At 56.6% G+C, this 46582-nt stretch carries 55 protein-coding genes, 4 tRNA genes and 1 rRNA gene (1 of these 60 running past the window's edge); 4 read left to right on the forward strand and 56 right to left on the reverse strand.

Annotated elements, in window-relative coordinates:
* Window positions 1–223, forward strand: the 3' portion of a protein-coding gene (locus HX786_RS09430) for a lysylphosphatidylglycerol synthase domain-containing protein (protein WP_102605438.1). It extends 758 nt beyond the left edge of the window; the window shows 223 of its 981 coding nt (coding positions 759–981); the start codon falls outside the window, past its left edge; the stop codon is at window positions 221–223.
* Here the strand turns inward: HX786_RS09430 and HX786_RS09435 are convergent.
* From HX786_RS09435 to HX786_RS09445, 3 genes are all read right to left on the reverse strand, one after another.
* A complete protein-coding gene (locus HX786_RS09435; RefSeq protein ID WP_003210032.1) occupies window positions 210–962 on the reverse strand; it encodes a S9 family peptidase in 753 nt (250 codons plus the stop codon). The genes HX786_RS09430 and HX786_RS09435 overlap by 14 nt on opposite strands.
* Window positions 952–2061, reverse strand: coding sequence for a DUF3182 family protein (locus tag HX786_RS09440; RefSeq protein ID WP_178911994.1), 1110 nt, complete (start codon window positions 2059–2061; stop codon window positions 952–954). Before HX786_RS09440 ends, HX786_RS09435 begins: the two co-directional genes overlap by 11 nt.
* A 171-nt stretch (window positions 2062–2232) precedes the next feature.
* Entirely contained in the window at window positions 2233–3213 is a 981-nt protein-coding gene (locus tag HX786_RS09445; RefSeq protein WP_102605436.1) for a GlxA family transcriptional regulator, read from the reverse strand.
* 95 nt (window positions 3214–3308) lie between these two features.
* On the opposite strand from HX786_RS09445, the gene HX786_RS09450 reads away from it, so the two are divergent.
* A complete protein-coding gene (locus HX786_RS09450) occupies window positions 3309–3860 on the forward strand; it encodes a cysteine hydrolase family protein (RefSeq protein ID WP_178911995.1) in 552 nt (183 codons plus the stop codon).
* Between the two features lie 12 nt (window positions 3861–3872).
* On the opposite strand, the gene tam is transcribed toward HX786_RS09450, so the two are convergent.
* On the reverse strand, window positions 3873–4634 hold the full coding sequence (gene tam / locus HX786_RS09455) for a trans-aconitate 2-methyltransferase (protein ID WP_178911996.1): 762 nt from the start codon (window positions 4632–4634) through the stop codon (window positions 3873–3875).
* 103 nt (window positions 4635–4737) lie between these two features.
* Here tam and HX786_RS09460 point away from each other — a divergent pair, with 103 nt between their 5' ends.
* Window positions 4738–5646, forward strand: coding sequence for a LysR family transcriptional regulator (locus HX786_RS09460; protein WP_177008886.1), 909 nt, complete (start codon window positions 4738–4740; stop codon window positions 5644–5646).
* A 91-nt stretch (window positions 5647–5737) separates the two neighbouring features.
* Here HX786_RS09460 and HX786_RS09465 read toward each other — a convergent pair whose 3' ends face one another.
* The gene (locus tag HX786_RS09465) at window positions 5738–6256 is read right to left on the reverse strand and encodes a single-stranded DNA-binding protein (RefSeq protein WP_003210042.1); all 519 of its coding nucleotides are present in this window, start codon (window positions 6254–6256) and stop codon (window positions 5738–5740) included.
* A 9-nt stretch (window positions 6257–6265) separates the two neighbouring features.
* The gene (locus HX786_RS09470) at window positions 6266–7660 is read right to left on the reverse strand and encodes an MFS transporter (protein WP_178911997.1); all 1395 of its coding nucleotides are present in this window, start codon (window positions 7658–7660) and stop codon (window positions 6266–6268) included.
* Between the two features lie 178 nt (window positions 7661–7838).
* Here HX786_RS09470 and uvrA point away from each other — a divergent pair, with 178 nt between their 5' ends.
* Window positions 7839–10673, forward strand: a complete 2835-nt coding sequence (uvrA, locus tag HX786_RS09475; protein ID WP_003210046.1) for an excinuclease ABC subunit UvrA — start codon at window positions 7839–7841, stop codon at window positions 10671–10673.
* A gap of 68 nt (window positions 10674–10741) precedes the next feature.
* Here the strand turns inward: uvrA and bfr are convergent, their stop codons facing one another.
* From bfr to rrf, 50 genes are all read right to left on the reverse strand, one after another.
* Complete coding sequence (gene bfr, locus HX786_RS09480; protein WP_003210048.1) at window positions 10742–11206, reverse strand: bacterioferritin; 465 nt, start codon at window positions 11204–11206, stop codon at window positions 10742–10744.
* Window positions 11207–11361: 155 nt separating this feature from the next.
* A complete protein-coding gene (locus HX786_RS09485; RefSeq protein ID WP_178911998.1) occupies window positions 11362–12810 on the reverse strand; it encodes a catalase in 1449 nt (482 codons plus the stop codon).
* 247 nt (window positions 12811–13057) lie between these two features.
* Entirely contained in the window at window positions 13058–13444 is a 387-nt protein-coding gene (gene rplQ / locus HX786_RS09490; RefSeq protein WP_003210053.1) for a 50S ribosomal protein L17, read from the reverse strand.
* A gap of 41 nt (window positions 13445–13485) precedes the next feature.
* A complete protein-coding gene (gene rpoA / locus HX786_RS09495) occupies window positions 13486–14487 on the reverse strand; it encodes a DNA-directed RNA polymerase subunit alpha (RefSeq protein WP_003176403.1) in 1002 nt (333 codons plus the stop codon).
* Window positions 14488–14509: 22 nt separating this feature from the next.
* Entirely contained in the window at window positions 14510–15130 is a 621-nt protein-coding gene (gene rpsD, locus HX786_RS09500; protein ID WP_003210056.1) for a 30S ribosomal protein S4, read from the reverse strand.
* 18 nt (window positions 15131–15148) lie between these two features.
* Complete coding sequence (gene rpsK, locus HX786_RS09505; protein WP_002555466.1) at window positions 15149–15538, reverse strand: 30S ribosomal protein S11; 390 nt, start codon at window positions 15536–15538, stop codon at window positions 15149–15151.
* A 30-nt stretch (window positions 15539–15568) separates the two neighbouring features.
* Complete coding sequence (rpsM, locus tag HX786_RS09510; RefSeq protein WP_003210063.1) at window positions 15569–15925, reverse strand: 30S ribosomal protein S13; 357 nt, start codon at window positions 15923–15925, stop codon at window positions 15569–15571.
* Window positions 15926–16054: 129 nt separating this feature from the next.
* Window positions 16055–16171 carry a 50S ribosomal protein L36 gene (gene rpmJ, locus HX786_RS09515; protein ID WP_002555468.1) on the reverse strand — a complete coding sequence of 39 codons (117 nt, stop codon included), beginning with the start codon at window positions 16169–16171 and terminating at the stop codon, window positions 16055–16057.
* Between the two features lie 27 nt (window positions 16172–16198).
* On the reverse strand, window positions 16199–17527 hold the full coding sequence (gene secY, locus HX786_RS09520; RefSeq protein WP_003210064.1) for a preprotein translocase subunit SecY: 1329 nt from the start codon (window positions 17525–17527) through the stop codon (window positions 16199–16201).
* On the reverse strand, window positions 17528–17965 hold the full coding sequence (gene rplO, locus HX786_RS09525; RefSeq protein ID WP_178911999.1) for a 50S ribosomal protein L15: 438 nt from the start codon (window positions 17963–17965) through the stop codon (window positions 17528–17530). It abuts the gene before it with no gap.
* 4 nt (window positions 17966–17969) lie between these two features.
* Window positions 17970–18146 carry a 50S ribosomal protein L30 gene (rpmD, locus tag HX786_RS09530; protein ID WP_003186033.1) on the reverse strand — a complete coding sequence of 59 codons (177 nt, stop codon included), beginning with the start codon at window positions 18144–18146 and terminating at the stop codon, window positions 17970–17972.
* Between the two features lie 2 nt (window positions 18147–18148).
* Window positions 18149–18649 carry a 30S ribosomal protein S5 gene (rpsE, locus tag HX786_RS09535; RefSeq protein WP_003186035.1) on the reverse strand — a complete coding sequence of 167 codons (501 nt, stop codon included), beginning with the start codon at window positions 18647–18649 and terminating at the stop codon, window positions 18149–18151.
* A 3-nt stretch (window positions 18650–18652) separates the two neighbouring features.
* Window positions 18653–19003: a 50S ribosomal protein L18 gene (gene rplR / locus HX786_RS09540; protein ID WP_003186037.1), complete on the reverse strand. Its 351-nt coding sequence runs from the start codon at window positions 19001–19003 to the stop codon at window positions 18653–18655.
* A gap of 10 nt (window positions 19004–19013) precedes the next feature.
* Window positions 19014–19547: a 50S ribosomal protein L6 gene (gene rplF, locus HX786_RS09545; RefSeq protein ID WP_003176412.1), complete on the reverse strand. Its 534-nt coding sequence runs from the start codon at window positions 19545–19547 to the stop codon at window positions 19014–19016.
* Window positions 19548–19559: 12 nt separating this feature from the next.
* The gene (gene rpsH, locus HX786_RS09550) at window positions 19560–19952 is read right to left on the reverse strand and encodes a 30S ribosomal protein S8 (protein WP_003186040.1); all 393 of its coding nucleotides are present in this window, start codon (window positions 19950–19952) and stop codon (window positions 19560–19562) included.
* Between the two features lie 208 nt (window positions 19953–20160).
* Complete coding sequence (gene rpsN, locus HX786_RS09555) at window positions 20161–20466, reverse strand: 30S ribosomal protein S14 (protein ID WP_003176414.1); 306 nt, start codon at window positions 20464–20466, stop codon at window positions 20161–20163.
* Window positions 20467–20479: 13 nt separating this feature from the next.
* Window positions 20480–21019, reverse strand: a complete 540-nt coding sequence (rplE, locus tag HX786_RS09560) for a 50S ribosomal protein L5 (RefSeq protein WP_003210069.1) — start codon at window positions 21017–21019, stop codon at window positions 20480–20482.
* Window positions 21020–21039: 20 nt separating this feature from the next.
* Complete coding sequence (gene rplX / locus HX786_RS09565) at window positions 21040–21354, reverse strand: 50S ribosomal protein L24 (protein WP_003210072.1); 315 nt, start codon at window positions 21352–21354, stop codon at window positions 21040–21042.
* Window positions 21355–21365: 11 nt separating this feature from the next.
* Entirely contained in the window at window positions 21366–21734 is a 369-nt protein-coding gene (gene rplN / locus HX786_RS09570) for a 50S ribosomal protein L14 (protein ID WP_002555479.1), read from the reverse strand.
* Window positions 21735–21757: 23 nt separating this feature from the next.
* Window positions 21758–22024, reverse strand: coding sequence for a 30S ribosomal protein S17 (gene rpsQ / locus HX786_RS09575; RefSeq protein ID WP_003176419.1), 267 nt, complete (start codon window positions 22022–22024; stop codon window positions 21758–21760).
* 2 nt (window positions 22025–22026) lie between these two features.
* Window positions 22027–22218 (reverse strand): 50S ribosomal protein L29, encoded by a 192-nt coding sequence (rpmC, locus tag HX786_RS09580; protein WP_002555481.1) that lies wholly within the window; start codon window positions 22216–22218, stop codon window positions 22027–22029.
* Window positions 22218–22631, reverse strand: a complete 414-nt coding sequence (gene rplP, locus HX786_RS09585; protein ID WP_003210075.1) for a 50S ribosomal protein L16 — start codon at window positions 22629–22631, stop codon at window positions 22218–22220. Before rplP ends, rpmC begins: the two co-directional genes overlap by 1 nt.
* A 12-nt stretch (window positions 22632–22643) precedes the next feature.
* Entirely contained in the window at window positions 22644–23330 is a 687-nt protein-coding gene (gene rpsC / locus HX786_RS09590) for a 30S ribosomal protein S3 (protein WP_003176422.1), read from the reverse strand.
* Window positions 23331–23343: 13 nt separating this feature from the next.
* Window positions 23344–23676, reverse strand: a complete 333-nt coding sequence (gene rplV, locus HX786_RS09595; RefSeq protein ID WP_003210077.1) for a 50S ribosomal protein L22 — start codon at window positions 23674–23676, stop codon at window positions 23344–23346.
* Between the two features lie 13 nt (window positions 23677–23689).
* On the reverse strand, window positions 23690–23965 hold the full coding sequence (rpsS, locus tag HX786_RS09600) for a 30S ribosomal protein S19 (protein ID WP_002555486.1): 276 nt from the start codon (window positions 23963–23965) through the stop codon (window positions 23690–23692).
* A gap of 16 nt (window positions 23966–23981) precedes the next feature.
* On the reverse strand, window positions 23982–24806 hold the full coding sequence (gene rplB, locus HX786_RS09605) for a 50S ribosomal protein L2 (RefSeq protein ID WP_003210080.1): 825 nt from the start codon (window positions 24804–24806) through the stop codon (window positions 23982–23984).
* 14 nt (window positions 24807–24820) lie between these two features.
* Entirely contained in the window at window positions 24821–25120 is a 300-nt protein-coding gene (gene rplW, locus HX786_RS09610) for a 50S ribosomal protein L23 (protein WP_002555488.1), read from the reverse strand.
* Window positions 25117–25719 (reverse strand): 50S ribosomal protein L4, encoded by a 603-nt coding sequence (gene rplD, locus HX786_RS09615; protein ID WP_003210082.1) that lies wholly within the window; start codon window positions 25717–25719, stop codon window positions 25117–25119. Before rplD ends, rplW begins: the two co-directional genes overlap by 4 nt.
* 12 nt (window positions 25720–25731) lie before the next feature.
* Window positions 25732–26367 (reverse strand): 50S ribosomal protein L3, encoded by a 636-nt coding sequence (gene rplC, locus HX786_RS09620; protein ID WP_003194649.1) that lies wholly within the window; start codon window positions 26365–26367, stop codon window positions 25732–25734.
* A gap of 81 nt (window positions 26368–26448) precedes the next feature.
* Window positions 26449–26760 carry a 30S ribosomal protein S10 gene (gene rpsJ / locus HX786_RS09625; RefSeq protein WP_003210084.1) on the reverse strand — a complete coding sequence of 104 codons (312 nt, stop codon included), beginning with the start codon at window positions 26758–26760 and terminating at the stop codon, window positions 26449–26451.
* A gap of 141 nt (window positions 26761–26901) precedes the next feature.
* Window positions 26902–28095, reverse strand: a complete 1194-nt coding sequence (gene tuf, locus HX786_RS09630) for an elongation factor Tu (RefSeq protein WP_003210085.1) — start codon at window positions 28093–28095, stop codon at window positions 26902–26904.
* Window positions 28096–28125: 30 nt separating this feature from the next.
* Window positions 28126–30231, reverse strand: coding sequence for an elongation factor G (gene fusA, locus HX786_RS09635; protein WP_003210087.1), 2106 nt, complete (start codon window positions 30229–30231; stop codon window positions 28126–28128).
* A 30-nt stretch (window positions 30232–30261) separates the two neighbouring features.
* The gene (rpsG, locus tag HX786_RS09640) at window positions 30262–30732 is read right to left on the reverse strand and encodes a 30S ribosomal protein S7 (protein ID WP_002555493.1); all 471 of its coding nucleotides are present in this window, start codon (window positions 30730–30732) and stop codon (window positions 30262–30264) included.
* A gap of 118 nt (window positions 30733–30850) precedes the next feature.
* Complete coding sequence (gene rpsL, locus HX786_RS09645; protein WP_002555494.1) at window positions 30851–31222, reverse strand: 30S ribosomal protein S12; 372 nt, start codon at window positions 31220–31222, stop codon at window positions 30851–30853.
* A gap of 216 nt (window positions 31223–31438) precedes the next feature.
* Entirely contained in the window at window positions 31439–35638 is a 4200-nt protein-coding gene (gene rpoC, locus HX786_RS09650; protein ID WP_003210090.1) for a DNA-directed RNA polymerase subunit beta', read from the reverse strand.
* A 64-nt stretch (window positions 35639–35702) separates the two neighbouring features.
* Window positions 35703–39776, reverse strand: coding sequence for a DNA-directed RNA polymerase subunit beta (gene rpoB / locus HX786_RS09655; protein ID WP_008436421.1), 4074 nt, complete (start codon window positions 39774–39776; stop codon window positions 35703–35705).
* A 220-nt stretch (window positions 39777–39996) separates the two neighbouring features.
* Window positions 39997–40362 carry a 50S ribosomal protein L7/L12 gene (gene rplL / locus HX786_RS09660; protein WP_003210093.1) on the reverse strand — a complete coding sequence of 122 codons (366 nt, stop codon included), beginning with the start codon at window positions 40360–40362 and terminating at the stop codon, window positions 39997–39999.
* Window positions 40363–40440: 78 nt separating this feature from the next.
* The gene (rplJ, locus tag HX786_RS09665) at window positions 40441–40941 is read right to left on the reverse strand and encodes a 50S ribosomal protein L10 (protein ID WP_003210095.1); all 501 of its coding nucleotides are present in this window, start codon (window positions 40939–40941) and stop codon (window positions 40441–40443) included.
* Window positions 40942–41139: 198 nt separating this feature from the next.
* Window positions 41140–41835, reverse strand: a complete 696-nt coding sequence (gene rplA, locus HX786_RS09670; RefSeq protein ID WP_003176434.1) for a 50S ribosomal protein L1 — start codon at window positions 41833–41835, stop codon at window positions 41140–41142.
* Window positions 41835–42266, reverse strand: coding sequence for a 50S ribosomal protein L11 (gene rplK, locus HX786_RS09675; RefSeq protein WP_003210097.1), 432 nt, complete (start codon window positions 42264–42266; stop codon window positions 41835–41837). The genes rplA and rplK overlap by 1 nt, the downstream gene beginning before the upstream one ends.
* Before the next feature lie 117 nt (window positions 42267–42383).
* Window positions 42384–42917, reverse strand: coding sequence for a transcription termination/antitermination protein NusG (gene nusG, locus HX786_RS09680; RefSeq protein WP_003176436.1), 534 nt, complete (start codon window positions 42915–42917; stop codon window positions 42384–42386).
* A gap of 9 nt (window positions 42918–42926) precedes the next feature.
* Window positions 42927–43295, reverse strand: a complete 369-nt coding sequence (gene secE / locus HX786_RS09685; protein WP_178912000.1) for a preprotein translocase subunit SecE — start codon at window positions 43293–43295, stop codon at window positions 42927–42929.
* 45 nt (window positions 43296–43340) lie between these two features.
* Window positions 43341–43416 (reverse strand) — tRNA-Trp (locus HX786_RS09690).
* Between the two features lie 163 nt (window positions 43417–43579).
* Window positions 43580–43655: transfer RNA gene (locus HX786_RS09695), tRNA-Thr, on the reverse strand.
* 26 nt (window positions 43656–43681) lie between these two features.
* Window positions 43682–43755: transfer RNA gene (locus HX786_RS09700), tRNA-Gly, on the reverse strand.
* Window positions 43756–43778: 23 nt separating this feature from the next.
* A tRNA-Tyr gene (locus HX786_RS09705) sits at window positions 43779–43863 on the reverse strand.
* 143 nt (window positions 43864–44006) lie between these two features.
* Window positions 44007–44453 carry a hypothetical protein gene (locus tag HX786_RS09710; protein WP_003210101.1) on the reverse strand — a complete coding sequence of 149 codons (447 nt, stop codon included), beginning with the start codon at window positions 44451–44453 and terminating at the stop codon, window positions 44007–44009.
* Between the two features lie 7 nt (window positions 44454–44460).
* Window positions 44461–45210, reverse strand: coding sequence for a pantothenate kinase (locus HX786_RS09715; RefSeq protein ID WP_087692333.1), 750 nt, complete (start codon window positions 45208–45210; stop codon window positions 44461–44463).
* Window positions 45200–46159: a bifunctional biotin--[acetyl-CoA-carboxylase] ligase/biotin operon repressor BirA gene (birA, locus tag HX786_RS09720; RefSeq protein ID WP_003210105.1), complete on the reverse strand. Its 960-nt coding sequence runs from the start codon at window positions 46157–46159 to the stop codon at window positions 45200–45202. The genes HX786_RS09715 and birA overlap by 11 nt, the downstream gene beginning before the upstream one ends.
* 167 nt (window positions 46160–46326) lie before the next feature.
* Window positions 46327–46442, reverse strand: a 5S ribosomal RNA gene (gene rrf, locus HX786_RS09725).
* Window positions 46443–46582 lie beyond the last annotated feature (140 nt).

A 46582-nucleotide genomic window follows, 5' to 3' on the forward strand; every position in this document is an offset into this window, starting at 1 on the left:
TGCCGGAGTGGTCACACACATCCCGGCGGGGCTTGGTGTGCTGGAGGCTGTCTTCATTGCCTTGCTGCAGCACGAAGCGTCCCGCGGCAGTCTGCTCGCGGGGCTGATCGCCTACCGCGCAATCTACTTCATCCTGCCGCTGCTGGTGGCCCTGGTGATGTACCTCGCGGTCGAAGCCAAGGCCAAGGCATTGCGCGTGAAGAAAACGCCTACGACTGGATGATGCTCAAGCGCTCGCCCACCACCATCTCGGTAATCCAGTCCACCAGGATCGAGGTGTAGGCCTGCTGGGAAACCGGATCACTCAGGGAATGATCCGCACCGTCGATAATCCGGTGAGTCAGCGAATGCGTCTGCTGGCAGGCGGCGCGGTAGCTCATGATGGTGGCGTGGGGCACGTGGTCGTCGGTCTCCGACTCCACGATCAACACATCACCGGTAAACGCCGCGCAAGCATGCAGGGCGCGATTGGTTTCGGCGTGCACAAAGGTGCCGCGATAATCCATCAGGTCGGCTTTATCGAGGTCGCGCTTGGGCTTGAGCCATTCCTGGTCGCGGTACAGCGCCGGCACCCGCAAAGCCAGCCAGCGCACGGGGCGCAGCGAAGTGAGGATGGCGGCCAGGTAACCGCCGTAGCTGGTGCCCACCACCGCCACCGCCGAGGTGTCGATGGCCGGGTGTGACAACAGGCGGTCGTAGGCCGCGAGCAGGTCGCGCAGGTTGTCTTCGCGGGTGACGCGGGATAACGGAATGCCGTTGCCGGCATGGCCGCGCAGGTCGAATGTAAGGCATACACAACCGAGCCCGGCGATACCCTTGGCGCGTTCCAGGTCACGCTCCTGGCTCCCGCCCCAGCCGTGCACAAACAACACCCCCGGTACTTTCGATTTGGGACTGAGGAAGGTCCCGCTCATCTGTTCGTCGTCGATATCAATGGCAATGGTTTCGCTTCTAGCCGTCATAGGATTTGACCGTCACGTACTTGAGAAGAAAGTCGCTGTTTTCTGCCGGGCCCCGGTACACCTCGATCGCGTCAGCCGGCAGTGGCTGGTCGACGTAGGTTTCTACCGACGAGACATAAATCGCCCGCAGCCCGGGGTTGTTGACGAAGCTTTGCAGCGCCGCGACTTCCGCGCTGCTGGCCCCGCCCATGCGCCAGGATTGCTCGAGCACGCCGCTGCGGCGTTGGCCGTCGCTGTCCAGGCCCTGGGCGATGTCGTAATTGCGCCGCGAGGCGTAGAACCCGGGATAGGCCTCATCCGCCGCGTTATCGAAGACCTGCGCTTGCTGGATGGCCAGGCGCACGTCAGCGGGCAGGTCGAGCTTGAGCAGGTCTTCGTAGTAGCCCTGGACCACCAACAGGTTGGAACCACCATAGACCTCTTCGCCCTGCCCGTCCCGGGTCAGGTATTGATCGCCGCAGTAGCTGATGACGTGATCGCCGATAAAGCTCTGGCCGACACTGTGGGTGACCACGTCGCGCAGGTCCTGCTCCAGCACCACGCCGTCGCTGAACAATTGCGCCGCATCAGGGCGCGCGAGGATGGCATCGAACTCGTCGAGGCTGCGGATCACTTCCTGGCCGCGACCGGCGCAGGCATGCACGGGCTTGAGACGGATCGGGCCGGTGTACAGCAAATGGGTCGCCGCCGGCCGCGCATCTGCCAGGGCGTGCACACTCAACCCATCCAGCACCACATTGCGGATGCGCTCGGAAAACAGCGGCGACCAGCCTTCGGGCGCAACCGCGTTTTTATTCAGCAAACCGTGGCTGATGGCCTTGGTGCAGATGAAATCGTGATCGACGTAGCCGCCCCACAAATCCTCAGGGCCTTTGACGCCGAATTGCCGCGCCTGGGCCGCGCCGACCAGCGTCTGAGTGGGCAATAGATAGAGGTCGCGCCCACTGTGCAGCTCAGGGTTATAGCTGCCGCCATATTTGAGCCCAAGGACGTGCGCCAGCCAACGGGCCAGGGCGCGGTTGGTCTCCACTTCGTGCAATGGCGCTTGCGGACGGATTGAATGCGCCACCACGATTTTTTTGCGATTTGTCGGGGTCATGCGTCCCCCTTGGCTCTGCTGCCATGTGTGTAAGGAAAAGGTAGCAGGGATCAAGCCAAGGCGGCGTTTGTTTAAACGCGCGGGGAATCAATCAGTTGCGGGAAAAGCGATAGCACTTGGCCTGTTTTATTCTGCACGAAATGCTCAAGGTGTCGCGGCGTTCTGCACGATTCAGGCTTGCGCCTTGGAGGGCGTCACGCCGAAACGGCTGCGGTAATCACTTGGCGCCAGCCCGGTGATTTTCTTGAAGGTGGCGCGGAAGGCGCCGGGGTCCTGATACCCCACGGTCCAGGCGATGTGATCAATGGTGCCGTTGGTGAACTCGAGCATCTGGCGCGCCTTGCCGACACGCAGGTGCTGGCAATATTCGGTGGGTTTCAAACCGGTGGCGGCGCGGAACCGTCGCAGGAAGGTGCGTTCCTCAAGTCCCGCCTCCTGCGCCATGGCAGCCAACGAAACATCCACCGCACCGCTGGCCTGCAGCCAATGTTGCACCTTGAGAATCGCAGCGTCGCCATGGGCAAGGATCGGCGCAAAGTTACTGCCGCACTCACTGGCGCTGTCACTGTGTTCGATCACCAGGAAACGCGCGGTGCTGGCAGCGATGCTCGGGCCGAGCAAACGGTCCACCAGGCGCAGGCCCAATTCGGACCAGGCCATGAGGCCGGCGGTGGTGATCAAGTCGCCGTCGTCGACGATGGGTTTGTCGGCTTCCAGGCGAATCGCCGGATAACGGGCGGCGAAGGTTTTCGCCGACGTCCAGTGCGTGGTGGCGCTGCGACCGTCCAACAGGCCGCTTTCCGCCATCAGGATCGAACCTACGCACACGCCGCCCAGAATGGTCCCGGAGCGATGTTGCTGGCGCAGCCAATCCAGCAATTCGGCGGACGCCTGGCCCTCGGAAAAGCCGGCAATGGAGGGTGGAATCAGCAAGGCCGTCAACCTATCCCCGCTACCGGGCTCGCTATCGAATACACGGGTCGGCGCACCGCCTGTTTCAGCCTGCCAATGGCTGATGCGCAGGGACGGCAGTTGCTCCGACTGATGCTCGGTCGCAATCCGGTTGGCGACCGCGAACAGGTCGGTCAAGCCATGCACGGCGGCCATTTGCGCACCGCTGTAGATCAGCACGCCGAGTTCGACGATCGCCATTGTCAGTTTTCCCTCTGTTATTGTCGGTGCGGCCAATCCCCAGGCGTCACGCCAGCCAGGATACTGGACGCATCAACCCTCACAAGGAAACCAACATGGCCAAGCAAGCGCTCATCCTAATCGATATCCAGAACGACTACTTCCCCCAGGGCAAGTGGCCGCTAGACGGAGTGGACGCGGCGGCAGACAAGGCGCAGCAAGTGCTACAGGCATTTCGCCAGGCAGGCGATACGGTGATTCACGTACGCCACGAATTCACCTCCGACGATGCCCCCTTCTTCACCCCGGGCTCGGAAGGTGCACACCTGCACCCCAGGGTGCTGAACCAGGCCGACGAGCCCGTGGTGCTCAAGCATTTCGTCAATGCGTTCCGCGAAACCAACCTGCGGGCCCTGCTGGAACAACGCAGCATCACCGAACTGGTGGTGGTGGGCAGCATGAGCCATATGTGCATCGACGGCGTGGTGCGCGCCGCGTCGGACCTGGGCTACAGCGTGACCGTGATCCACGATGCCTGCGCCACGCGGGACCTGGAATTCAATGGCAGCGTCGTGCCGGCAGCCCAGGTGCATGCGGCGTTTATGTCGTCGCTGGGGTTTGCTTATGCGAGCGTGGTATCGGCGGAACAGTTCTTGTCCGCCGATTGACCTTCTCCGCGCTTACCGGGTAGCGATGATGAACAGGCGCGGAAACGGCAGCAACACAGTGCCATCGGCCAGCGCTGGATAAGCCTTGGTGATCCGCGCCAGGTACTCGTCGAGGAAGGCGTTCCTTTCTGACTCGGTCAGGGGCGCCAGGAACGGACGCAATGCCGACCCCTTGAACCACTCCACCACCGCGGCAGAACCTGCCAGCGGATGGTGGTAAGTGGTGCGCCATACATCCACGGTGGAACAGTGTTGGCTCAGCAACTCAAAGTAGTAGCTCGCGGTATGGCGTTCATTGTGTTTGACGCTGCCGATCTTTGCGGCCCACGGGCCGTCCGCCGCGACTTCCCGCGCCAGCTTGTGGGCCGGCTCGTCAAGATTGTCGGGCGTCTGCACCGCCAGGGTGCCGCCGGAGGTCAGTTGATTGACTAAATGCGGATACAGCGTGGCGTGATCAGGCAGCCATTGCAGCGATGCATTGGCGAGGATGACGTCGAATTTCTGCACAGGGTTCCAGGCGCCGATATCAGCCAATTCGAAGTTCAACGCGGGCAGGCGCTTGCGGGCGTCCACCAGCATGTCATCAGAGCTGTCCATGCCGGTGACCACTGCCTGCGGAAAGCGATCAGCCAGGACTTCAGTCGAATTGCCCGGGCCGCAACCCAGGTCGACGGCGGTGCGCACATCACCCTCAGGGATGGCCGCTACCAGATCCCGGACGGGACGAGTGCGCTGTTGTTCGAACATCGAGTATTGCTTGGCTGACCAGGTCATTGCGGCATTCCTTCTTCTGTGAGGAGTGAGGACAGCCTAAATCTTGTGATCCATGAGAACAAATGCCACGATTGATCATCTCCCATACCTGAAAAGTATTCCTATGCTGGAGCTCAGGCAGCTCAGGGCCTTCGTCGCGATTGCCGAAGAAGGCTATATCACCCGCGCGGCAGAACGACTGGGCATGCAGCAACCGCCGCTGACTCGCCTGTTGCAAAGTCTTGAAGCCGAGTTGGGTGTGGTGCTGATGGAGCGCCTGCCACGAGGCGTGCGCCCGACCACTGCGGGGCTGGCCTTGCTGGAAGAGGCGCGGCATATCTTGGCCAGCGTCGATGGTGTGGCCGACATTGTGCGCCGCGCTGCCCGAGGTGAACGCGGACGCCTGGCGATTGGTTTCACCAGCTCTGCCGCCTTGCATCCGTTTGTACCCAGCGTGCTACGCCTGTTTCGAGAAACCTTTGTCGGCGTTTCAGTGGTACTGGAAGAAGCCGGTACCGGTGAACTGCTGGACGCGTTGCTGCACGAAAAGCTCGACGCGGCGTTCATTCGCTCGCCGCTGAGCGGGACGCAGGCGTTGCAGGACCAGCCAATTCTGGTAGAGCCAATGTTGCTGGCGCTGCCTACCGATCATCCACTGGCTATCAACCCGTCGACGCCGCTGCCATTGGCGGCATTGGCCACCGAGGCGTTTGTGCTGTATCGCCGCCGGGTGGGGCTTGGGTTGTATGACGCGATTCTGGTGGCGTGTCGAGAAGCGGGTTTCAGCCCGCAGGTTGTGCAAGAGGCGCCGCGCATGACGGCGACGTTGAGTCTGGTGGCTGCGGGGCTTGGGGTTTCGATTGTGCCTGCCTCAATGCAACGGTTGCGGGGCGACGGGATTGTTTATCGCGAGCTTTCGGAGTGCCGGAGCCTGGTGGCGCCGTTGCACCTGGCTACCCGGGTAGGTGATACGTCGTCGGTATTGGAGAGGTTTCGGGAGTTGGTGGTGAGCGCCGCTTCTACTGACGTTTAGCGGATTGCCGTGTCCGCAATGAAAAACCCCCGGGGCCAAGGCCACCGGGGGGTTTCAGGTGTTACGCGACAGTTCTGGGTCTCAAGCGACCTTAGAACGGAATATCGTCATCAAAGCTGTCGAAGTCGGCTGCCGGCTGAGGAGCGGCCTGCTGTGGCGCTGGACGCGACTCACGCTGTGGCTGCTGGGTTGGCTGCGGACGGGACTGCTGCTGTGGACGCGGTGCCGAGTTGGACATGCCGCCCTGGCCCTGTTGGTCGCCCTGTGGACGGCCGCCCAGCAGTTGCATGGTGCCTTGCATGTCGACCACGATTTCAGTGGTGTAACGCTTGATGCCGTCTTTTTCCCACTCGCGGGTTTGCAGCTTGCCTTCGATGTAGACCTGCGAACCTTTGCGCAGGTATTCACCGGCGATCTCCGCAACCTTGCCGAACATCGACACACGGTGCCATTCGGTTTTCTCGACCTTCTGGCCGGTTTGCTTGTCGGTCCACTGCTCGCTGGTCGCCAGACTCAGGTTGGTCACGGCGTTACCGTTCGGCAAGTAGCGAACTTCGGGATCCTGGCCGCATGTACCGACCAATATGACTTTGTTAACCCCACGGGCCATAACGTTCTCCTAGGCTGGGCGCGCTGTCGGCACTGGGTTGACCAGTTGCTCGAGCGTCGCGCGATCCAATAATTCGGTGTCCAATTTGATGTAGATGGCGGCTTCTTCAGTAACAACCACAGCATCCGTAACCCCAACAACGGCCGTAAGGCGCTCGACCAGACCGGCTTCGCGGATCGCTTCGGGCGATAACGGCAAGCGCAGGCTCGTCACATAGGGAGGTTCGCGCATGGTAACAGCAAAGGCTAGCCAGAGGGCAGCCAGACCTGCGCATCCCAGGAACACAACCGACAAACCGCCATGCTGGAACATCCAGCCACCCATGATCCCGCCCAGTGCAGAACCGAGGAACTGGCTGGTGGAATACACGCCCATCGCCGTGCCTTTGCCGCCGGCCGGTGAAACCTTACTGATCAGCGAAGGCAGTGAAGCCTCCAGCAGGTTGAACGCGGTGAAGAACACCACCGTGCCGATCACCAGCGCCCGCAGGCTGTCGCCGAACTGCCAGAAGAATAGCTCAGTGAGCATCAATGTCGCGACGGCGCCCAGCAGAACTCGTTTCATTTTGCGTTTCTTCTCGCCGTAGATGATGAACGGGATCATGGCGAAGAACGAAATCAGCAGCGCGGTCAGGTACACCCACCAGTGCTGCTCCTTGGGCAGCCCGGCTTTTTGTACCAGGGCCAGGGGCAAGGCGACGAAGCTGCACATCAGCATTGCGTGTAATACGAAGATACCCAAATCCAGGCGCAACAGGTCCGGGTGCTTGAGTGTCGGCAGCAATGCCTGCTTGGCGACGCCCGACTCACGGTGCTGCAACGGCCCCGTGGAATGCGGAACCATGAAGGCGACAATCACGATGCCGAACAGCGCCATGCCACCCGTCGCCAGGAACAGGCCGTGCAAGCCGAACGCGCGGGTCAGCAGCGGGCCAACTACCATCGCCACGGCGAACGAAAGACCGATGGTCATGCCGATCATGGCCATGGCCTTGGTACGGTGTTGTTCGCGGGTCAGGTCGGAGAGCAGTGCCATGACGGCGGCGGAAATCGCGCCGGCGCCTTGCAGGACGCGTCCGGCGATCACGCCCCAGATCGAATCGGCATTGGCCGCAAGCACACTGCCCAGGGCGAAGACGATCAGGCCGAGGTAGATCACCGGCCGGCGGCCGATGCGGTCGGAAATGACGCCGAACGGAATCTGAAACAGCGCCTGGGTCAGGCCATAGGCGCCAATCGCCAGGCCGATCAGGGCCGGGGTCGCTCCTGCGAGATCCATTCCATAGGTTGCCAGCACCGGCAACACCATAAACATGCCAAGCATACGGAATGCGAACACCAGGGCCAGACCGCTTGCTGCGCGGGTCTCGCTGCCACTCATGCGTTCGCTGTGGGGATCGTGCATGGATAAACCTCGTGTGAACCGGCGGCGATTCTACCAGTCCCATCGATTGAGAGGGTATATGCGGCGCTTTGCCGCGCAGCTTTCATGTAAGGCTGCACCCGGCACTTTGACAGTGTATATTCATCCAGTCTTTAGCCGTATACTCCTGCATTATTTACGCCCGCCGTGCGAGGCCATCTTGGACAAGATCCTGATTCGTGGGGCTCGAACCCACAACCTGAAGAACATCGACCTGACCCTGCCACGGGACAAACTGATCGTCATCACCGGCTTGTCCGGGTCCGGCAAGTCGTCCCTGGCGTTTGACACGCTGTACGCCGAAGGCCAGCGCCGCTACGTGGAATCCCTGTCGGCCTATGCCCGCCAGTTCCTGTCGATGATGGAAAAGCCCGACGTCGACACCATTGAAGGCCTGTCGCCTGCGATTTCCATCGAACAGAAATCCACCTCCCACAACCCGCGTTCCACCGTGGGCACCATCACCGAGATCTACGACTACCTGCGCCTGCTGTATGCCCGCGTGGGTATTCCCCGCTGCCCGGACCACGACATTCCCCTGGAAGCCCAGACCGTCAGCCAGATGGTCGACCTGGTGCTGGCCCAGCCGGAGGGCGCCAAGCTGATGCTGCTGGCACCGGTGATTCGCGAGCGCAAGGGTGAACACCTTTCGGTCTTTGAAGAACTGCGTGCCCAGGGTTTCGTGCGTGCCCGCATCAACGGCAAGCTCTACGAGCTGGACGAAGCGCCGAAGCTGGATAAACAGAAGAAGCACTCGATTGATGTGGTCGTCGACCGTTTCAAGGTGCGTGCCGATTTGCAGCAGCGCCTGGCGGAGTCTTTCGAGACCGCGCTGAAGCTGGCAGACGGCATTGCCCTGGTGGCGCCGATGGACGACGAACCCGGGGAAGAAATCATCTTCTCCGCGCGCTTCGCCTGCCCGATCTGCGGCCATGCCATCAGCGAGCTGGAACCGAAGCTGTTTTCCTTCAACAACCCGGCCGGCGCTTGCCCGACCTGTGATGGCCTGGGGGTTAAGCAATTCTTCGACATCAAGCGCCTGGTCAACGGTGACCTCACACTGGCGGAGGGTGCGATACGTGGCTGGGACAGGCGTAACGTCTATTACTTCCAGATGCTGGGGTCGTTGGCTTCGCACTACAAGTTCAGCCTGGAAGTGCCGTTCAACGAACTGCCCGCCGAACAGCAGAAATTCATCCTGCATGGCAGCGGTTCGCAGAACGTCGACTTCAAGTATTTGAATGACCGTGGCGATATCGTCAAACGCTCGCACCCGTTCGAAGGCATCGTGCCGAACCTGGAGCGGCGCTACCGCGAGACAGAGTCCGCCAGCGTGCGCGAGGAGCTGGCCAAGTTCCTCAGCACCCAGCCTTGCCCGGATTGCCGTGGCACACGCCTGCGCCGTGAGGCGCGGCATGTGTGGGTTGGCGAGAAGACCCTGCCGGCAGTGACCAACCTGCCGATTGGCGATGCCTGCGAATACTTCGGCACGCTGAAACTGACGGGCCGCCGCGGGGAAATTGCCGACAAGATCCTCAAGGAGATTCGTGAACGGCTGCAGTTCCTGGTCAACGTGGGCCTGGACTACCTGTCGCTGGACCGCAGTGCCGACACGCTTTCCGGCGGTGAAGCCCAGCGGATTCGCTTGGCCAGCCAGATCGGTGCCGGCCTGGTGGGCGTGTTGTACATCCTCGATGAACCGTCGATTGGCTTGCATCAACGGGACAACGACCGCTTGCTGGGCACGCTGAAGCACCTGCGGGACATCGGCAATACGGTGATCGTGGTCGAGCACGATGAAGACGCGATTCGCCTGGCCGATTATGTGGTCGATATCGGCCCGGGAGCGGGCGTTCACGGTGGGCATATTGTCGCCGAGGGCACGCCGGCTGAAGTGATGGCGCATCCTGACTCGCTGACCGGTAAGTACCTGTCGGGTCGCGTGAAGATCGCCGTACCGGCCAAACGCACCCCGCGCAACAAGAAGATGGCACTGCACCTCAAGGGCGCGCGTGGCAACAACCTGCGCAATGTCGACCTGGAGATCCCGCTGGGCCTGCTGACCTGTGTGACCGGTGTATCCGGTTCGGGCAAATCAACGCTGATCAACAACACGCTGTTCCCGTTGAGTGCCACTGCACTGAACGGCGCGACCACCCTGGAAGCCGCCGCTCACGACAGCATCAAGGGCCTGGAACACCTGGACAAGGTGGTCGATATCGACCAAAGCCCGATTGGCCGCACACCGCGCTCCAACCCGGCGACCTACACCGGGCTGTTCACGCCGATTCGCGAGCTGTTCGCCGGCGTGCCGGAATCGCGCTCCCGTGGCTACGGGCCTGGCCGGTTCTCGTTCAACGTCAAGGGCGGCCGCTGCGAAGCGTGCCAGGGCGATGGCTTGATCAAGGTGGAGATGCACTTCCTGCCGGACATCTACGTGCCGTGCGACGTGTGCAAGAGCAAGCGCTACAACCGCGAAACCCTGGAGATCAAGTACAAGGGCAAGAGCATCCACGAAACCCTCGAGATGACGATCGAGGAAGCGCGGGTGTTCTTCGACGCGGTACCGGCCCTGGCGCGCAAGCTGCAGACACTGATGGATGTTGGCCTGTCGTACATCAAGCTGGGTCAGTCGGCGACGACGCTGTCGGGTGGCGAGGCCCAGCGGGTCAAGCTGTCTCGCGAGCTGTCCAAGCGTGATACCGGCAAGACGCTGTACATCCTCGACGAGCCGACCACAGGCCTGCACTTCGCGGATATCCAGCAATTGCTGGATGTGCTGCATCGCCTGCGTGACCACGGCAACACGGTGGTAGTGATCGAGCACAATCTGGATGTGATCAAGACCGCCGACTGGCTGGTGGACCTGGGGCCGGAAGGCGGTTCCAAAGGTGGGCAGATCATTGCGGTCGGCACACCGGAGCAAGTCTCGGAGATGAAGCAGTCTCACACTGGCTTCTACCTCAAGCCTCTGCTGGCTCGCGACAAGGACTGATTGTTCAGCCCCACGAAAAAGCCCCTGTCACCGTGTAAGTGACAGGGGCTTTTTAGTAGCTGGAGGAATCAGAACTGCGATTGCAGGTAATTCTCCAGGCCAATCAGCTTGATCAGGCCCAACTGCTTTTCCAGCCAGTAGGTGTGATCCTCTTCGGTGTCATTCAACTGCACCCGCAGGATTTCCCGCGTGACGTAGTCGTTGTGCTGCTCGCAGAGCTCAATGCCCTTGCAGAGCGCGGCACGGACCTTGTACTCAAGGCGCAAGTCGCTGGCGAGCATCTCAGGCACCGTGGTGCCGGTATCCAGGTCGTCGGGACGCATACGGGGCGTGCCTTCGAGCATCAGGATACGGCGCATCAGTGCGTCGGCGTGCTGTGCCTCTTCTTCCATTTCATGGTTGATACGCTCGTAGAGCTCGGTAAAGCCCCAGTCTTCGTACATCCGCGAGTGAATGAAATATTGGTCACGAGCTGCCAGTTCGCCCGTCAGCAACGTGTTGAGGTAATCGATTACGTCGGGGTGACCTTGCATCGCCCTACATCTCCCTGCTTGAAAGTCTGTAGTTTGAACCATGATGACCCGGAGGTCACGGGACCAACGGCAGAAAAGTGAAGATTTCCGGTGAAAAGTAGCTTAAATAACGCAAAAACCGCCCAAATGAGGGCGGTTCTGCTTATCGTTTAGAGTCAGTTAAGCGATACACCCAGTGCAGATGCGATCCCTTCTCCATAAGCCGGGTCGGCCTTGAAGAAGTACTGCAACTGGCGCTGCACCACGTCGCTGGAAACACCCGCCATTGCGCCGGCGATATTGTTGATCAGCAGGGCTTTCTGCTCATCGTTCATCAGGCGGAACAGCGCACCGGCATGGCTGTAGTAGTCGGTATCTTCGCGGTGATCGTAACGATCAGCCGCACCGCTCAGGGCCAAGGCTGGCTCGGCGTACTGAGGAGCCTGCTTCGCCGCATCGGCGTAGCTGTTTGGCTCGTAATTGGGGGCCGCACCACCATTGGAGCCGAATGCCATCGAACCATCACGCTGGTAGCTGTTGACCGGGCTGCGTGGCGCATTCACCGGCAGTTGCTGGTGATTGGTACCTACGCGGTAGCGATGGGCATCGGCGTAAGCGAACACGCGCCCTTGCAGCATGCGGTCTGGCGACAGGCCAACACCCGGGACCATGTTGCTTGGACCGAAAGCCGCCTGTTCAACTTCAGCGAAGTAGTTCAGCGGGTTGCGGTTCAGTTCCAGCTCACCCACTTCGATCAGCGGGAACTCTTTCTGCGACCAGGTCTTGGTCACGTCGAACGGGTTTTCGTAGTGAGCGTTGGCCTGGGCCTCAGTCATGATCTGAATGCACACGCGCCATTTCGGGAAGTCACCACGCTCAATAGCACCGAACAGATCGCGCTGAGCGTAATCAGGGTCGGTACCGGCCAGGCGTGCAGCGTCAGCCGGCGCCAGGTTCTTGATACCTTGCTTGGTCTTGTAGTGCCACTTCACCCAGTGGCGCTCGCCTTTGGCGTTAATCAAGCTGTAGGTGTGACTGCCGAAGCCGTGCATGTGACGGTAGCCGTCCGGGATGCCACGGTCCGAAAACAGGATGGTGACCTGGTGCAGCGCCTCAGGGGAGTGCGACCAGAAGTCCCACATCATCTGTGCACTTTTCAGGTTGCTTTGCGGCAGGCGCTTTTGGGTGTGGATAAAGTCGGGAAACTTCAGCGGGTCGCGGATGAAGAACACCGGGGTGTTGTTACCAACGATGTCCCAGTTGCCTTCTTCGGTGTAGAACTTCAACGCGAAACCACGCGGGTCGCGCTCAGTATCAGCCGAACCACGCTCGCCACCCACCGTGGAGAAGCGCAGGAAAGTCGGAGTTTGCTTGCCCACAGAATCGAACAGCTTGGCGCTGGTGTACTGCGTGATGTCTTGAGTGACGGTGAAGGTACCGTAAGCGCCCGAGCCTTTGGCGTGTACACGACGCTCAGGAATGTTTTCACGGTTGAAGTGAGCGAGCTTCTCGATCAGGTGAAAGTCGTCGAGCAGCAGCGGGCCGCGTGGACCGGCGGAACGGGAATTCTGGTTATCCGCGACAGGTGCGCCGCTGGCGGTAGTAAGGGTTTTATTCTGGCTCATGCTCAATCTTCCTCAGGTCAGTCTTGGAACTGCCGGCTAATCGGCTTGGAGCGATTATTGATCAGGAAGATGACACCATCAAATTTATTAAATCATACCCACCGATAGAAATTAACTAACGATCCATCCGAACGGATATCAGAAGTAGCTGCACGGGCTGAACGTGTATTCGCTCGAGGTAATTCCAGTTTTCAACGCGCACAAAAAACCGGGCACTAGGCCCGGTTCTTCGTTACAGACTGACGTCTTACTCAGCGGATACAGCTTCACCGCCAACTGGACGATCGATCAGCTCAACGTACGCCATAGGCGCGTTGTCACCAGCGCGGAAACCGCACTTGAGGATGCGCAGGTAGCCACCCTCACGGGTAGCGTAACGCTTGCCCAGGTCGTTGAAGAGCTTACCAACGATAGCTTTCGAACGAGTACGGTCGAAAGCCAGACGGCGGTTAGCCAGGCTGTCTGTCTTGGCCAAAGTAATCAGCGGCTCAGCAACGCGACGCAGTTCTTTAGCTTTCGGCAGTGTAGTTTTGATCAGCTCGTGCTCGAACAGCGACACCGCCATGTTCTGGAACATAGCCTTACGGTGCGAGCTGGTACGGCTCAGGTGACGACCACTTTTACGATGACGCATGGTTCATTCCTTACCAAACTCACGTTCGGTGATTACGACGATCAGGCAGTCGCCTTGTCGTCCTTCTTAAGACTTGCAGGCGGCCAGTTGTCGAGGCGCATGCCGAGGGACAGACCGCGGGAGGCCAGAACGTCCTTGATTTCAGTCAAGGATTTCTTGCCCAGGTTCGGAGTCTTCAACAGTTCTACTTCGGTGCGCTGAATCAGATCACCGATGTAGTAAATGTTTTCCGCCTTAAGGCAGTTAGCCGAACGTACAGTCAGTTCCAGATCGTCAACCGGGCGAAGCAGGATCGGATCGATCTCGTCTTCCTGCTCGATTACCACTGGTTCGCTGTCACCCTTGAGGTCGACGAACGCAGCCAACTGCTGTTGCAGAATGGTTGCAGCGCGGCGGATAGCCTCTTCAGGATCCAGAGTACCGTTGGTTTCCAGATCAATAACCAGCTTGTCCAGGTTAGTACGCTGTTCGACACGGGCGTTTTCCACCACGTATGCGATACGGCGAACCGGGCTGAACGAAGAGTCGAGCTGCAAGCGACCAATGCTGCGGCTTTCGTCTTCATCGCTCTGACGCGAGTCGGCCGGTTCATAACCACGACCACGAGCTACGGTGAGCTTCATGTTCAGGGCGCCGTTAGACGCCAGGTTAGCGATTACGTGATCGGGATTAACGATCTCGACATCATGATCCAGCTGAATATCGGCAGCGGTAACCACCCCCGAACCCTTCTTCGACAAGGTCAGCGTAACTTCGTCACGGCCGTGCAGCTTGATAGCCAGACCTTTAAGGTTCAACAGGATTTCAATTACGTCTTCCTGTACACCTTCGATGGCGCTGTACTCGTGGAGCACACCGTCAATCTCGGCCTCGACTACTGCACAGCCGGGCATTGAGGACAACAGGATGCGGCGCAGCGCGTTGCCCAGGGTGTGGCCAAAACCACGCTCGAGAGGCTCGAGAGTGATCTTGGCGCGGGTTGGACTGACAACCTGCACATCAATGTGACGGGGTGTCAGGAACTCATTTACCGAAATCTGCATGGATGCACCTATTTTCTAGCCCTTACTTGGAGTAGAGCTCGACAATCAGGCTTTCGTTGATGTCGGCGGACAGATCACTGCGAGCAGGAACGTTCTTGAAAACGCCCGACTTCTTCTCAGTGTCTACTTCTACCCATTCTACGCGGCCACGTTGGGCACACAGATCGAGAGCTTGGACAATGCGAAGTTGATTTTTTGCTTTCTCGCGAATCGCGACCACGTCACCAGCACGAACCTGGTACGACGGGACGTTAACGGTTTGGCCGTTTACGCTGACGGATTTGTGCGATACCAGCTGACGGGATTCGGCACGAGTCGAACCAAAGCCCATACGGTATACAACGTTGTCCAGACGGCATTCGAGCAGTTGCAGCAGGTTTTCACCGGTTGCACCTTTCTTGCCAGCAGCTTCTTTGTAGTAGCCGCTGAACTGACGCTCGAGAACGCCGTAGATACGACGGACCTTCTGCTTTTCACGCAGTTGGGTGCCGTAGTCGGACTGGCGACCGCGGCGTTGGCCGTGGATACCAGGTGCTGCTTCAATGTTGCACTTCGATTCGATCGCGCGCACGCCGCTCTTCAGAAAGAGATCGGTGCCTTCACGACGAGCGAGTTTGCATTTTGGACCAATGTAACGAGCCATTCTTTACAATCTCCTGGATTACACGCGGCGCTTCTTCGGCGGACGGCACCCGTTGTGCGGGATTGGCGTCACGTCGGTGATGCTGGCGATCTTATAGCCACAGCCGTTCAATGCACGGACAGCAGACTCACGACCTGGACCTGGACCTTTGACGTTGACGTCGAGGTTTTTCAGGCCATATTCCAGCGCAGCTTGACCAGCACGTTCAGCAGCTACTTGAGCAGCAAACGGGGTGGACTTGCGGGAACCGCGGAAACCCGAACCACCGGAGGTAGCCCAAGAAAGCGCGTTACCTTGACGGTCGGTGATGGTCACGATTGTGTTGTTAAAAGATGCATGGATGTGGGCGATGCCATCAACCACTGTCTTTTTAACTTTTTTACGAGGACGAGCAGCAGGTTTTGCCATGATTAATTTCCTGTCGATTCGCGTGGGCGATTACTTGCGGATCGGCTTACGCGGACCTTTACGGGTACGCGCGTTAGTCTTGGTACGCTGACCGCGTACTGGAAGACCACGACGATGACGCAGACCACGGTAGCAACCGAGGTCCATCAAACGCTTGATTTTCATGTTGATTTCGCGACGCAGGTCACCTTCAGTGGTGAACTTCGCCACTTCGCCACGCAACAGCTCAATCTGCTCGTCGCTCAGATCCTTGATCTTTGCGGCTGGGTTTACCCCAGTATCTGCGCAAATTTTCTGCGCAGTAGTGCGACCAACACCATAGATGTAGGTCAGCGAGATAACAGTGTGCTTGTTATCTGGAATGTTAACGCCTGCAATACGGGCCATTCAGTGGGACTCCAATTGACAGCTACCTACGCCCCGGAAGCCAAGAAATAGGGCGCGAGATAATATCGCTGTAATAACAAATAATCAACCCGGCAGCGCACTAGCTGCCGGGCTTCAAGCGGATCACACTCAGCCTTGGCGCTGTTTGTGACGCGGTTCCGCGCTGCAAATTACTCGAACAACACCTTCGCGGCGAATAATCTTGCAGTTACGGCACAGCTTTTTCACCGATGCACGAACTTTCATCACCAACTCCTCGAACCTTATGGGTACTCAGCGCAACATGCCGCTGCCGTAACCCTTCAGGTTGGCTTTCTTCATCAGGGATTCGTACTGGTGCGAAACGAGGTGCGATTGTACTTGGGACATGAAGTCCATCACAACCACGACGACGATCAGCAACGAGGTCCCGCCAAGGTAGAACGGAACGTTTGCTGCAACCACCAGGAACTGGGGCAACAGGCAGACGGCCGTCATATATAGAGCACCGAACATGGTCAAGCGAGTCAGAACGCCATCAATGTAGCGCGCAGACTGCTCACCTGGACGAATACCCGGAATAAAGGCACCGGACTTCTTCAGGTTTTCCGCTACGTCTTTCGGATTGAACATCAACGCCGTATAGAAGAAGCAGAAGAAAATAATCCCTGCACTAAACAGCAGAATATTCAACGGCTGACCAGGAGCGATCGACTGCGAGATGTCCTGCAACCAGCCCATACCTTCAGACTGACCGAACCAGGCACCCAACGAAGCCGGAAACAGCAAAATGCTGCTCGCGAAAATGGCAGGAATAACCCCGGCCATGTTCACTTTCAGCGGCAGGTGGCTGGTCTGCGCGGCAAAGACCTTGCGGCCCTGCTGACGCTTGGCGTAGTGAACAGCAATACGACGCTGGCCACGCTCAATGAACACCACAAAACCGATAATCGCTACTGCCAACAAACCGATGGCAACCAGGGCGAAGATATTGATATCACCCTGACGTGCAGACTCGAAAGACTGCCCAATCGCTCTCGGAAGACCGGCAACGATACCTGCGAAAATCAACATCGAGATACCGTTACCAACACCACGCTCAGTAATCTGCTCACCCAGCCACATCATGAACATCGCACCAGCCACAAATGTGGATACCGCGACGAAATGGAAGCCAAAGTCACCAGTGAACGCAACACCCTGCCCGGCCAGGCCAACGGACATGCCGATAGCCTGGACCAGGGCGAGGATGACAGTGCCGTAGCGGGTGTACTGGCTTATCTTGCGACGGCCAGCTTCACCTTCCTTCTTCAACTGCTCCAACTGCGGACTGACGGCGGTCATCAGTTGCATGATGATCGATGCCGAGATGTACGGCATGATCCCCAGTGCAAAGATGCTCATCCGTTCCAGCGCGCCGCCGGAAAACATGTTGAACAAGCTAAGAATGGTCCCCTCATTCTGTCGAAACAGGTCTGCGAGTCGGTCCGGGTTGATACCTGGAACCGGGATGTGTGCGCCTATTCGGTAGACGATAATCGCCAGGAACAGAAAACGCAGACGAGCCCAAAGTTCAGACATACCGCCTTTGCCGAGCGCTGAGAGAGCACCTTGCTTAGCCATTTATTCCTCGAACTTGCCGCCAGCTGCTTCGATAGCCGAACGCGCACCTTTGGTGGCGCCGATTCCCTTGCCGATAGTGACAGCGCGAGTCACTTCACCGGACAGCATGATTTTCACACGCTGTACGTTGACGTTGATCACGTTGGCATCTTTCAGGGTCTGCACGGTAACGATGTCGCCGTCCACTTTGGCCAGCTCGGACAGACGCACTTCTGCGCGGTCCATGGCTTTCAGGGAAACGAAACCGAACTTCGGCAGGCGACGATGCAGCGGCTGTTGACCGCCTTCAAAGCCTGGAGCGATGGTGCCACCGGAGCGGGAGGACTGACCTTTGTGGCCACGGCCACCGGTCTTGCCCAAACCACTACCGATACCACGGCCCGGACGATGCTTTTCGCGACGGGAACCCGGCGCTGGACTCAGATCATTGAGTTTCATCGAATTAACCCTCGACACGCAGCATGTAGTAAGCCTTGTTGATCATCCCGCGATTCTCAGGAGTATCAAGTACTTCTACAGTGTGACCGATGCGACGCAGACCCAAACCCTTAACGCACAATTTGTGGTTAGGGATGCGGCCGGTCATGCTTTTGATCAGCGTTACTTTAACGGTAGCCATGATCAGAAGATCTCCTTGACGCTTTTGCCACGCTTGGCGGCAATGGATTCAGGAGACTGCATTGCTTTCAAACCCTTGAAAGTGGCGTGAACCACGTTTACCGGGTTAGTCGAGCCGTAGCACTTGGCCAGAACGTTCTGAACGCCAGCAACTTCGAGGACAGCACGCATAGCGCCGCCAGCGATGATACCGGTACCTTCAGAGGCAGGCTGCATGTACACCTTCGAAGCGCCGTGAGCGGACTTCATTGCGTACTGCAGAGTGGTGCCGTTCAGATCAACTTGGATCATGTTGCGACGAGCAGCTTCCATTGCCTTCTGGATCGCAGCAGGCACTTCACGTGACTTGCCACGGCCGAAGCCAACGCGCCCTTTACCATCACCTACCACGGTCAACGCGGTGAAAGTGAAGATACGGCCGCCTTTAACGGTTTTGGCTACGCGGTTAACTTGAACCAGCTTCTCAATGTAGCCTTCGTCGCGCTTTTGGTCGTTATTTGACATAACTTAGAACTCCAGCCCAGCTTCACGAGCAGCATCAGCCAGCGCTTTCACGCGGCCGTGGTACTTGAAGCCAGAGCGGTCGAAAGCCACTTGCGAGACGCCGGCGGCCTTAGCACGCGTAGCGACCAGCTGGCCAACCTTAGTGGCCGCGTCGATGTTGCCAGTGGCACCATCACGCAGTTCTTTATCCAAAGTCGAGGCGCTTGCCAGGACTTTGTTGCCGTCGGCCGAGATGACCTGGGCGTAGATGTGCTGCGACGAGCGGAACACGCAGAGACGCACGACTTCGAGTTCGTGCATTTTCAGGCGTGCTTTGCGAGCGCGACGCAGTCGAGTAACTTTTTTGTCGGTCATTTGCTATGCCCTACTTCTTCTTGGCTTCTTTACGACGGACGACTTCGTCCGCGTAGCGCACACCTTTGCCTTTGTACGGCTCTGGTGGACGGAAGTCGCGGATCTCAGCGGCCACCTGACCTACCAGCTGCTTATCAATACCCTTGATCAGGATATCGGTTTGGCTAGGGGTCTCAGCGGTGATGCCTTCCGGCAGTTCGTAATCCACTGGGTGCGAGAAGCCAAGGGCCAGGTTCAGAACCGTGCCTTTTGCTTGCGCTTTGTAACCAACACCGACCAGCTGGAGCTTGCGCTCGAAGCCTTGGCTTACGCCTTGGACCATGTTGTTTACCAACGCACGAGTGGTACCGGCCATTGCGCGAGTTTGTTGATCGCCATTGCGAGCAGCGAAACGCAGCTCACCAGCTTCTTCAACGATCTCAACGGACGAATGGATGTTCAGTTCCAGAGTGCCCTTGGCACCCTTCACCGAAAGCTGTTGGCCTGCGAATTTTACTTCGACACCGGCTGGCAGCTTAACGGGGTTCTTAGCGACGCGTGACATGCTTATCCCCCCTTAGAACACAGTGCAAAGAACTTCGCCGCCGACACCGGCAGCGCGCGCAGCACGATCCGTCATCACACCTTTGTTGGTGGAGACGATAGACACACCGAGACCGCCACGAACTTTTGGCAGATCATCAACGGACTTGTACTGACGCAGGCCTGGACGGCTAACGCGCTTCACTTCTTCGATGACCGGACGGCCTTCGAAGTACTTCAGCTCGATGGACAGCAGTGGTTTGATTTCGCTGCTGATCTGATAACCCGCAATGTAGCCTTCGTCTTTCAGGACTTTGGCAACAGCAACCTTCAACGTGGAAGATGGCATGCTTACGACGGACTTTTCAGCCATCTGGGCATTACGGATACGAGTTAGCATGTCCGCTAACGGGTCCTGCATACTCATGGCTAGACGCTCCTAATACAAAAAAATTAGCCTTGCGGCCATTACGTGTCGCCGAGAATCTCCGAGCACAAAACACACGGGCTCAGGCGAGCCGCGTATTTTAGACACACTCCGGAAATGAAACAAGCCCCAAAAGGGGCTTGTTCCAGATTCTAGGCCACCGGTGGTCAGTATCTTGCGATCCTGGCCACCGAGACTTCGAACGTACTTACCAGCTGGCTTTAACCAGACCTGGTACGTCACCACGCATTGCCGCTTCACGCAGTTTGTTACGGCCGAGGCCGAACTTGCGGTAAACGCCGTGTGGACGACCGGTCAGGCGGCAGCGGTTACGCATGCGCGAAGCGCTTGCGTCACGTGGCTGCTTCTGCAGAGCAACTGTAGCTTCCCAACGTGCTTCTGGACTTGCGTTCAGATCAACGATGATTGCTTTCAGTGCTGCACGCTTCTTGGCGTACTTGGCAACCGTGAGCTGACGCTTCAGCTCGCGGTTTTTCATGCTCATCTTGGCCATGGTCCTACTCCAATCAGTTGCGGAACGGGAATTTGAACGCACGCAGCAGAGCGCGGCCTTCATCATCGTTCTTGGCAGTGGTGGTCAGGGTGATGTCCAGACCGCGGAGAGCATCGATCTTGTCGTAGTCGATTTCCGGGAAGATGATCTGCTCTTTAACGCCCATGCTGTAGTTACCACGACCATCGAAGGACTTGGCATTCAGGCCGCGGAAGTCGCGGACCCGAGGCAGGGAGATCGACAGCAGACGATCCAGGAATTCGTACATACGCTCACGGCGCAGAGTCACTTTGACGCCGATCGGCCATCCTTCACGGACTTTAAAGCCAGCGATGGATTTACGAGCGTAGGTCACAACGACTTTTTGGCCGGTGATCTTTTCCAGGTCAGCAACAGCGTGCTCGATGACTTTTTTGTCGCCGATCGCTTCGCCCAGACCCATGTTCAGGGTGATTTTGGTAACGCGCGGAACTTCCATCACGTTCGAAAGCTTAAGTTCTTCCTTAAGTTTCGGTGCGATTTCCTTCCGGTAAATCTCTTTTAGTCGTGCCATGGTCTTCTACCTAGCAGTGTTCAAGCATCAACCGCTTTTTGGGTCGACTTGAAGACACGAATTTTCTTACCTTCTTCTACTTTGAAACCAACGCGGTCAGCCTTGTTGGTTTCGCCGTTGAAGATGGCGACGTTAGAAGCGTGCAGTGGCGCTTCTTTCTCGACGATACCGCCTTGTACGCCCGACATCGGGTTAGGCTTGGTATGACGCTTGACCAGGTTCAGACCACTAACGACCAGACGGTCATCAGCAAGAACCTTCAGCACCTTACCGCGCTTACCTTTGTCTTTGCCGGCGATCACGATGATCTCGTCGTCACGACGAATCTTTTGCATGTCGGATCTCCTTACAGCACTTCTGGGGCGAGCGAGACGATCTTCATGAACTTCTCAGTACGAAGTTCACGGGTCACTGGCCCAAAGATACGGGTGCCGATCGGCTCTTGCTTGTTGTTCAGAAGAACAGCAGCGTTGCCATCAAAGCGGATAATGGAGCCATCTGCACGGCGTACGCCGTGACGAGTGCGGACTACAACAGCAGTCATCACTTGGCCTTTTTTCACTTTACCGCGAGGAATTGCTTCCTTCACGGTAACTTTGATGATGTCACCGATACCAGCGTAACGACGATGGGAGCCACCCAGCACCTTGATGCACATAACGCGGCGTGCGCCGCTGTTATCGGCCACATCGAGCATGGATTGAGTCTGAATCATATAATTTCTCCGACCCCTAGTCCTTAGACTTCCACAGCGCGTTCGAGAACATCAACCAGGGCCCAAGACTTGGTCTTGGCCAACGGACGAGTTTCACGAATAGTGACTTTGTCGCCGATGTGGCACTGGTTGGTTTCGTCGTGCGCGTGCAGCTTAGTCGAACGCTTAACGTATTTACCGTAGATCGGGTGCTTAACGCGACGCTCGATCAAAACGGTGATGGTTTTGTCCATCTTGTCGCTGACAACACGGCCAGTCAGCGTACGGACAGTCTTTTCGGCTTCAGCCATGATCACTTACCTGCCTGCTGGTTGAGCACAGTCTTCACGCGAGCAATGTCACGCTTAACTTGCGAGAGCAGATGAGACTGCCCCAACTGGCCAGTTGCTTTCTGCATACGCAGATTGAACTGGTCGCGCAGCAGGCCGAGCAGTTGCTCGTTCAGCTGCTGTGCGGATTTTTCACGAAGTTCATTCGCTTTCATCACATCACCGTCCGTTTAACAAAGGAGGTGGCGAGCGGCAGCTTTGCAGCAGCCAGGGCGAAAGCCTCACGCGCCAGCTCTTCAGTAACACCCTCGATTTCATACAGGACTTTGCCTGGCTGAATCTGGGCAACCCAATATTCCACGTTACCCTTACCTTTACCCATCCGAACTTCGAGGGGCTTTTTGGAGATAGGCTTGTCCGGGAATACACGGATCCAGATCTTGCCGCCACGTTTAACGTGACGGGTCAGTGCACGACGCGCTGACTCGATCTGACGAGCGGTGAGACGACCACGAGCTACAGACTTCAGCGCATATTCGCCGAAGCTGACTTTGCTACCGCGCTGAGCCAGACCACGGTTGTGGCCTGTCATCTGCTTGCGGAACTTCGTACGCTTTGGTTGCAACATTTGGCGTACCCCTTACTTAGCAGCTTTTTTACGAGGCGCTGGTGCTTGTGGTTTCAGTTCTTCTTGGCGACCACCAATTACTTCGCCTTTGAAGATCCAAACCTTTACACCGATCACACCGTAGGTGGTGTGAGCTTCGTAGTTGGCATAGTCGATGTCGGCACGCAGGGTGTGCAGTGGCACACGACCTTCGCGATACCATTCAGTACGTGCGATTTCAGCACCGCCGAGACGACCGCTCACTTGGATTTTGATGCCTTTGGCACCAATGCGCATGGCGTTCTGTACTGCGCGCTTCATAGCGCGACGGAACATAACGCGACGCTCCAGCTGCTGAGCTACGCTCTGCGCAACCAGCATACCGTCGAGCTCCGGCTTGCGGATCTCTTCGATATTGATGTGCACAGGCACACCCATTTGCTTGGTCAGGTCCTGACGCAGTTTCTCAACATCTTCACCTTTCTTCCCGATAACGATACCTGGACGAGCGGTGTGGATGGTGATACGTGCAGTTTGAGCAGGACGATGGATATCGATACGGCTCACGGACGCGCTTTTTAGTTTGTCTTGGAGATACTCACGCACCTTCAGATCAGCGAACAAGTAGTCCGCATAAGTCCGACCGTCTGCGTACCAGACGGAGGTGTGCTCCTTGACGATTCCCAGGCGAATGCCAATGGGATGTACTTTCTGACCCATCTCTTCGACTCCGTTACTTGTCAGCAACCTTGACAGTGATATGGCAAGACCGCTTGACGATGCGATCAGCTCGGCCTTTGGCACGAGGCATGATGCGCTTCAGCGAACGCCCTTCGTTGACGAAAACGGTGCTGACCTTCAGGTCATCAACGTCTGCGCCTTCGTTGTGCTCGGCGTTGGCTACGGCCGACTCCAGCACTTTCTTGATGATCTCGGCGGCTTTCTTACTGCTGAAAGCCAACAGGTTGAGCGCTTCGCCCACCTTCTTCCCGCGGATCTGGTCGGCGACCAAGCGGGCTTTCTGGGCGGAGATTCGAGCGCCCGACAACTTAGCGGCTACTTCCATCGTTCCTTACCCCTTAACGCTTGGCTTTCTTGTCTGCCACGTGCCCACGATATGTGCGGGTACCGGCAAACTCGCCTAGTTTGTGGCCGACCATGTCTTCGTTCACGAGAACTGGAACATGTTGACGACCGTTATGCACTGCAATGGTCAGACCGACCATTTGTGGCAGGATCATCGAACGACGCGACCAGGTTTTCACCGGTTTGCGATCGTTCTTTTCCGCCGCCACTTCGATCTTCTTCAGTAGGTGAAGATCAATAAAAGGACCTTTTTTCAGAGAACGTGGCACTGTCGTATCCCTCTATTTACTTGCGACGACGGACGATCATTTTGTCGGTACGCTTATTACCACGAGTCTTCGCGCCCTTAGTCGGGAAGCCCCATGGCGATACCGGATGACGACCACCAGAGGTACGACCTTCACCACCACCGTGTGGGTGGTCAACCGGGTTCATGGCAACACCACGAACGGTTGGGCGAACGCCACGCCAGCGTTTGGCACCAGCTTTACCCAGCGAACGCAGGCTGTGCTCGGAGTTCGAGACTTCGCCCAGGGTCGCACGGCATTCAGCCAATACTTTACGCATTTCACCAGAGCGCAGACGCAGGGTCACGTAGACACCTTCACGAGCGATCAGCTGAGCCGAAGCACCAGCGGAACGAGCGATTTGCGCGCCTTTACCCGGCTTCAATTCGATGCCGTGTACGGTGCTACCAACTGGAATGTTGCGCAGTTGCAGAGCGTTGCCCGGCTTGATCGGTGCCAAAGCACCTGCGATCAGCTGGTCACCAGCACTCACGCCTTTAGGGGCGATGATGTAGCGACGCTCGCCATCTGCGTACAGCAGCAGAGCGATGTGAGCAGTACGGTTTGGATCGTATTCGATACGCTCGACAGTGGCAGCGATGCCATCTTTGTCGTTGCGACGGAAGTCGACCAGACGATAATGCTGCTTATGGCCACCACCGATGTGACGAGTGGTAATACGACCATTGTTGTTACGACCACCAGTCTTCGATTTCTTCTCGAGCAGCGGTGCGTGAGGAGCGCCTTTATGCAGCTCCTGGTTGACCACCTTGACCACAAAACGGCGGCCAGGGGAAGTCGGTTTGCATTTAACGATTGCCATGATGCACCCCTTCCTTACTCAGCACTGCTGCTGAAATCGAGATCTTGGCCTGGCTGAAGGGAGATAACTGCCTTCTTCCAGTCATTACGCTTGCCCAGACCGCGAGCAGTGCGCTTGCTCTTACCCAGAACATTCAGGGTAGTAACACGCTCTACTTTCACGCTGAACAGGCTTTCGACGGCCTTCTTGATTTCCAGCTTGGTTGCGTCAGTTGCAACCTTGAAAACGAACTGGCCTTTCTTGTCAGCCAGAACCGTAGCCTTTTCGGAAACGTGCGGGCCAAGCAGAACTTTAAATACGCGTTCCTGGTTCATCCCAGCAGCTCCTCGAATTTCTTCACGGCCGACACAGTGATCAACACCTTGTCGTATGCGATCAGACTAACTGGATCGGAACCTTGCACGTCACGTACATCAACGTGTGGCAGGTTGCGAGCAGCCAGGTACAGGTTCTGATCAACAGCTTCAGACACGATCAGGACGTCAGTCAGGCCCATGCCGTTCAGCTTGTTCAGCAGATCTTTGGTTTTCGGCGCTTCAACAGCGAAGTCCTGAACCACGACCAGACGATCAGTACGCACGAGTTCAGCAAGGATGGAGCGCAGTGCTGCGCGATACATCTTCTTGTTGAGCTTCTGGGTGTGATCCTGTGGACGTGCTGCGAAAGTGGTACCGCCGCCACGCCAGATTGGGCTACGGATAGTACCGGCACGAGCGCGGCCAGTACCTTTCTGACGCCAAGGGCGCTTACCGCCACCACGAACGTCGGAACGGGTCTTTTGCTGCTTGCTACCTTGACGGCCGCCGGCCATGTAGGCCACGACTGCTTGGTGAACCAGCGTCTCGTTGAATTCGCCGCCAAATGTCAGTTCGGAAACTTCGATCGCTTGAGCGTCATTTACGTTTAATTGCATGTCAGCTTCCCCTTAACCGCGAGCCTTGGCCGCTGGACGTACAACCAGGTTGCCGCCAGTAGCGCCAGGAACAGCACCCTTGACCAACAACAGATTGCGTTCAGCGTCGACGCGCACTACTTCGAGGGACTGCACGGTCACGCGCTCAGCGCCCATATGACCGGACATTTTTTTGCCCTTGAATACACGACCAGGAGTCTGGCACTGGCCAATAGAGCCCGGGACGCGGTGGGAAACGGAGTTACCGTGAGTGTTGTCTTGGCCACGGAAATTCCAACGCTTGATCGTACCCTGGAAGCCTTTACCCTTGGACTGACCGGTTACATCAACCAGTTGACCAGCGGCGAAGATTTCAGCGTTGATCAGATCGCCAGCCTGGTAGTCGCCGTCTTCAAGACGGAACTCCATGACAGTACGACCAGCTGCAACGTTTGCTTTAGCGAAGTGACCTGCTTGAGCAGCAGTCACACGCGAAGCACGACGCTCGCCGACAGTGACTTGCACTGCACGATAGCCATCGGTTTCTTCAGTTTTAAACTGGGTGACGCGATTCGGTTCGATCTCAATGACCGTGACCGGAATGGAGACACCTTCTTCGGTGAAAATACGGGTCATACCGCATTTACGACCGACTACACCAATAGTCATGTTGTAAACCTCATGAGTGTACGGGGCTTTCACCCGCTATGGCCGCCCATTTCAGAGCGTTACACGACTAAGACCCAAGTCTTAGCCGAGGCTGATCTGTACTTCCACACCGGCCGCCAGATCAAGCTTCATAAGTGCATCAACGGTTTTATCCGTTGGCAGGACGATGTCCAGCACGCGCTTATGAGTACGGATCTCGTACTGGTCACGCGCGTCTTTGTTGACGTGCGGGGAGACCAGAACGGTGAACCGCTCTTTACGGGTAGGCAGTGGAATTGGACCACGCACTTGAGCACCAGTACGTTTCGCGGTTTCCACGATTTCCTGGGTGGATTGGTCGATCAGTTTGTGGTCAAAAGCCTTCAACCTGATACGAATTTGCTGATTTGCCATTGGATTTCAGACTCCGGCTGCTATTCCCAGCGAGCGCAACACGCCCGTTAAAAGGAGGCGCAATTCTATAGACGCCCCATATGGGTGTCAACTCAATAAAAAAGCCCCCGCTGAGCGGGGGCTTTTTCAAGTCATCACTTATTAAGCGATGATTTTGGCTACGACGCCAGCGCCGACGGTACGACCGCCTTCACGGATAGCGAAACGCAGACCATCTTCCATTGCGATGGTTTTGATCAGGGTGACAACCATTTTGATGTTGTCGCCTGGCATTACCATTTCAACGCCTTCCGGCAGTTCGCAGTTACCGGTCACGTCAGTGGTCCGGAAGTAGAACTGTGGACGGTAGCCTTTGAAGAACGGAGTGTGACGACCGCCTTCTTCTTTGCTCAACACGTACACTTCAGCTTCGAAGGTAGTGTGCGGCTTAACCGAACCTGGCTTGACCAGAACCTGGCCACGCTCAACGTCGTCACGCTTGGTACCACGCAGCAGAACGCCGCAGTTCTCGCCTGCACGACCTTCGTCGAGCAGTTTACGGAACATTTCAACACCGGTGCAGGTGGTGACAGTAGTGTCACGCAGACCAACGATTTCCAGTGGATCTTGAACCTTAACGATACCGCGCTCGATACGACCAGTCACAACAGTACCACGACCGGAGATCGAGAATACGTCTTCGATTGGCATCAGGAACGGCTTGTCGATAACACGAACTGGATCTGGGATGTAGCTGTCCAGAGTCTCAACCAGTTTACGAACGGCAGTGGTGCCCATTTCGTTGTCGTCAAGACCGTCCAGAGCCATACGAGCAGAACCGATGATGATCGGAGTGTCGTCGCCTGGGAAGTCGTAAGTGCTCAGCAGATCGCGCACTTCCATCTCAACCAGTTCCAGCAGCTCAGCGTCGTCTACCAGGTCAGCCTTGTTCAGGAAAACCACGATGTACGGAACGCCTACCTGACGGGACAGCAGGATGTGCTCACGGGTTTGTGGCATCGGACCATCAGCGGCCGAGCAAACCAGGATCGCGCCGTCCATCTGGGCAGCACCGGTGATCATGTTCTTCACATAGTCAGCGTGACCTGGGCAGTCAACGTGAGCGTAGTGACGGATCAGCGAGTTGTATTCAACGTGCGCGGTGTTGATGGTGATACCACGAGCTTTTTCTTCTGGTGCGCTGTCGATCTTGTCGAAGTCAACACGAGCCGAACCGAAAACTTCGGAGCAGACGCGAGTCAGAGCAGCGGTCAGAGTGGTTTTACCGTGGTCAACGTGGCCGATAGTGCCAACGTTTACGTGCGGTAGGGAACGATCAAATTTTTCTTTAGCCACGACAATTAACTCCTTGCCTAAAGGACTGAATCAGCCTTGTTTTTTGGATACAGTTTCAGCGATGTGCGCCGGAGCTGTGTTGTATTTTTTGAATTCCATAGAGTAGCTTGCGCGACCCTGAGACATGGAACGAACGTCGGTCGCATAACCGAACATCTCGCCCAACGGAACCTCGGCACGAATCACTTTGCCGGAAACCGTATCTTCCATACCCAAGATCATGCCGCGACGACGGTTAAGGTCGCCCATCACGTCACCCATGTAGTCTTCAGGCGTAACGACTTCTACTGCCATGATTGGCTCAAGCAACTCACCACCGCCCTTCTGGGCCAGTTGCTTGGTAGCCATGGAAGCAGCCACCTTAAACGCCATCTCGTTGGAGTCGACGTCGTGGTAAGAACCGTCAAAAACGGTCGCCTTCAGGCCGATGAGCGGATAGCCGGCAACAACACCGTTCTTCATCTGCTCTTCGATACCCTTCTGGATAGCCGGGATGTATTCCTTAGGAACAACACCGCCCACTACTTCGTTCACGAATTGCAGACCTTCCTGACCTTCATCAGCAGGAGCAAAACGGATCCAGCAATGGCCGAACTGGCCACGACCGCCGGACTGACGAACGAATTTGCCTTCGATTTCGCAGTTCTTCGTGATGCGCTCACGATAGGAAACCTGAGGCTTACCGATGTTGGCTTCGACGTTGAACTCACGGCGCATCCGGTCAACCAGGATGTCCAGGTGAAGCTCGCCCATGCCGGAGATGATCGTTTGACCAGTCTCTTCATCAGTCTTGACGCGGAAAGATGGATCTTCCTGAGCAAGCTTGCCCAGAGCGATACCCATTTTTTCCTGGTCATCCTTGGTCTTAGGCTCAACGGCAACCGAAATAACCGGCTCCGGGAAGTCCATGCGAACCAGGATGATTGGCTTGGCAGCGTCGCACAAGGTCTCACCAGTGGTGACGTCCTTCATGCCGATCAGGGCCGCGATGTCACCAGCGCGTACTTCCTTGATCTCTTCACGGGCGTTTGCGTGCATTTGCACCATACGACCCACACGCTCTTTCTTGCCTTTAACCGAGTTGATCACGCCGTCGCCGGAGGCCAACACGCCCGAGTAAACGCGGACGAAGGTCAAAGTACCCACGAATGGGTCAGTAGCGATCTTGAACGCCAGAGCCGAGAACGGCTCGCTGTCATCGGCGTGACGCTCCATCTCTTCTTCCTCGTTATCAGGGTTGGTACCCTTGATAGCAGGAATGTCGGTTGGAGCAGGCAGGTAGTCGATAACGGCGTCGAGAACCAGGGGAACACCCTTGTTCTTGAAGGAAGAACCGCAAACAGCCAGAACGATCTCACCAGCAATAGTACGCTGACGCAGAGCGGCCTTGATTTCCACGTTGGTGAGTTCTTCACCTTCGAGGTACTTGTTCATCAGCTCTTCGCTGGCTTCGGCAGCAGCCTCAACCATGTTGTTACGCCACTCGTCAGCCAGCTCCTGCAGTTCTGCAGGGATAGGCTTACGAACAGGAACCATGCCTTTGTCAGCGTCATTCCAGTAAACAGCTTCCATGTTGATCAGATCGATCTGACCCTGGAAGTTGTCTTCGGAACCGATAGCCAACTGGATTGGCACCGGAGTGTGACCCAGACGCTGTTTGATCTGACCGATCACGCGCAGGAAGTTGGCACCAGCACGGTCCATCTTGTTTACGTAAACAAGACGTGGAACGCCGTACTTGTTGGCCTGACGCCATACGGTTTCCGACTGAGGCTCAACACCCGAAGTACCGCAGAACACAACGACAGCGCCGTCGAGTACGCGCAGGGAACGCTCAACTTCAATGGTGAAGTCTACGTGGCCCGGGGTATCGATTACGTTGAAGCGGTGCTCGTCCTTGTACTGCTTCTCGGAACCTTTCCAGAAGGCGGTAATAGCAGCAGAAGTAATGGTAATACCACGCTCCTGCTCCTGAACCATCCAGTCTGTGGTCGCGGCGCCGTCATGCACCTCGCCCATTTTGTGACTTTTGCCGGTGTAAAACAGTACGCGCTCGGTGGTGGTGGTTTTACCAGCATCCACGTGAGCAACGATACCGATGTTACGGTAGCGGCTAATCGGAGTAGTACGAGCCATAAAGCCCTCGCAAAATTAGTGAAGCTAGAATTAGAAGCGGTAGTGCGAGAAAGCTTTGTTGGCTTCAGCCATACGGTGCACGTCTTCACGCTTCTTAACAGCAGCACCTTTACCTTCAGCAGCGTCCAACAGTTCGCCAGCCAAACGCAGGGCCATAGACTTCTCGCCGCGCTTACGGGCGAAGTCTACCAACCAGCGCATTGCCAAAGCGTTACGACGGGACGGGCGAACTTCAACCGGAACCTGGTAAGTAGCACCGCCTACACGGCGCGACTTCACTTCGACCAGCGGAGCGATGGCGTCGAGAGCTTTCTCGAAGATTTCCAGGGGGTCGCTGTTCTTGCGCTCTTTAACCTTTTCCAGCGCGCCATAAACGATACGCTCGGCAACGGCTTTCTTGCCGCTTTCCATTACGTGGTTCATGAACTTGGCCAGGATTTGGCTTCCGTATTTTGGATCGTCAAGCACTTCGCGCTTGGCTGCTACGCGTCTTCTTGGCATGGATAAGCCCTCAAACGGTCTTCAGGTTCGCTCGGAATCGGTGCCCTTTCGGGACGCCTCCGACCTTACTCTTATCGACTCAGAAAATAAGATGATTCAGTTTTACAAAAAGCCGCTACTACTTAGGCTTCTTGGTACCGTACTTCGAACGACCCTGGTTACGACCTTTAACGCCGGAAGTATCCAAGGAGCCGCGTACGGTGTGGTAACGAACACCTGGCAAGTCTTTTACACGACCGCCGCGGATCAGTACCACGCTGTGCTCTTGCAGGTTGTGACCTTCACCGCCGATGTACGAGGAAACCTCGAAACCGTTGGTCAGGCGCACACGGCATACTTTACGCAGTGCCGAGTTAGGTTTTTTCGGCGTAGTGGTATACACGCGAGTGCATACGCCACGACGTTGCGGGCAGTTCTGCAGCGCAGGCACGTCGGATTTCTCGACGATACGCTTACGCGGCTGACGTACCAGCTGGTTGATAGTTGCCATCTACTAGCTCCACTGTTGTCTTGCGACGCTATTGTCTTGCAAGAAAAGCAAAATGGCAGGAACGAATTCCCGCCAAATTTAGGGGTACAAGAGTCTAAAGAGGATCTTGTCCCCAGTCAAGGCAAGGCCCCGACCTCCCCTTCCATCGAACCGGGACAAATCTGTCTCGATCCGACGAACGGGGCTGCCAGGGCCCGGTCTTATTTACCGCAGAACTCAGTTACCGCTTGAGTTCAGCGCTTCGGTCAGTGCAGCTTCCACTTCACTGGCGCTTACGCGCAACGGCTTGTCGAGTTCACGGCGACGCTTACGCTCGCTGTGGTAGGCCAAACCGGTACCGGCCGGGATCAGACGACCCACAACCACGTTTTCTTTCAGGCCGCGCAGGTAATCGCGCTTGCCGGTTACCGCTGCTTCGGTCAGTACGCGAGTGGTCTCCTGGAAGGAGGCCGCCGAGATGAACGACTCAGTGGACAACGACGCCTTGGTGATACCCAGCAACACACGAGTGAACTTGGAAACGAATTTCTCGTCGTTCGCCAGGCGCTCGTTCTCTACCAGTACGTGAGTCAGTTCCATCTGGTCGCCCTTGATGAAACTCGAATCGCCGGATTCAGCGATTTCAACTTTACGCAGCATCTGACGCAGGATGGTCTCGATGTGCTTATCGTTGATCTTCACGCCTTGCAGACGGTAAACGTCCTGGATCTCGTTAACGATGTACTTGGCCAGCGCACTCACACCCAGCAGACGCAGGATGTCGTGTGGATCGCTCGGGCCGTCGGAGATAACTTCGCCGCGGTTTACCTGTTCGCCTTCGAAGACGTTCAGGTGACGCCACTTCGGAATCAGCTCTTCGTACGGATCGCTACCGTCGTTCGGGGTGATAACCAGGCGGCGCTTGCCCTTGGTCTCTTTACCGAACGCGATGGTGCCGCTGACTTCAGCCAGAATCGACGCTTCTTTCGGACGACGAGCTTCGAACAAATCGGCAACACGCGGCAGACCACCGGTGATGTCACGGGTCTTCGAAGTTTCTTGCGGGATACGAGCGATAACATCACCGATCGCGATCTTCGCACCATCCGCAACACCGACCAGGGCGTTGGCTGGCAGGAAGTACTGAGCGATAACGTCAGTGCCTGGCAGCAACAGATCCTTGCCGTTGTCATCAACCATCTTCACGGCAGGACGGATATCTTTGCCTGCAGCTGGACGGTCTTTGGCGTCGAGTACTTCAATGTTGGTCATACCGGTCAATTCGTCAGTCTGACGCTTGATCGTGATGCCTTCTTCCATGCCCACGTAGGTCACGGTACCTTTCATTTCGGTAACGATTGGGTGAGTGTGTGGATCCCACTTGGCCACGATTGCGCCAGCGTCGACCTTGTCACCTTCTTTAACCGAAATCACAGCACCGTACGGCAGCTTGTAACGCTCACGCTCACGACCGTAGTCATCAGCGATTGCCAGCTCACCGGAACGGGACACAGCAACCAGGTGGCCATCCACTCGCTCAACGTGCTTCAGGTTGTGCAGACGGACGGTACCGCCATTCTTCACCTGAACGCTGTCGGCTGCGGAGGTCCGGCTTGCCGCACCACCGATGTGGAACGTACGCATGGTCAGCTGGGTACCCGGCTCACCGATGGACTGGGCAGCGATAACGCCGACCGCTTCACCGATGTTCACCTGGTGACCACGAGCCAAGTCACGGCCGTAGCACTTGGCGCAAATGCCATAGCGGGTTTCGCAGCTGATCGGCGAGCGAACAATCACTTCGTCGATGCTGTTGAGTTCGATGAACTCGACCCACTTCTCGTCTACCAGGGTGCCGGCAGGAACGATGACTTCCTCGGTACCTGGCTTGAATACGTCACGGGCGATTACTCGACCCAATACGCGCTCACCCAACGGCTCTACAACGTCGCCGCCTTCGATGTGCGGAGTCATCAGCAGACCGTGTTCGGTGCCGCAGTCAACTTCAGTCACAACCAAGTCTTGCGCAACGTCTACCAGACGACGAGTCAGGTAACCGGAGTTAGCGGTTTTCAACGCGGTATCCGCCAGACCTTTACGAGCACCGTGAGTCGAGATGAAGTACTGAAGTACGCTCAAACCTTCACGGAAGTTCGCAGTAATCGGCGTTTCGATGATGGAACCGTCCGGCTTGGCCATCAGGCCACGCATACCGGCGAGCTGACGGATCTGCGCAGCAGAACCCCGTGCGCCCGAGTCGGCCATCATGTACATCGAGTTGAACGACTCTTGATCGACTTCCACGCCATGACGGTCGATAACACGCTCTTTCGAGAGGTTCGACATCATCGCCTTCGACACTTCGTCGTTGGCCTTGGACCAAAGGTCGATCACTTTGTTGTACTTCTCGCCCTGGGTTACCAGGCCGGAGGCGTACTGGCTTTCGATCTCTTTCACTTCATCGGTGGCAGCACCGATGATGGCGGCTTTCTCGTCCGGGATAACGAAGTCGTTAACACCGATGGAAACGCCGGAAATGGTCGAATAAGCAAAACCGGTGTACATCAACTGGTCAGCGAAGATAACGGTCTCTTTCAAACCAACCACGCGGTAGCACTGGTTGATCAGCTTGGAGATCGCCTTTTTCTTCATTGGCTGGTTGACCACGTCGTACGACAGGCCAGGCGGAACAACCTGGAACAGCAGCGCACGGCCGACAGTGGTGTCGACAATACGGGTGTTCTTGACGCTGCCACCGTCACGATCGTTGATAGTTTCGTGGATGCGGACTTTAACCTTGGCGTGCAGTGCGGCTTCGCCGGCACGGAACACACGGTCAACTTCCTGCAGATCCGCGAACACACGACCTTCGCCCTTGGCGTTGATCGCTTCACGAGTCATGTAGTACAGACCCAATACAACGTCCTGCGACGGAACGATGATTGGCTCACCGTTGGCTGGCGACAGAATGTTGTTGGTCGACATCATCAACGCACGCGCTTCCAGCTGGGCTTCCAGCGTCAGCGGTACGTGCACGGCCATTTGGTCGCCGTCGAAGTCGGCGTTGTACGCAGCACAGACCAGCGGGTGCAGCTGGATAGCCTTACCTTCGATCAGTACTGGTTCAAACGCCTGGATACCCAGACGGTGAAGGGTCGGTGCACGGTTGAGGAGAACCGGGTGTTCACGGATCACTTCAGCGAGAACGTCCCAAACCTCTGGCAGCTCGCGCTCGACCATTTTCTTGGCAGCTTTGATGGTGGTCGCGAGACCACGCATTTCCAGCTTGCCGAAAATGAACGGCTTGAACAGCTCGAGAGCCATCTTCTTCGGCAGACCGCACTGGTGCAGACGCAGGGTCGGGCCTACGGTAATTACCGAACGACCGGAGTAGTCAACACGCTTACCGAGCAAGTTCTGACGGAAACGACCCTGCTTACCCTTGATCATGTCAGCCAGGGATTTCAGAGGACGCTTGTTCGAACCGGTGATAGCGCGGCCACGACGACCGTTGTCGAGCAGGGCATCGACAGCTTCCTGCAACATACGCTTTTCGTTGCGCACGATGATGTCCGGAGCGGACAGGTCGAGCAGACGCTTCAAGCGGTTGTTACGGTTGATCACGCGACGGTACAGGTCGTTGAGGTCGGAAGTCGCGAAGCGACCACCATCCAACGGTACCAGCGGACGCAGGTCTGGCGGCAGAACCGGCAGAACGGTCAGCACCATCCACTCTGGCAAGTTGCCGGAACCCTGGAAGGCTTCCATCAACTTCAGACGCTTGGACAGTTTCTTGATCTTGGTTTCGGAGTTGGTTTGCGGAATTTCTTCACGCAGACGGCCAATCTCGTGTTCCAGGTCGATAGCGTGCAGCAGTTCGCGGACAGCTTCGGCACCCATGCGGGCATCGAAATCGTCGCCGAACTCTTCCAGCGCTTCGAAATACTGCTCGTCGTTCAGCAGCTGACCCTTTTCAAGGGTGGTCATGCCTGGATCGATAACGACATAGCTCTCGAAGTAGAGAACGCGTTCGATATCACGCAGGGTCATGTCCATCAGCAAGCCGATACGGGACGGCAATGATTTCAGGAACCAGATGTGGGCAACCGGCGAAGCCAGCTCGATGTGCGCCATGCGCTCACGACGAACCTTGGCCAGTGCAACTTCAACGCCGCACTTCTCGCAGATCACACCACGGTGCTTCAAGCGCTTGTACTTACCGCACAGGCACTCGTAATCCTTTACCGGGCCAAAGATCTTGGCGCAGAACAGGCCGTCACGCTCTGGTTTGAACGTACGGTAGTTGATGGTTTCCGGCTTTTTAACTTCACCGAACGACCACGAACGGATCATCTCAGGCGATGCCAACCCAATACGGATGGCGTCGAACTCTTCGACTTGACCCTGGTTTTTCAGCAAATTCAGTAGGTCTTTCAAGGCCTTTCCTCCTGGCGGAGCAGAGAGCGGGCTAAACAGCCCCGCTCTCGATTCGCGTCACGTGTTATTCGGTTTCCAGATCGATATCGATGCCGAGGGAACGAATTTCTTTGATCAACACGTTGAAAGACTCGGGCATGCCCGGCTCCATACGGTGATCGCCGTCCACGATGTTTTTGTACATCTTGGTCCGACCGTTCACATCGTCCGACTTCACTGTGAGCATTTCTTGCAGAGTGTAAGCAGCACCGTATGCTTCCAGTGCCCAGACCTCCATCTCCCCGAAACGCTGACCACCGAACTGAGCCTTACCACCCAGCGGCTGCTGGGTAACCAGGCTGTACGAACCGGTAGAACGAGCGTGCATCTTGTCGTCTACCAAGTGGTTCAGCTTCAGCATGTACATGTAGCCAACAGTAACCGGGCGCTCAAACTTGTTGCCGGTACGGCCGTCGAACAGCTGCATCTGGCCGCTTTCTGGCAGGTCTGCCAGTTTCAGCATGGCCTTGATTTCGCTTTCCTTGGCACCGTCGAACACCGGGGTAGCCATTGGAACGCCGCCGCGCAGGTTCTTCGCCAGATCCAGGATTTCCTGGTCGGAGAAGGTGTCCAGCTCTTCGTTGCGACCGCCGATCTCGTTGTAGATCTCGTGCAGGAACTTGCGCAGGTCTGCGACCTTGCGCTGCTCTTCGATCATACGGTTGATCTTCTCGCCCAGACCTTTGGCCGCGAGGCCCAGGTGGGTTTCAAGGATCTGACCAACGTTCATACGCGAAGGTACGCCCAACGGGTTGAGGACGACATCGACCGGGGTGCCATTGGCATCGTGCGGCATGTCTTCAACCGGCATGATCACGGAGACCACACCTTTGTTACCGTGACGACCGGCCATCTTGTCGCCCGGCTGGATGCGGCGACGGATTGCCAGGTAAACCTTGACGATTTTCAGCACGCCTGGAGCCAGGTCATCGCCCTGCTGCAGCTTGCGCTTCTTGTCTTCGAACTTGTCGTCCAGCAGACGGCGACGATCGACGATGTAGGCCTGGGCCTTCTCGAGCTGCTCGTTCAGAGCATCTTCAGCCATGCGCAGTTTGAACCACTGCCCGTGCTCAAGACCGTCGAGTACTTCGTCGGTGATGTCCTGACCTTTCTTCAGACCTGCGCCGCCTTCAGCCTTGTGGCCTACCAGGGCGGAACGCAGACGTTCGAAGGTCGCGCCTTCAACGATACGGAACTCTTCGTTCAGATCCTTGCGGATCTCGTCGAGTTGGGTCTTCTCGATGGACAGCGCACGAGCATCACGCTCAACGCCGTCACGGGTGAAGACCTGTACGTCGATGACAGTGCCCTTGGTACCGGTAGGTACACGCAGGGAAGTGTCTTTAACGTCGCTGGCTTTTTCACCGAAGATGGCACGCAACAGCTTCTCTTCCGGAGTCAGTTGGGTCTCGCCTTTCGGAGTGACCTTACCTACCAGAATGTCGCCTGCGCCAACTTCAGCACCTACGTAAACGATACCGGCTTCGTCCAGCTTGTTCAGTGCAGCTTCACCCACGTTCGGGATGTCTGCAGTGATTTCCTCTGGCCCAAGCTTGGTGTCACGCGCCACACAGGTCAGTTCCTGAATGTGGATCGTGGTGAAGCGATCTTCCTGAACCACACGCTCGGACAGGCAGATGGAGTCTTCGAAGTTGTAACCGTTCCAGGCCATGAACGCGATGCGCATGTTCTGACCCAGTGCCAGCTCACCCATATCGGTGGACGGACCGTCTGCCATGATGTCGCTGCGCTGAACCCGATCACCCTTGCTGACCAGCGGACGCTGGTTGATGCAGGTGTTCTGGTTGGAGCGGGTGTATTTGGTCAGGTTGTAGATGTCGACACCGGCTTCGCCAGTTTCAACTTCGTCATCGGCAACACGAACCACGATACGGCTGGCATCAACGGAGTCGATCACGCCGCCACGACGAGCCACGACGCAAACGCCGGAGTCACGGGCTACGTTACGCTCCATGCCGGTACCTACCAGCGGCTTGTCAGCGCGCAGGGTCGGTACAGCTTGACGCTGCATGTTGGAACCCATCAACGCACGGTTGGCGTCATCGTGTTCCAGGAACGGGATCAGCGACGCTGCAACCGAAACTACCTGCTTCGGCGATACGTCCATCAAGGTGACGTCTTCCGGCGCCTTGACGGTGAACTCGTTCAAGTGACGAACAGCTACCAGCTCGTCGATCAGCATTTTCTTGTCGTTCATCGTGGCCGAAGCCTGAGCGATCACGTGATCAGCTTCTTCGATGGCGGACAGGAACACGATCTCGTCGGTGACCAGTGCGTCTTTCACCACGCGGTACGGGCTCTCGAGGAAGCCGTACTGGTTGGTGCGCGCATAGGCAGCCAGGGAGTTGATCAGGCCGATGTTCGGACCTTCCGGCGTTTCAATCGGGCATACACGACCGTAGTGAGTCGGGTGTACGTCACGGACTTCAAAGCCTGCACGCTCACGAGTCAGACCGCCCGGGCCCAGTGCGGAAACACGGCGCTTGTGGGTGATCTCGGAGAGCGGGTTGTTCTGGTCCATGAACTGCGAGAGCTGGCTGGAACCGAAGAACTCTTTCACCGCCGCAGCCACTGGCTTGGCGTTGATCAGGTCTTGCGGCATCAGGCCTTCGCTTTCGGCCATCGACAGACGCTCTTTGACCGCACGCTCAACACGTACCAGGCCAACGCGGAACTGGTTCTCGGCCATTTCGCCTACGCAGCGAACACGACGGTTACCCAGGTGGTCGATGTCATCGACGATGCCTTTGCCGTTACGGATGTCGACCAGGGTCTTCAGTACCGCGACGATGTCTTCCTTGCACAGCACGCCCGAACCTTCGATCTCGGTACGACCGATACGACGGTTGAACTTCATCCGGCCGACCGCAGACAGGTCATAGCGCTCAGGGCTGAAGAACAGGTTGTTGAACAGGGTCTCGGCAGCGTCTTTGGTTGGTGGCTCGCCAGGACGCATCATGCGATAGATCTCGACCAGCGCTTCCAATTGGTTGCTGGTGGAGTCGATCTTCAGGGTGTCGGAGACAAACGGGCCGCAGTCGATGTCGTTGGTGTACAGGGTCTCGATGCGAACAACCTGGGACTTGGCGATTTTCGCCAGGATCTCGGTGTTCAGCTCGGTGTTGCATTCAGCCAGGATTTCGCCGGTGGCCGGGTGCACGATGACCTTGGCGGTGGTGCGACCCAGGACGTAGTCCAGAGGCACTTCCAGCGTCTTGATACCGGCTTTTTCGATCTGGTTGATGTGGCGCGCGGTAATACGACGGCCGGCTTCAACGATGACCTTGCCTTTGTCGTCCTGGATGTCCAGAACGGCAATCTCACCACGCAGGCGCTGAGGCACCAGTTCCAGGCTGAGGGTTTCGCCGCTCAGGTGGAATACGTTAGTGGTGTAGAAAGCGTCCAGCACTTGCTCAGTGGTATAGCCGAGCGCGCGCAGCAGTACCGAGGCCGGCAGCTTGCGACGACGGTCGATACGCACGAACACGCAGTCTTTCGGGTCGAACTCGAAGTCCAACCACGAACCGCGGTACGGAATGATCCGCGCGGAGTACAGGAGCTTGCCGGAGCTGTGCGTCTTGCCGCGGTCGTGGTCAAAGAACACGCCCGGGGAACGGTGCAGCTGGGAAACGATAACGCGCTCGGTACCGTTGATAACGAAGGTACCGTTCTCAGTCATCAGGGGGATTTCACCCATGTAGACTTCTTGCTCTTTGATGTCCTTGATCGCTTTGTTCGACGACTCTTTGTCGAAGATGATCAGACGGACTTTTACCCGCAAAGGTACGGCGTACGTAACACCGCGCAACACGCATTCTTTGACATCAAATGCCGGTTCGCCCAGGCGATAACCGACGTACTCCAGCGCAGCATTGCCGGAGTAGCTGATGATCGGGAAAACGGATTTGAAGGCCGCATGCAGGCCCACGTCGCGGAACTGATCTTTGGTCGCTCCCGCCTGCAAGAATTCACGATACGAATCCAGCTGGATAGCCAGAAGGTACGGGACATCCATGACGTCCGGCAACTTGCTAAAGTCCTTGCGGATACGTTTTTTCTCAGTATATGAGTAAGCCATCAGCGTTCCCCAGCTTGGTCACCTGCTTGTTTGGCCCCTCCCGACGGGAGCAGCCAGAAAATCTTGCAAACCCCATGGTTTGCGCCACCGCATCGGGTGGTTACAGCGCGTTATAGGCGACGACCGAGTCGATTGCCAATAACGGAAAAAGGCCGGTGGCAAGAGCCACCAGCCATCAGCCTTCAGCTTAACGCTTGGGCTGGAGACGCAAGGTCGATGCTTACTTCAGCTCGACTTTAGCGCCTGCTTCTTCCAGCACTGCTTTAGCTTTGTCAGCTGCGTCTTTCGACACTGCTTCCAGAACCTGGGCAGGGGCGCCGTCAACTACTGCCTTGGCTTCTTTCAGGCCCAGACCGGTCAGTTCACGTACTGCCTTGATCACGTTTACTTTCTTCTCGCCAGCTTCCAGCAGCATGACGTTGAATTCGGTTTGCTCTTCAGCAGCAACAGCGGCAACAGCTGGGCCAGCCGAAGCAGCGGCAGCGGAAACACCGAATTTTTCTTCGAAAGCTTTGATCAGCTCAACAACCTGCAGAACCGACATTTCAGCTACGGCGTTGAGGATATCGTCTTGGGAGATAGACATTGCTGTAATTCCTGAATTGGGGGACGGCCTACGCGGCCATCGAAATAAACAAAAATACGCGAGAGGAGATGCTCAGCCTTAGGCTGCGGCAGCTTCTTTTTGCTCGCGAACTGCGGCCAGAGTACGAGCCAACTTGCTGGTAGCGCCTTGAATCACGCTCATCAGCTGAGAAATAGCTTCGTTACGGGTCGGCAGTGTTGCCAGTACGTCGATTTGGTTAGCTGCGAGGAACTTGCCCTCGAACGCAGCTGCCTTGATCTCGAACTTATCCTGACCCTTGGCGAATTCCTTGAACAAACGGGCAGCAGCGCCAGGATGTTCCTTGGAGAACGCAATCAGGGTCGGGCCAGTGAACACGTCGTTGAGGACACTGTATTCAGTGTCAGCAACAGCGCGCTTGAGCAGGGTGTTACGTACAACACGTACGTATACGCCAGCTTCACGAGCCTCTTTACGGAGTCCGGTCATAGCGCTTACTGTCACACCACGGGCATCAGCCACGACAGCGGACAGAGCAGCTTTGGCAGCCTCGTTGACTTCAGCGACGATGGCCTTCTTGTCTTCGAGATTAATTGCCACGGGTTTAACTCCTGCTTGTTACCGTTTCATCTGGCCTGGGCCGGATGTCGTTTTGGTGTCTGATTCGGTAAGGAACCGGGAGCACCATCTGCGTAGGCTTGTGGTTTAAGACTTGCGTCGCCTACGGTCTTGGATAGCCCCCGCCAGGCAGGGACCCCAATCTTTCAATTGGCGCAATTACTTGCGCCAATTTGTGTCTTATACGTCCAGCGAGCCTTGGTCGATGACCAGACCTGGGCCCATAGTGGTGCTCAGGGTAACGCGCTTGACGTAGATACCTTTCGAGGAAGCTGGCTTGATACGCTTCAGATCAGCGATCAGGGCTTCAACGTTTTCCTTCAGCTTGACGGCATCAAAGCCAACTTTGCCAACGGAGGTGTGAATGATGCCGTTTTTGTCGGTGCGATAACGAACCTGACCAGCCTTGGCGTTTTTAACCGCGGTAGCTACGTCTGGAGTCACGGTGCCGACTTTAGGGTTAGGCATCAGACCACGTGGACCAAGGATCTGACCCAGCTGACCTACAACGCGCATTGCATCCGGGGAAGCAATTACGACGTCATAGTTCAGGTCGCCGCCTTTCATTTCGGCAGCCAGGTCGTCCATGCCAACGCGATCGGCGCCGGCGGCCAGAGCAGCTTCAGCTGCTGGGCCTTGGGTGAAGACAGCTACACGTACAGTCTTGCCAGTACCGTGTGGCAGCACAGTAGCGCTACGAACGACCTGGTCGGATTTACGTGGGTCAACGCCCAGGTTTACAGCAACGTCAACAGACTCGCTGAACTTGACAGTCGACAGCTCGGTCAGCAGAGCAGCAGCGTCTACAAAATTGTAGGACTTGCCCGCTTCGATTTTGCCGGCGATAGCCTTTTGGCGCTTGGTCAGCTTAGCCATTACACACCCTCCACGTTAAGGCCCATGCTACGAGCAGAACCGGCGATGGTACGCACGGCTGCATCCATATCAGCTGCAGTCAGATCCGCGTTTTTGGTTTTCGCGATTTCTTCCAGCTGAGCACGGGTCACGGTGCCAACCTTAACGGTGTTAGGACGAGCGGAACCGCTAGTCAGACCAGCAGCTTTCTTCAACAGAACCGAAGCCGGGGTCGACTTGGTTTCGAAGGTGAAGCTACGGTCGCTGTATACAGTGATGATCACTGGAGTCGGCAGACCTGGCTCAATACCCTGAGTACGGGCGTTGAAGGCCTTGCAGAATTCCATGATGTTCACGCCGTGCTGACCCAGAGCAGGACCAACAGGTGGGCTTGGGTTGGCCTGAGCGGCCTTCACTTGCAGCTTGATGTAAGCGGTAATCTTCTTGGCCATGAGGCACTCCAATTACGGGTTCGAACGCCTCGAAAGGCTCCCCGGTTACTTGCGCGTTTATCCCAGTGACGACAAAACCCCACAGCCTAAGGCTGCGGGGTTGGGATGCTTGCTCAGCTAGACTTTTTCGACCTGGCTGAACTCTAGCTCTACCGGAGTAGAGCGACCGAAAATGAGCACTGCCACTTGGATCCGGCTCTTTTCGTAGTTAACTTCTTCGACGGTGCCGTTAAAATCAGCGAACGGACCATCTGTGACACGAACAACCTCACCCGGCTCGAACAACGTCTTCGGCTTGGGCTTGTCGCTACCATCAGCAACGCGACGCAGAATTGCTTCTGCTTCTTTGTCAGTGATCGGAGCAGGCTTATCAGCGGTACCGCCGATGAAACCCATGACGCGAGGAGTGTCCTTGACCAAGTGCCAAGTACCCTCATTCATGTCCATTTGAACCAGCACGTAGCCAGGGAAGAACTTACGTTCGCTTTTGCGTTTCTGGCCATTACGCATTTCAACCACTTCTTCAGTGGGAACCAGAATTTCGCCGAAGCCATCTTCCATGCCTGCCAGCTTTACGCGCTCTAGCAAAGAGCGCATGACATGCTTCTCGTAACCCGAGTAAGCATGCACAACGTACCAACGCTTAGCCACGGGACACCCTTAGCCAACAATCAAGGAAACAAGCCAGCCGAGCAGGGAATCAAGCCCCCACAACAGCAACGCCATAACCAGAACAACAGCTACCACGATCAACGTGGTCTGCGTGGTTTCTTGGCGAGTCGGCCAAACGACTTTACGGATCTCGGTACGAGCTTCCTTCACCAGGACCGCAAACGACTTGCCTTTTGCAGTCTGCAGGCCAACAAAGGCAGCAACAGCAGCAAGGACGAGCAATGCGAGGACACGGTACAGGATTGGCGACCCAGAGTAGTACTGGTTGCCAACAACGCCTACAACCACAACAGCGACTACTACAAGCCACTTGAGCAGATCGAAGCGAGAGCCTTGAGCTTCAGCCTTAGGAGTCATCTATGAAGATCCTGTGAAAAGAAAGCCAGACACACCAAGTGAATCTGGCAGGTCAGGAGGGAATCGAACCCCCAACCTACGGTTTTGGAGACCGTCGCTCTGCCAATTGAGCTACTGACCTAAAACAAAATCAGGCCGACAATTATGCCGATCTGAAAAAGACTTTACAACAACAAACCCCTGCAGACCTGAAACCCACCCAAACAAAACAGCGAGAGAGGGCATATTCAACCGGAGGTAGCTGTTAAAACAAAGGCAGATATTTTCATATCTGCCTTGTTATATGGAGCTCTTGAGCGGATTTGAACCGCTGACCTCACCCTTACCAAGGGTGTGCTCTACCAACTGAGCTACAAGAGCGAAACAACTTGCACAACCTGCAAACTTGGAGCGGGTAGCGGGAATCGAACCCGCATCATCAGCTTGGAAGGCTGAGGTTCTACCACTAAACTATACCCGCGGAGCTTGCAGCTCACGCTAAAATGGTGGAGGGGGAAGGATTCGAACCTTCGAAGTCGTAGACGTCAGATTTACAGTCTGATCCCTTTGGCCGCTCGGGAACCCCTCCTAAGCGAGCCGGCATTCTACATCATGCCAGCCTTCTGTCAAGCATTTTCTCATTAAAAAATATGAGGTTAGCTGCATTGACCTTCGCTTCACCCTGTCGACCTAGAAGGTCTTCACTGCGAAGCGGGCGCCATTCTATGCAAACTATTCGAAGGTTGCAATGCCTTCGCACGGCATTATTTTATGTTTTAACTCATTGAATTCATTAGCAAGGTTTTCAAAGGGCAGATCATCGGCCAGACGCCTGCTTTCAGGGGCCACTCGCAGCCAGTATCCCGACGCATCAGGCAGGTTCAGAGACTGCAGCCTGACCTTGATATCCAGGCTCGTGAGGCGCTGCTCAACGGATTGAGCCTCTTTCTGATCAGGCAAACCGCCGATATACAAGCACATCGCCTGCGCATCAGGCGCTTTTGCCCTGTCTCGCCGAACCATCGCATCAGCCGATTCGCTCAACAGGCGGATATCTTGCTGAGAACCACGATAGAGAGCCAAAGGCGTGACATCTTTAGCGCGCAGAGGGGCCTCCTGCTGATGCCAGATGTAATAGAAGACATTGAGGACCAGCAAAAGCAGAAACAGCCAACGCATAAAAACCTCAGGACAAAGGGCACGCCATCGCCAAGCCAACAAAAACCAGATCAGGGACAAGCCTACCGTGAGGCACAGCGTCAGCCACGAGCTCAGCGTCCCCACCGGTAAGGAAGACGGTAAAATCGCTCCCCCAATAGCTTCGAGCCAACTCCAGCTGGGTCAACACAAAACCCCTCAGCATGAGCGTACAGCCGCGCTCTACCGCCTCCACAGTTGTGCGCCCTGGAGAGAGCGCCTCAAGAGCCCGTTCAGCGGCGATATCGTCATAGCGTATTTTGCGGGTATGTGTTCGAAGCTGATTACGCATCAGCGGCATCCCCGGACAAATGAAACCGCCGAGATGCTCACCGTCTGCGGAAATGAAGTCTGCTGTTGCGGCGGTGCCAAAATCGAGCACCAGGCACGCGCCCGACGCCAGCTGAAACCCACCCAGCATCGCGAGCCAACGATCCAGTCCCAGGCGCTCGAAATCTTCGTACCCGTTCCGCACCCCACCCATCTGCCTCGCCGAAGCAGCACACAGCACCTTGACGCCAAATGCCTCGACCAGGGTAGCGACCAGTTGACTCGTCTCATCCGAAGCGCGAACACTCACCAGCCGGCAGTCTTTTAACGCGAGCCCCGTGAGCGCGAACAGGCTGTCGATCAGCGAGGCATCCGACCCAACGACACCTTCGGCAAAGATACGAGCCTTATCCGACTCAAGTACCCGCCATTTGATAAAGCTATTCCCACAGTCGAGCTCAAGAATCATCACGCAACCTCAGGCTTAGCTCACCACCGCTATATACTTTCTCAACACCATCCACGCTCAACCGCAATGCACCTTGCCCATCGACCCCCAGCACCACGCCGTCAATCTGGTTCACGCCCGCGATGAGCGATACAGGCCGGCCCTGCCATAAATGGCTTTGCTCCCACTCACCCTGAATTGCCGAAAAGCCAGATGCCTGGTGACGCTCAAGATAAGCCTGCAACTGCACTCCAAGACGCGCTACCAGGTAGTTGCGATCAACAGCACTGCCGCTCTCCAACTGTACGGAGCTCCATTGCTGATCGACCTCATCCGCCTTCTGCATGTTCACGTTGATGCCGATACCAATAACGACGTGACAGACGTCAGCGGGATCCCCGACCAGTTCCAGGAGAATTCCGGCGATTTTTTTCTGCCCGACCAAAACGTCATTTGGCCACTTCAACCCTGCACCACGAACACCCGCGTCGCGCAGCGCCTGCATAACTGCAAGTCCGACCACCAGGCTTAGCCCTTCCAACTGACGCATGCCGCCTTCGATCCGCATCACAAGGCTGTAGTAGACGTTTTGAGCGAAAGGACTGACCCACTTTCGTCCGCGCCTTCCCCTGCCTGCAGTTTGCTGTTCTGAAAGCACAAGAAATGGCGCAGTGCGACCCGATTCAATCAGCCGCAATGCCTCGGCATTGGTAGAGTCAATGGAGTCAGAGATATGAACAGGCCATGCAGGAACAGGTACATGCCGAGCTATTTCATCGGCACTTAACAGTATCAGGGGCGCAGCCAACTGATACCCCCTGCCGCGCACTTTATGGATAGGTAGACCCAATTCCGCCTCGAGATGCTGAAGCTGCTTCCATACAGCACTGCGACTGACACCCAAGGCAGCACCGAGCGCCTCCCCGGAGTGGAATCGACCATCTTTTAGAAGTTTCAACAACGTCAGCATGCAGGTCTCGCCTCACAATGAGGCACGCATGATAGCCATGCATTAGGCCATTGCATAGAAAGGCAGGACGTTAGCATTGAAGATGCTTGAAATTCGACCGCCCAAATTTTCCGACCGCCAAAACAAAACCCCTGACTGCATAAGCAATCAGGGGTTCTGGAATTTAATCTTGACGATGACCTACTCTCACATGGGGAAACCCCACACTACCATCGGCGATGCATCGTTTCACTGCTGAGTTCGGGATGGGATCAGGTGGTTCCAATGCTCTATGGTCGTCAAGAAATTCGGGTACTGAGTCGTGGCCAGCTGGCCTCGCTTCAGCAAATTGGGTATGTGATAGCTTTCGGTGTTTTGCAAGATCTCGAACTTTCGGTTCGTTTCGTCTTCACACACCGCAATCTGGTCTCTTCGACGCAAATT

This window comes from Pseudomonas sp. 21615526 (genome assembly GCF_013386245.1).
Classification (GTDB): domain Bacteria; phylum Pseudomonadota; class Gammaproteobacteria; order Pseudomonadales; family Pseudomonadaceae; genus Aquipseudomonas.

Bases quoted from the DNA above. Each gene is read 5' to 3' on its own strand.
- HX786_RS09435 (WP_003210032.1), bottom strand. From the start codon at position 962: ATGACGGCTAGAAGCGAAACCATTGCCATTGATATCGACGACGAACAG.
- HX786_RS09440 (WP_178911994.1), bottom strand. From the start codon at position 2,061: ATGACCCCGACAAATCGCAAAAAAATCGTGGTGGCGCATTCAATCCGT.
- HX786_RS09445 (WP_102605436.1), bottom strand. From the start codon at position 3,213: ATGGCGATCGTCGAACTCGGCGTGCTGATCTACAGCGGTGCGCAAATG.
- HX786_RS09450 (WP_178911995.1), top strand. From the start codon at position 3,309: ATGGCCAAGCAAGCGCTCATCCTAATCGATATCCAGAACGACTACTTC.
- tam (WP_178911996.1), bottom strand. From the start codon at position 4,634: ATGACCTGGTCAGCCAAGCAATACTCGATGTTCGAACAACAGCGCACT.
- HX786_RS09460 (WP_177008886.1), top strand. From the start codon at position 4,738: ATGCTGGAGCTCAGGCAGCTCAGGGCCTTCGTCGCGATTGCCGAAGAA.
- HX786_RS09465 (WP_003210042.1), bottom strand. From the start codon at position 6,256: ATGGCCCGTGGGGTTAACAAAGTCATATTGGTCGGTACATGCGGCCAG.
- HX786_RS09470 (WP_178911997.1), bottom strand. From the start codon at position 7,660: ATGCACGATCCCCACAGCGAACGCATGAGTGGCAGCGAGACCCGCGCA.
- bfr (WP_003210048.1), bottom strand. From the start codon at position 11,206: ATGCAAGGTCACCCCGACGTAATCGATTACCTCAACACGTTGCTGACG.
- HX786_RS09485 (WP_178911998.1), bottom strand. From the start codon at position 12,810: ATGAGCCAGAATAAAACCCTTACTACCGCCAGCGGCGCACCTGTCGCG.
- rplQ (WP_003210053.1), bottom strand. From the start codon at position 13,444: ATGCGTCATCGTAAAAGTGGTCGTCACCTGAGCCGTACCAGCTCGCAC.
- rpoA (WP_003176403.1), bottom strand. From the start codon at position 14,487: ATGCAGATTTCGGTAAATGAGTTCCTGACACCCCGTCACATTGATGTG.
- rpsD (WP_003210056.1), bottom strand. From the start codon at position 15,130: ATGGCTCGTTACATTGGTCCAAAATGCAAACTCGCTCGTCGTGAAGGC.
- rpsK (WP_002555466.1), bottom strand. From the start codon at position 15,538: ATGGCAAAACCTGCTGCTCGTCCTCGTAAAAAAGTTAAAAAGACAGTG.
- rpsM (WP_003210063.1), bottom strand. From the start codon at position 15,925: ATGGCCCGTATTGCAGGCGTTAACATTCCAGATAACAAGCACACTGTT.
- rpmJ (WP_002555468.1), bottom strand. From the start codon at position 16,171: ATGAAAGTTCGTGCATCGGTGAAAAAGCTGTGCCGTAACTGCAAGATT.
- secY (WP_003210064.1), bottom strand. From the start codon at position 17,527: ATGGCTAAGCAAGGTGCTCTCTCAGCGCTCGGCAAAGGCGGTATGTCT.
- rplO (WP_178911999.1), bottom strand. From the start codon at position 17,965: ATGAAACTCAATGATCTGAGTCCAGCGCCGGGTTCCCGTCGCGAAAAG.
- rpmD (WP_003186033.1), bottom strand. From the start codon at position 18,146: ATGGCTACCGTTAAAGTAACGCTGATCAAAAGCATGACCGGCCGCATC.
- rpsE (WP_003186035.1), bottom strand. From the start codon at position 18,649: ATGTCAAATAACGACCAAAAGCGCGACGAAGGCTACATTGAGAAGCTG.
- rplR (WP_003186037.1), bottom strand. From the start codon at position 19,003: ATGACCGACAAAAAAGTTACTCGACTGCGTCGCGCTCGCAAAGCACGC.
- rplF (WP_003176412.1), bottom strand. From the start codon at position 19,547: ATGTCACGCGTCGCTAAGAACCCCGTTAAGCTGCCAGCCGGTGTCGAA.
- rpsH (WP_003186040.1), bottom strand. From the start codon at position 19,952: ATGAGTATGCAGGACCCGTTAGCGGACATGCTAACTCGTATCCGTAAT.
- rpsN (WP_003176414.1), bottom strand. From the start codon at position 20,466: ATGGCCAAGATGAGCATGAAAAACCGCGAGCTGAAGCGTCAGCTCACG.
- rplE (WP_003210069.1), bottom strand. From the start codon at position 21,019: ATGGCACGACTAAAAGAGATTTACCGGAAGGAAATCGCACCGAAACTT.
- rplX (WP_003210072.1), bottom strand. From the start codon at position 21,354: ATGCAAAAGATTCGTCGTGACGACGAGATCATCGTGATCGCCGGCAAA.
- rplN (WP_002555479.1), bottom strand. From the start codon at position 21,734: ATGATTCAGACTCAATCCATGCTCGATGTGGCCGATAACAGCGGCGCA.
- rpsQ (WP_003176419.1), bottom strand. From the start codon at position 22,024: ATGGCTGAAGCCGAAAAGACTGTCCGTACGCTGACTGGCCGTGTTGTC.
- rpmC (WP_002555481.1), bottom strand. From the start codon at position 22,218: ATGAAAGCGAATGAACTTCGTGAAAAATCCGCACAGCAGCTGAACGAG.
- rplP (WP_003210075.1), bottom strand. From the start codon at position 22,631: ATGTTGCAACCAAAGCGTACGAAGTTCCGCAAGCAGATGACAGGCCAC.
- rpsC (WP_003176422.1), bottom strand. From the start codon at position 23,330: ATGGGTCAGAAAGTACATCCCATTGGCATTCGCCTGGGAATCGTCAAG.
- rplV (WP_003210077.1), bottom strand. From the start codon at position 23,676: ATGGAAGTAGCCGCTAAGTTGTCGGGCGCTCGAATCTCCGCCCAGAAA.
- rplB (WP_003210080.1), bottom strand. From the start codon at position 24,806: ATGGCAATCGTTAAATGCAAACCGACTTCCCCTGGCCGCCGTTTTGTG.
- rplW (WP_002555488.1), bottom strand. From the start codon at position 25,120: ATGAACCAGGAACGCGTATTTAAAGTTCTGCTTGGCCCGCACGTTTCC.
- rplD (WP_003210082.1), bottom strand. From the start codon at position 25,719: ATGCAATTAAACGTAAATGACGCTCAAGCGATCGAAGTTTCCGAACTG.
- rplC (WP_003194649.1), bottom strand. From the start codon at position 26,367: ATGACTATTGGTGTAGTCGGTCGTAAATGCGGTATGACCCGTATTTTC.
- rpsJ (WP_003210084.1), bottom strand. From the start codon at position 26,760: ATGGCAAATCAGCAAATTCGTATCAGGTTGAAGGCTTTTGACCACAAA.
- fusA (WP_003210087.1), bottom strand. From the start codon at position 30,231: ATGGCTCGTACTACTCCGATTAGCCGCTACCGTAACATCGGTATCGTT.
- rpsG (WP_002555493.1), bottom strand. From the start codon at position 30,732: ATGCCAAGAAGACGCGTAGCAGCCAAGCGCGAAGTGCTTGACGATCCA.
- rpsL (WP_002555494.1), bottom strand. From the start codon at position 31,222: ATGGCAACTATCAACCAGCTGGTACGTCAGCCGCGTAAGCGTATCGTC.
- rpoB (WP_008436421.1), bottom strand. From the start codon at position 39,776: ATGGCTTACTCATATACTGAGAAAAAACGTATCCGCAAGGACTTTAGC.
- rplL (WP_003210093.1), bottom strand. From the start codon at position 40,362: ATGTCTATCTCCCAAGACGATATCCTCAACGCCGTAGCTGAAATGTCG.
- rplA (WP_003176434.1), bottom strand. From the start codon at position 41,835: ATGGCTAAGCTGACCAAGCGCCAAAAGGCTATCGCCGGCAAAATCGAA.
- rplK (WP_003210097.1), bottom strand. From the start codon at position 42,266: ATGGCCAAGAAGATTACCGCTTACATCAAGCTGCAAGTGAAGGCCGCT.
- secE (WP_178912000.1), bottom strand. From the start codon at position 43,295: ATGACTCCTAAGGCTGAAGCTCAAGGCTCTCGCTTCGATCTGCTCAAG.
- HX786_RS09710 (WP_003210101.1), bottom strand. From the start codon at position 44,453: ATGCGTTGGCTGTTTCTGCTTTTGCTGGTCCTCAATGTCTTCTATTAC.
- HX786_RS09715 (WP_087692333.1), bottom strand. From the start codon at position 45,210: ATGATTCTTGAGCTCGACTGTGGGAATAGCTTTATCAAATGGCGGGTA.
- birA (WP_003210105.1), bottom strand. From the start codon at position 46,159: ATGCTGACGTTGTTGAAACTTCTAAAAGATGGTCGATTCCACTCCGGG.